This is a genomic window from Micromonospora sp. DT44 (assembly GCF_049841635.1).
Lineage (GTDB): Bacteria > Actinomycetota > Actinomycetes > Mycobacteriales > Micromonosporaceae > Micromonospora.
This window is the reverse complement of the sequence record NZ_JBNCKS010000044.1, coordinates 1-53,818: the sequence shown is the minus strand read 5'-3', so window position 1 is coordinate 53,818 and position 53,818 is coordinate 1. Positions and strand designations below refer to the sequence as shown.

Sequence of the window (53,818 nt, the reverse complement as noted above, 5' to 3'; positions counted from 1 at the left end):
GCGTTTCACACGCGGGTGAAGACGTATGAGGCTGATCTGGTCTCGAAGCCGTGGAAGGTGGGCTGATGTCGTACCGGGTTAGTGACACGTACGACGCTATCGATCAGGCGATGCGGCTGATGCGGTCTTCGATGAAGGGGATGCCGGAGCGGGCTCGGTACATGCGGCATTACGACGATCTTCGTCGGGCGGTCGCGGTGCTGTTGATTCTGCTCGAAGAGGCCGCGCCGTGGATGGACGAGACGGAGAAGGCGAAGCAGTCCACGAATCTCGCGAAGAAGATGCTCGCCGCGGTGCGCTGACAGGAATTGCTCTACGGGAAGGCCCGGATTGGTAATCCGATCCGGGCCTTCCTTTTACCCCAAAACAGATCCGACTTAATTGCGTAAGAACTGGTGAAGGTAGGTGCGGGAGATGGCTAAGCGTACTCAGGGGTGGGAGTGGAAGGTCGCGGGTTGGGCAGCGCGGCACCCGGGCTTCGTTGCTGCTCCGGCGGCTGTCGCTGCTGGTGTGGCGCAGCTCGGGCCGGTGACCACGGGTGGTGTCGCGGCGGGTGTGATCGCTGCGGGTGTGGGCTGGTACCGGGGTCACCCGGACTCCTGGTCGACGCTGGCGGCCCCTCAACTGCGGGCCATGCGTCGGCGGTGGCTGTCGCGGGCGTACCTCGGTTCGTGGTGGGGCCGGGTCACTGAGGCATGCAACCTGGTGACGGTGCACCGAGTGACCGGGGCGGTCAATGTCCCCCGGATCATCCGCATCCGGTCGCACTCGCCGTCGACGGAGACGGTGTACGTACGGCTGCTGCTGGGTCAGACCCCGAAGCAGTGGGAGGAAGCGGCCGAAGCCCTGGCGGTTGCTCTGAAGGCTGAGCGGGTGGGTATCGAACGGGTCCGCCCGCAGGTGATCGCGCTGATCGTGCAGCGGTCCGAGCCGTTCACTCAGGTCATCGTTCCGCCGGACGTGCCTGGCGACGCTGACGCGGTGAGCCTGGCGAACGTGTACCTGGGTGAGACCGAGCACGGTACCGACTGGATCGCTCCGCTGATCGGTCAACACTGGCTGGTCAATGGTGGTACGGGGTCGGGTAAGAACTCGGTGACGTGGATGGCGTTGCGGGCGTGCGCGCCGCTGATCCGTGACGGCCTGGTGCGGGTGCACGTGGTCAACCCCAAGGGCACCGAGTTGAACGCGCTGCGTCCGGTGTCGTACCGCTACGCCGAGACGGACGGCGACATCGTGGAGGTCGTCCAGAACTACTGGGCCACGATGCAGGACCGTAAGAAGACGTTGGCGGAGCAGGGCCGGCGCACGTTCGAGCTGTCCCGCGAAACGCCTCTGGATCTGCTGGTGATCGATGAGTTGGGGGCGGTGACCGGCTACGGCGACCGGTCGCTGACCAAGGGCGTCCAGGCGGTGTTGCCGCTGATCCTGTCGCAGGCTCGCGCCCTGGGCGGCAGCGTCATCGGCGCGCTTCAAGAACCCACCAAGGACGTCATCCCGCAGCGGGACCTGTTCTCCCTGCGGGTGTGCCTGCGGACCACGTCGGCCGGACACGTCGACATGGTTCTCGGTGACGACATGCGACGCCGGGGCGCGCTGGCCGACGAGATCCCGAACCACCCGAGCACGGCCGGTATCGGGTTCGTGGTCAAGCAACGGTCACGGACCCCTCTGCGGGTGCGGGCGGCGTACTGCGATGACTCCGACATCCGCGAGCTGGTGCGGGTCGCCGGCTGGCCCCACACCGAACTCACCACCGCGGGCCGGTGATCGAGGTGAACAACCCCGACACCGACAAGCAACCGGCGAAGCAGCCCCGCCCGGTTCGCAAGCTGAGCAAGCGTCTCGACGTTGCCCGGCAGCTTCACGAGCTGGAGAAGGATTCCGCGCTCGACATCGTGGACATCGAACGGCTACGCCAAAGCGTCACCCGCTGCCTGTGGCTGTTCCTCGCCGTCGGATCGGCGTTCACCACGACCGGCGTCCAGGACTTCCTCGCCGGGGACCTCACCCCGGCCGATCCGGTGTGGTGGGGCTGCTGGGGCGTCGAACCATGCCTCGTCGGCATCCTCATCACGATCCTGCGATGGGAAGCCGCGATGATCGCCCGAGACATCGGCATCGACTCCAAGGCGGTCGACTGGCTCAAGCGGTTCCTGCTCGGCTCCACCCTCGTCATGAACGTCGTGCCAGCGCTCTGGCCGCGTGAGGGCGGAATCAGCCCCGGAATGCTCGCCGCACACATCATGGTGCCGGTCCTGGTCTTCTTCCTGGCCGAAGTCATGCCGATCGTGCAAGCCCGCTGCACCCAAGCACGCCGGGCCATCAACCTCACGAACACCCCGGCCCCGGCCCCCGTCCCGGCTCCGGCTCCGGCTCCGGCTCCGGCTCCGGCTCCGGTGACCGTGCCGGCCGCCGTCGCGGAACCCGCCACTCCGGCGCCCGCTCCGGTGGAGGTTCCGGTCTCGATCCCGGTCTTCCGGGTGGAGCCGACCAGTGACGCGGTAGCGGAGCCTCCGGCCCTGGACGGCTTGGGCATTCCGCCCGGGATGCAGGCCCAGATCCGGCGACTCGTCGCGGACCTGGACCGCCCGATCACCGCCGTCGACATCCAACAGGCCACCCGACTACCAGCGTCGATCGCGGCGAAGGTCGCTAACCGGTTCACCCCGGCCACGGCCAACGGCTACACGCACTGATCTGCGCACCTTCTCTCGCTCGCTCTGACCTGCCGTGCCCTACGTGCTGGGGCACGGCAGGTCCGTCCATAGAGGAGATCCCCATGGCAACACCACCCCGCCCGGCGTACGACGGTGAAGCGGCGCTAGCCCAATGGATGCGCTCGCCGGCCTACAAGCAATGGCGCGCCGGCGTCGAAAGCGTCGCAGGCTGCCTGCAACCGGTACGCCTGCTCGGCAAGTTCGAGGTCCGCCACACCGGCAGCGGTGACCTGATCGCCTCTCGGCAGGGCAAGGTGTGGGCGTCCTGCGGCACCCGCCGCGCGGCCGTGTGCCCGTCCTGCGCCGACCGGTACGCCGCTGACGCCTGGCACCTCATACACGCGGGCATGTCCGGCGGCAAAGGCGTCCCCACCACCGTGGCCCGATCGACGCGGCTATTCGTCACGCTCACCGCCCCGTCGTTCGGTGCGGTGCACAACCGGCCCGGCAAGCGGCCGTGCTCCTGCGGACGCTGGCACCCCGAAGGGCACCCGTCGCTGGGTAGCCCAGTCGACCCGAGCACCTATGACTACACGGGCGCGGTGCTGTGGCAGGCGCACAGTGGCCAACTCTGGCACCGCTTCACCATCGCCCTACGCCGCGCCGTCGCCGCCGCTGGCGGACTCACCGTCCGCGCATCCGGGGCACACCTGCGGATCTCCTACGCCAAAGTCGCCGAATACCAGCGGCGCGGCCTGGTCCACTTCCACGCCGTCATCCGCGCCGACGGCCCCACCGGACCGGACTCCGCGCCCCCGACGTGGCTCACCGCCGACGTTCTGGCTGACGCGGTGCGTTCCGCGGCTTCGTCCGTCGAGCTGGACACCACCCGACCCGACACAACCGCGCTACTCCTGGGCTGGGGCGCACAGGTCGACGTCAAGGACATCACCGCTACCGATGTCGACATCGATGACGGAGACGACGACGGGGACCAGGCCGTGGCGGACACCCGGCTCGCCGGCTACATCGCCAAGTACGCCACCAAGGGCACCGGCGCTACCGAGACCGGAGACCGGCGCATCCGCTCACAGATACACATCGACCGGCTACAGGTCTCCGCGCACCACCGCGCAATGATCCAAACCTCGTGGGACCTCGGCGGACTCGACCAATACGCCGATCTCAAACTGCGCCACTGGGCGCACATGCTCGGCTTCCGAGGCCACTTCCTCACCAAGTCGCGGATCTACTCCACGACCTTCAAAAACCTCCGCGCGGTACGCCGAACCCACCAGATCCACACGGCGCTTACCGACGCCGGTCTGCCCGAAGACACCGATGTCCTGGTCGTCAACGACTGGCAAATCCTCGGCATCGGCTACGACACCCCCGAACAACTCGAACTCGCCACCGCCATCGGTGATCGCATTCGAGCCGCACGACAGCAAGCCAGAAAGGAACCCCGATGACCACCCCCGCCACCATCGAACGGCTTTGGAGCGTCACCGACGTGTCGGCGTTCCTTGGCGTTCCCGTCGGCACCCTCTACCAATGGCGTCACCGCCGCATCGGCCCCCGCGCGTCTCGCGTTGGTCGGCACCTGCGCTACGACCCCGCCGACGTGCGGGCCTGGTTCACTGATAAGGCGGCCTGACATGCCCATTGATGACCTGTGGTACCTCACCAAGCGGGGGCCGGACAAGAAACGGCTCCCCTCCAAGCGGCACGGTCGGGGCAAACGTTGGCGGGTGCGCTACACCGACGCCGCTGGCGAGTCCCGGGAGAAGATGTTTGAGCGCAAGGTGGACGCGGAAGCCTTCGATGTTGCAGCACGGGCCGGTATCGCGGAAGAGACCAAGGTCGACCAGGCTGAGCGTCAGGTGACCTTCCGCGAGTACGGAGAGCGGTGGCGGCTCTCGCGGCAGATCGGGCAAGCCCTCGACTACCAGCGCCACACAGAATCGCGTCTGCGACATCACCTCTACCCGCATGTTGGCAAGCGGCAGATGCGGGCGATCACGGTCACAGACGTCCTCGAATGGGTGGCGCTGCTGCTGCGGAACAACGTGGCGCAGTCCTCGGTGAAGACGTACTTCGACCTGTTCAACGCCGTCATGAATGCGGCCGTCGCGGACCGGGTGATCTCCGACAACCCGTGCAAGGCGGTGCGGCTGTCGGCGATCCTGCGAGGCTTTTCGCGGGCTCCGAAGTGGGTGCCGACCGATGACGACATGCTCGCCCTGGTCGACGCCGTGCCCGACCGCTACCAGGCGGCCATCTGGTGTGGCGCGGGTGAAGGGCTGCGCCTCGGTGAAGTCCTGGGCCTGGAGGACGGCGTGCGATGCGTCGACCGGCCTCGCCAGGAACTGCACGTGGTTCAGCAGCTCCGCTTTCACAAGAACGAGTACGGCGGGTTCTACCTCGCCCCGCCGAAAGCGGGTTCGGTCGGTGACATCGACCTGGACGACCATGTGGCGCTGGTGCTCGCGGAGCACGTCCGCAAGTACCCGCCGGTGGCGGTGGAGCTGCCCGACATCACTGCGGGGACTCCCGACCCGGGGAAGCAGGCGAAGCGTCGGGCGGTCCCGCTGCTGTTCACCGACGAGCAGGGCAAGCCGATTCATGATCAGCGTTGGTCAGATCTGTGGCGGGGCTGGCGCAAGGCGGCGGGATGGCCTGACGAAGGCACGTTCCACTCTCTGCGGCACTACTACGCGACTCGGCTGATCACCTCGGGTGCCGATCCGACCGACGTGCAGAACGCCCTACGGCACTCCAGCCTGCGCATCACGTTGGAGACATACGTGCACTGGTGGCCGAAGAAGAACCGTCGCCGCAACATCGTCAGCACGGCGCTTCGGGAGGCTGCGGGCAACCGCTCGGGGTCGGCGCTTCCGGGCTAAGTTGTGCCGGATCTGTGCCAAATGATCAACGGCCAGCGTTTCCGCTGGCCGTTGATGGTATGGGTGGAGCTGAGGGGATTTGAACCCCTGACCCCCTCGATGCGAACGAGGTGCGCTACCAGTCTGCGCCACAGCCCCCCGCCGGCGAACCGACTTCGGTCCCACCCGGCTTTCACCGGGCGGGCCGGCAGCAAGGCTAACAGGTCGCCCGCCTCCACTGCGAATCCACCCCCGGTGTGCCGCCCCGCCGGCCCCGAGATCCACTCGACGTCCAGGAAACCGGGGCATCCCGGACGCCCGGACAGCACGCCTTGCCGGAAGCCGAGTTGATCAAGCGCGCCGCGGACGAGGGCCAGGCGCCGGGCGCGAATCGGTCAGGCGCCGCGGCCGGCCTCGTAGGGGCGGCCGCGCAGGCCACCCGAGCGACGGTACGAGACCGAGCCGCCGTTGACCGCCGCCGGCAGGTCCGCAGGGCGGTCGAGGCCCATGGCGGCTCGGCGTACCCCCTCGCGTTGGGCCGCCAGACGACGCTGCGCCTCCCGGCGGGCCGCCGCGCGACGGGCCTGCTCGCGGCGGACCTCGGCCTGGCGGGCGGCCAACCACGCCGCCTCCCGGGCCCGGGCGCGACGCCGGCGGCGAGCGGCGAGGGCTCGCCTGCGCAGGTGTACGACGTACACGGCCAGCAGCATGAAGGTGACCGAGAAGCCGATCCAGAAGCCGGGGCTGACGAACAGCACGCCGATCAGCTCGACGACGTTGAGCAGCAGCAGCGCGGCGAGCACGCGGCGTCGCCGATACACGGCGGGAGTGTGCTGCCGACGCGGTGGACGACGGCGGGGACGCTTCGGAGCCGGCGGTACGGCGCGCAGCCGGCCGGAGCGACGGCCCGCCGGGGGCGCGGAGACCGGAACGGCCAACTTCCCCGTAGTCGCGTCTTCGCTGAGCGTTACGACAAGCGAGCGCGGCGGGTGGAGGGGCTGCCGTCCCGGCACAGTGCGACGCCGCCGACGGCGCTGGAGCACCCGCGCCGTCGACTGCGCCCGCTCCGCCACCAGCCGCTCGGTGGCGTCGTACCGGCGAACCAGCGCCGGAGCCAGGGCGAGCAGGCCGGCGGCGGCGAGGACGGCGAGGAGCACCGAGGTCGGCACCCTCACCCCTCCCGTCACCGAATTCGGAGCAACCGCTCCCCGACCGCAGGATCTTCCACCGATCACGCCTGAGCGCGTGGATCATCCGGGCGGTGAGCGCTTGCCGCAGCTTGCAGTTACTTGAGGTTACGGTGAACCGACCGGGATACCGCAGCGCCGCGCCGATCCCGTGCGTGGGACAGTCGTTACCGCGCGGTCGCACGGATCCGGTGCCAGCGGGCCAGCAGACCGCCTTCGGCGGCGACCTCCTCGCTCGTCATCGCGTATCCGATGTGGTCACGCCACGCGCCGTCGATGTGCATGTAGCGCACGTGGTACGACTCCTCGCGGAAGCCCAGCTTCTCCACCACCCGCCGCGACGGACGGTTCTCCGGCCGGATGTTGACCTCGATCCGATGGAGTCCACCCGGGCCGAACGCGTGGTCGACGGCGAGCGCGAGCGCGGTCGGGATCACACCCTGCCCGGCCACCCGGGCGTCCACCCAGTAGCCGACGTAACCGGAGCAGAAGGCGCGGCGCACGATGCTGCCGACGTTGAGGTGCCCGACCAGCCGATCCCGGTCGGCCTCACGCAGGCAGACCGCGAAGGGCATCCCCTCGCCCTCGCGGGCCGAGCGCCGCTGGTCGCGGTGCACCCACCGGAACGCGGCCGGCGAGTTCAGCTCATCCCAACCGCCCGGCAGCGACGACTCCCAGGGCGCCAGCCAGGCCTGGTTGGCCCGGCGTACCTGCGACCACGCCGCCGCGTCGGAGCGCCGGTACGGGCGCAACAGCACCGGCCCGTCGACCAGCACCGCCGGCCAGCCGGGCGCACGGACCGGTCCGAAGAGGCTCACCCACACAGTCTCCCGCGCGGGACCGGTTCGCGCGCAAGTGGACCCCCGACATCCCGTCCGGGGGATCTCACCGACGGCGGTCCAGCAGTAGGACGTCCACGGTGGAGCCGGCGGCGGCGCTGGTGACCCGCTCGCCGAGCACCAGGAGCCCGTTCGCCTCGGCCAGGCCGGAGAGGGTGAACGGCCCCCCACGCAGCGGTTGCACGGTGTAACCGCCGCCGCGTCGCTCGGCGACGTGCGCGGGCCGGAACTCGCGCAGCCCGCCGGGTGAGGACACGGTCTCCAGCAGGTGTGCCCGGACGCTGGGACGGAACACCGGCTCCGCGCCGGCGAGCAGTTGGATCGCCGGCCGAGCCAGCACCTCGAAGCCGATCAGCGCGGCGCCCGGATCGCCGGGTAGGCAGACCACCGGCACCTCCTCGGCTCCGACCGTGCCGAACCCGAGAGCGGTGCCGGGATAGAGCGCCACGTCGGTGAAGGCCACCGGCCCGGCCCGGCCACCCTCGCGACGGGACAGGATCCGCCGGACCATGTCACCGGGGCCGGTGCCGGTCCCGCCGGTGGTGATGATCAGATCGGCCCGCAGGGTCTGGTCCTCCAGCAGGCCACGCAGCCCTTCCGGGTCGTCGTCGCAGATGCCCACCCGGTACGCCAGCGCGCCCACCTCGGCCGCGGCGGCGGTCAGCGCGTGCGAGTTGGCGTCCACCACCTGACCGGGCTGGCTGCCCCGGCCCACGTCGACCAGCTCGTCCCCGGTGGCCACGATGACCACCCGGGGGCTGGGCCGGACCACTACATGGCCGATGCCGGTGGCCGCGAACACGGCGACGAGGGCCGGGGAGACGTACGTGCCGGCGCGGGCGAGCAGGGTGCCGGCGGGCAGCTCCTCACCGGCGCGGCGGACGCCGTACCCCCGCTTGGGGGTGCGGAAGATCTCGACGGCGGCCATGCCCTGGTCGGTCCACTCCACCGGGACCACCACGTCCGCGGCGATCGGCAGGGGCGCCCCGGCGGCCACCGAGAAGCACGCGCCCGGGGTGAGCCGCACCGGCCGCCAGCTCGCCGCGCCCAGGTCGCCGACCACGTTGAGCCGGATGCTCCGCCCGCCGGGCGTGCCGGAGGGGGCCGGGACGTAGCTCGGGCCCCGGCCCCCTCCGGAAATGTCCTCCCAGCGCGCGGCGTAGCCGTCCACGGCCGCCTGGTCGAAGGCCGGGAAGGCGTGCGGCGCGGCAACGTCCTCGGCGAGGACGTTGCCGTGCGCCTGGGTGAGGTCGAGGTCGAGTGGCGGCAGCGCACGCAACCTGCGCAGCACGCTGCCCAGGTAGTCGGCGAGCGGCGTCAACTCGTTCGCGGCCGCCTCGGCGTCGGCCGTCGCGGTCATGTACCAGATCCGCCTGCCGCGTCGGCCTTGACGAAGTCGGCCAGCCAGGCGCGGAACTCGGTGCCGAGGTCCTCGCGTTCGGCGGCGATCTGCACGACCGTCTGGAGATAGCCCAGCGGCATACCGGTGTCGTAGCGGGTGCCCCGGTAGACGATCGCGTGCACCGGGGTGCCCTCGGTGCGCAGCAACTCCATCGCGTCGGTCAGCTGGATCTCGCCCCCGCTGCCCGGCTTGGTCCGCCGGATCGCGTCGAAGATCGTGCCGGGCAGCACGTACCGGCCCAGCACGGCCAGGTTGCTCGGCGCGTCCTCCGGCTGCGGCTTCTCCACCATGCCGGTCACCTTGACAACCTCGCCGATGTCGGTGAGGTCGCCCTCGGCGGGCTCGACCGAGGCGATGCCGTACCGCTTGGTGTCGGCCGGGTCGACCTCGAAGAAGGCGAGCACCACGCCGCCGGTGCGGGCCTGCAACTCCAGCATGGCCGGCAGCAGCGGCTCGGACGGCTTCACGAACTCGTCCCCGAGCAGCACCGCGAAGGGCTGGTCACCGACGTGGGCCTCGGCGTACCCGATCGCGTGCCCGAGCCCGAGCTGCTCCGGCTGCCGGACGGTGTAGATCTCGGCCAGCTCACCGGGCCGGCGCACGGCCGCCAGCCGCTCGGCGTCGCCCTTCTCCTCCAGCCTGGCCTCCAGGTCGGGGCGACGGTCGAAGTGGTCCACCATCGACGTCTTACCCCGACCGGTGATCAGCAACACGTCACCGATGCCGGCCTGGGCGGCCTCCTCGACGATGTACTGCAGCACCGGCCGGTCGACGACCGGCAGCAGCTCCTTGGGAACCGCCTTGGTGGCCGGCAGGAAGCGGGTGGCGAGTCCGGCGGCCGGGATGACGGCCTTGACCGCCAGGGGACGGCCGGTTGCGGCGACCGTCGCTGAGGGGTTCGCTGAGTGCTCCGACATGCCGCGAGACTATCGGCCACGGCTCTGCCGCGGCGGGTGTGGCCCAGAAGACGCGCCGCCGCCCGGCCCCGGCCGCGCCGCGTCCGGGCCGGCTCGCGCGGCGTCCACCGGGCCGTCCGCCGGTTCCGGCCGCGCGTGCGCGGGCCCCGGACGGTTCGATTCGGGTACACCCGCAGCCGACTCCGACCGGGCGTGGCCGCCCGGCTCCCGCGGGACCTGCGCGGGCCGACCGGCTCTCGGCAGCCCGTCGGGTGGGCTGACCGCGCCGGCCGGCACCGGGATCTCCCGCGTCGGCACGTCCGGGCGGACCTCCGCGACGCGGTAGGTGTCCCGACCGGCGGCCTTGGCCACGTAGAGGGCATCGTCGGCGGCCTCCAGCACCTCCCGCCCGGTGCTGCCGTGATCCGGGTAGACGGCGATACCGACCGACACGGTCACCACGATCGGCCCCGCGTACGCCTCGACGGCGATGGGCGTCTCGCGTACCGCCGCGCCCAGCCGCTCCGCGACGATCGCCGCGCCCCGGGCGTCGGTCTCCGGCAGGAGCAGCACGAACTCCTCCCCGCCCTGCCGGAACGCCAGGTCCACCTCGCGGATCTCTCCGCGTACCCGCCGGGCGAACTCCGCCAGCACGGTGTCCCCTGCCGCGTGCCCGTACGTGTCGTTGACGTCCTTGAAGCGGTCCAGGTCGAGGGCGAGGACGCTGAGCATCCGGCCGAACCGGCTGGCCCGCTCGACCTCCCGGCGGATCGACTCGCGCAGGTAGCGGTAGTTCCACAGCCCGGTGAGCGGGTCGGTGAGGGAGAGCCGCTGGGCCTCCTCGTGCACCCGCACGTTCTCGACCGCGACGGCCGCGTGCCCGGCGAAGGTCCGCAGGGTGACCAGGTCGTCGTCGTCGAACTCGGCCGCGCCCACCCGGTCGTAGAGCGCCAGCACGCCGAGGGCCACCGCCGGAGAGACCGCCTCGTCGGCGGTGCTCTCGCCCCCCGGGATGGTCCGCTCGCCCCCCGGGATGGTCGTCGTGCCGCTGCCGAGCCCGGTCGTGCCCGGTGCGGCGAAGGGGACCGCCACGTAGGTGCGGCAGCGCGGCTCACCGGTCGGCGGCTCGGTCGGTTCCACGCGTCCCCGCTGCGGCTCGCCGGTCGCGGCCACCGCGCCGACCACGCCGACGCCCACCGGCACCCGCAGGGTCTGCGGGCCGTCCGGGTCGGGGACCGGCCAGCGTCCGTCCAAGCCCTCGCTGCACTGTGCGACCAGCACCCCGCCGGTCTCCACCAGCAGCACCGCGCCGGCCCGTGCGCCGGTGGCCGCGATGGCGCTGTGCAGGATCACCCGCAGGATGCGTTGCAGATCGTGGGTGCTGGCCAGGGTGTCGCCGAGCACCGCGAGGTGCCCGCGAAGCTGGTCACGGCTGCTGGTGAGCGCCGCGACGTACGAACCGGTCTCGCGGGTCATCCGGTTGAACGCCTCCGCGAGCCGGCCCAGCTCGTCCCGGCCGCGCACCGGCACCCGGGCGGTCAGGTCTCCGTGCGCCACCCGGTCGACCGCGCCGGCCAGCTCCGCCAGGGGCCGGGTCGTCACCCGGGCCAGCCGCCACGCGGTCAGCACGGCGAGCAGCCCGGCCAGGACGACCACGCCGGCCAGCGTGACGTGCAGCCCCGGCGGCCTGGTGCTCGGCACCGACAGCACCAGCGGCAGCGGCTGGCCCACCGACGGTCCGATCCGCCGCACGTACCGGCCCTTGGTGGTTTCGGTGACCTGCTCTCCGGTGCTGTGGCCGGCGGCGGCCAGCACCCCGTCGCGTACCTCGCGGGACTCGGTGGTGTGGGTGAACCGGGCGGCGCTCACGCCGCCGTCGAGCAGCGTGACCGCGACTCCGCTCACCGCCGCCAGCCGGGCCACGAAGGCCGGGTCGACGAGCTCCGCGGCGGCCACACTGCCCAGCAGGGCGCCGGCCGCGTCCCGCCGGTCGACGCGGGCCGCCAGCGCGCGGACCGGACCGGACGTCGCGGCGACCGGCTCGGCGCAGTCCCGCCAGGGTGTCGACGGCGCGCCCGGCGAGACGTACGTGACCCGTCCACCCACGTCGCTGACCAGCACCGCTGCGGCCAACCCCCGGCCGACGAGCTGGCCGGCGACGACCGCCGGATCACCGGTGAGGGCGACCGCGTCGGCGGCGGCACGGAGCTGCTGGCAGAGGGCGTCGACCGAGGTACGCACCGCGGACGCCGCCACGGCGAGGCGTTCGGTGGACCGGGTGCGGTCGACGGCCGTGACGGTGGAGGCGACGAAGAACGCACCGAGCAGGACCGGGCCGAGCACCACCACGAGGAAGGCTGCCGTCAACCGCCCGCGTAGCGTCACTCGGTCCCCCCGGAAGTTCCGCCTCCGTTGCTTGCGATGCTGACACAGAGCAACCGTGGGAGTGGCGTTGCGTCAGGAGTGTTGCGTGTCAGATTTTTCTGATGAAGCGGAAGTGACCCGTGTGACGAAGCGGGACACCCGGGTACGGCTACTCGCCCACCGTCGGACCCTGGACGACACGGCGCGGGCCGCAGCCGCCCGGCGCGTCCAGGCCGAGCTGGTCGCCCTGGTACGCCGGCTGCGCCCGCGCCGGATGACGGCGTACGTGCCGGTCGGCTCCGAGCCGGGCGGGGCCGACCTCGCGGAGGTGCTGCGCGGGGCGTTACCGGCCGAGGGCGAGTTGCTGCTTCCCGTGCTTCGCGCGGATCTCGACCTGGACTGGGCGCTGTACACCGGTCCGCACGCGCTGGCCGCCGCCGGCCGGGGCATCCGGGAGCCGGTCGGCCCCCGCCTCGGCGTGGCCGCCGTCTCCGACGCGGAACTGGTGGTCGTGCCGGCGCTCGCCGTCGACCACCACGGCCGGCGGCTGGGCCGCGGCGGAGGCTCCTACGACCGGGCGCTGGCCCGGGTGCCCACGGCGAGCCTGACCGTGGTGCCGTTGCACGACGGTGAGCTGGTCGAGGCGCTGCCCGCCGAGCCGCACGACCGTCCGGTCCGCGCGGTGGTCACCCCCTCCGGCGGAATGCGTACGCTTGATGACGGCCCGGGTACGGCGCAGGGTGTCGCGCCCCACACGTCCGCTGGACGAACCCGGCCCGAATGACGCACCATTGGCACTCGAATAGGTCGAGTGCCAACTGGCCGAGTCCAGATACCGGAGGAGAACGTGCCTACGTACCAGTACGCCTGCACCGCGTGCGGTCACCAGCTCGAGGCGGTGCAGTCCTTCTCTGACGAGCCGCTGACCGAGTGCCCGGCGTGTCAGGGACGGCTGCGCAAGGTCTTCAACTCCGTCGGCGTCGTCTTCAAGGGCTCGGGCTTCTACCGCACCGACTCCCGCGCGTCCGGCTCGGAGACGTCAGCCGGCGGCGCGACCAAGCCGGCCAAGTCCGAGTCGTCCTCGTCCTCGGGTGGGGACTCCGGCTCGTCGTCTTCGACGTCCTCGTCGTCGTCCGGGTCGTCGTCGTCCGGGTCGTCCTCGTCGTCCGGTGGATCGGGCAGCGGCAAGGCGGCGGCCAGCTCGGCGTCCTGATTCCGCTCGGCCGCAGCCCGCTACGTCGGCGGTGCGCCGCTGAACCCCGGGCGAGGTCCATCCCGTCCGGGGTTCAGTCCCAGTGCGGAGGGCGTTGGTCGAGGAGCCAGTCGTCGTTTCCTACGCTGCGCTCGCCCCAACCGTGGTCGGTGTCGTCCGAGGTCTGCTCGGGCAGCACCACGAAGTCGTCGCTCAGGTCGACGGTGCGGTCGTCATCGCCGCGCGCGACCCCGGCGGCGGGTTCCTCGGTGCTCACGAGCGGCAAGACTAGCGCAGGCCGCCCGCTCCGTTGGTAGCCTCGGACGGCGTGACGACCCCCAGCGGTGGCAGCACCCCCGACGACTACTGGCGTCGGCCCGGGACCGACGACGGTCCCACGGCGGACCAACCGCCACCCGCCACACCACCCACCGACGGGTACGCGGGACCGCCCCCGAGCGTGCCGCCTCCGGCGGGCTGGCGTCCTCCCGTACACCTGGAGCCGGCGCCGCCACGACGCCTGCCACCTCAGGACACGGCCGCCCTCGACGCGGCGGAGCAGCGGTCGCAGCGGGTCACCTACGGTTTCGGGGCCGCTGCCGCCGTGGTGGTGGTGGCGCTCGTCTGCCTGCTCTGCTCGCGAATCCTGTTCTGACCACCGTGCCACTGGGCGGCCGCCGGCAGCGACCGTCGGTCCGCGCTGGTCAGAGGGTGGTGCCCCAGACGGCCTCGGCACCGGAGTGACCGGTCAGGGCGACGTAGACCAGGGCAGCGAGCGACAGCGCGACGGCGGCCACCGCGAGCACCGGCGTCACCAGGGCCGGCAGCCGCGGCACCCGTGGGTGACCGCTGGTCACCACGAGCAGCGCGATGGCCACGATCCCCAGCGGCACCACGATCCGGAAGAGGATGTCGCCGTAGCGCGAGTGCTCGAAGATCTGGTCGAGGATCTGCCCCTGGTAACCACGGGCGACCAGGGCGTCGGTCAACGCCTCGCCCGACTCGACGGCCACGAAGGCGGTCACCGGCGTCACCACGGCGAGGATGCCCAGCGCCCAGTCCAGTCGGTGCCGCCAGCGCGGCAGCCCCACGTACGCGATGGCCAGCACCGCCAGCAGGGGGACGAAGACCACCATCGCGTGCACGACGAAGACGTGTGTCGGTAGACCCAGAATCTTCTCGAACATCGACACCTCCAGGCGGATCGCGGTCCCGGGATCGTCAGCGTACGGACGAACCGCCGGTCGTCCCCGGGCTCTCCCCCGAAAGACACGCGCACGGCGCTGATGAGGTTCAGTGCCTAGATCGATCTTTACGGAGCTGTGTTCGTGACCACCGCCCTCGGCCGACTGTTGTCGTCGCTGGTCGCGCGTGCTGTCATTGGCGCGTGTCCAGAGGTGAGGAACTGCTGCGATCGCGGGGGCTGCGCGTCACCCGACCGCGTCTGGCGGTGCTGGATGTCCTCGCCGACGGTGGCCACCTGGAGGTCGACGAGATCACCCGGCGGGTCCGGGAACGCCTCGACTCCGTCTCCACCCAGGCGGTCTACGACGTGCTGGGGGCGCTCAGCAGGGCCGGGTTGTCCCGCCGGATCGAGCCGGCCGGCAGCCCCGCCCGGTACGAGGCACGCGTCGGCGACAACCACCACCACGTGGTCTGCCGCGGCTGCGGCGAGATCGCCGACATCGACTGCGCGGTCGGCAGCGCGCCCTGCCTGGATCCGGGCGTCGCGCACGGCTTCGAGGTGGACGAGGCGGAGGTGACCTTCTGGGGTCTCTGCCCGAGCTGTCAGTCACGCCGCGCCGCCGACGGCTGACCTCTTCCCCGTCGCCGGAACCCCGGCCGGCCGTGCTGGCCGGCACCGACGCGCCGGCCGTGGCACGCTTGTCGGTGGACTCCGATGACCTCGGCCTCTTCGGTCCGGGTTCGGTCACGTGGAAGGTGCACGAGGAGCCGATCCTGATCGTCGCCGGCCTGCGCTCGCTCTACCTCCAGGCGTTGCACCCGCGCGCCATGGCCGGCGTCGCGCAGAACAGCAACTACCGCACGGACGCGTGGGGACGGCTGGTCCGCACGGCCACCTACGTGGAGACCACCGTCTACGGCACGACCCTCGACGCGGAGCAGGCCGGCGCGCGGCTGCGTCGACTGCACGCCCGGCTGCGGGCCACCGACCCCGCCATCGGCGAGGAGTTCCGGATCGACGACCCGGCCCTGCTGCGCTGGGTGCACGTCACCGGGGTCGAGTCGTTCCTCAGCACCGTCCGCCGGGCCGGTCTGCCGCTCACCGATGACGAGGTGGACGGCTACTACGCCGAGCAACGTCGGTCGGCCGCCCTCGTCGGGCTGGACCCGGCCACGGTGCCGGGCACCGCCGCCGAGGTCCAGGATTACTACCGTGCCGTTCGGCCGGAGCTGCGGATGACCCGGGAAGCCGCCGAGACGGCGCTGTTCCTCACCGCCCCACCGCTGCCGTGAAAGCTCGGCCTGCCGGCCCGGCTCGGCCTCAACCTCGGTCCGCCACGCTGGGCGTACCTCGGGATCGCCGGAACCGCGCTCGCGCTGCTCCCACCGTGGGCCCGGCGGATGTACGGCGGGTTGGGGCTGCCCACCACCGAGTTGTCGGCGGATCTCAGCGTTCGCGCGCTGCGACTGGCGCTCGGCGCGGTGCCGCGTCGCTATTTGGAGGGGCCGTTGATCCAGGCCGCCAAGCAACGTGCGGCGGACCGAGCAACGCTGGCCGGCTGACCGACCCCGCGTGCGCCGCGTCGAGCTGGCCGGCGGACGCGATCAGCCCTCGACGGTTCGTTCCACGGCCGCCCACGGCTCCTTGCCCGGGGTCTGCGCCCCGGTGGGACAGTGCCGCCGGTAGTCGCACCAGCCGCAGCGCGGCCCGGGCGCGACCGGGAACGCCTCGTCGGCGTCACCGCCGTCGGCGACGACCCGCTCGGCGGCCATGATGTCGCGGGCCGTGTCCTCCGCGCGGATCAACTGGCGGGCCAGCGACTCGACGGTGTGGTCGTGACCGGCGACCGTGCCGGTCGGCAGGTGGTGCAGCTCGACCCGGCGGCACGGCCGGCGGAACACCCGCTCGGCCGCGTACGCGTAGAGGGCCAGCGCCTGCGATCCCCGGGCGTCGTCGGCGTCCAGCCCGGTGCGGCCCGTCTTGTAGTCGACGATGACCAGCTCCGGACCCTCCGGCCCCGGCCGGGAGTCGATGCGGTCGGTTCGGCCGTTGAAGGCCAGGACGGCGGTCTTGACCGCCACCACCCGCTCGACACCGAGCGGGTCGGAGTCCGGCTCCAACGTCTCGACGTACGCCTCCAGCCAGCTCAGCGCCCGCCGGTAGGCGGCCCGCTCCTGCTCGTCGTCGCGGTAGCCCTCACGGACCCAGGTGCCCTTGAGCAGGGTGGCCAACGCCTCGGGGCGGCGTCGGTCGGCGGGCAACGCGTACCAGTTCTTCAGGGCTGTGTGCACGCTGGCGCCGAGCGAGTTGTGGGCCCAGGGCGGGCCCTTCTGCGGCGCGGGGCGGTCGACGTAGGAGTAGCGGTAGCGGCGGGGGCAGTCGGCGTACGCACCGAGTTTGCTCGGGGTGCAGACGAACAGACGCTCCGGCATCCCCTCGAAGCCGAGCTGCTCGGCGCCGCCGGGACGCTGCTGAGGGGTCCGACCGCCAGCGGCGGATCGTCCGGATGAAGAGGCTCGTCGCACGCCTGCGATCCTGCCATCCACCCCCGACATCCGGACTATCCCGGTCAGGTCATGTTCACGTACTGCGTGACGAAGGCGGCCACCGCGTCGGCGATGAGCTGAACGGCGATCGCGGCAAGGAGCAGGCCGGCGATCCGAGTCAGCACCTCGATGCCTCCGGGGCGGAGGATCTTGACGATGCCGCCGGAGAAGCGCAGCACGATCCACACGGCGACCATGACGGCGAGGATCGCCGCGGCGATCGCGGTGTAGTCGCCGAACCCGTCGGCCTGCTGGACGAAGAGCATGGTCGCCACGATGGCGCCCGGTCCGGCCAGCAGCGGGGTACCCAGCGGCACCAGCGCGATGTTCGAGGTGACCTGCTGGCTGGGGTCGTCGGCCTTGCCGGTCAACAGCTCGAGGGCGACCAGGACGAGCAGCAGCCCACCGGCGGCCTGCAACGCGGGCAGGTCCACGTGCAGGTAGTCGAGCAACGTCTGCCCGGCCACCGCGAAGATCACGATCACACCGAGAGCGAGCGCGACGGCCTGCCACGCCGCCCGGTTACGGTCGCGCGCGGGCAGCGGCCCGGTCAGCGCCAGGAAGATCGGCATCATGCCCGGGGGGTCGGTGATCACCAGCAGGGTCACGAAAACCTCGCCGAACAGCTTCAGATCCACGTGAGCAACCTAGCCGCGTCACGGTGGGCGAAATACGCGGATCAGACTGAAGCGACCTCGGTCACCCCGGCGGCGACGATTCGCTCGTACGCCTCGACGCCGGTGGTGAACGCGCCGAGCCGGACGGTCTTGTGGGTGCCGTGGAAGTCGGAGGAGCCGGTCACCAGGAGGTCCAGCTCGGCGGCGAGCGCCCGAACGTGCGCCCGTTCGGCCGGGCTGTGGTCCTCGTGGTCGGCTTCCAGCCCGGCCAGCCCGGCGGCGGCCAGCTCGGCGATCAGCTCGTCGGGCACCACCCGGCCACGTCGGGTGGCCCGGGGATGGGCGAACACCGGTACGCCCCCGGCCGCCCGGACCAGCCGGACCGCCCGGAGGACGTCGATGTCCTCCTTCGGCAGCCGGTACCGCTCACCCAGCCAGTCCGGGCCGAACGCCGCGCGGGTGTCGGCGACCAGGCCGGCGCGGATCAGCGCCTGCGCGATGTGCGGGCGACCGACGGTCCCGCCGGCCGCGCCGGCGAGGATCTCCGGCCAACTCACGTCGATGCCGTCGGCGCGCAACAGCGCCACGATCCGCTCACCGCGCTCCTCGCGGGCGGCCCGCACCCGGGCCAGCTCGGCGACCAGCTCCGGGTGTTCCGGGTCGAACAGGTAGGCCAGCAGGTGCAGTGGGATCGCCGGATCCGCGCCCTCCCAGCGGCAGGACAGTTCGGCGCCCCGGATCAGGAGCAGGCCGGGCGGCAACGCCCGTACGGCCGGCGCCCAGCCCGCGGTGGTGTCGTGGTCGGTGATGGCCAGCACGTCCAGACCGGCGTCCGCGCCGGCACGGACCAGTTCGGCCGGCGTCAGCGTGCCGTCGCTGGCGGTCGAGTGGGCGTGCAGGTCGATCCGGGGCGCGGAGCCGGTACGCGAGGTCACTCCCCGACGCTACCGAGCGGACCCGAAGCAGACTCGCGTAGGTGGCGGCGATCCCCGCCGCCCGGCCCGGTGCGCCGACCGACCCGGCCGGGTCAGGAGCCGCTGACCAGGACCGGCCGGTCGCCGGGCTCGATGCCGGCCACAGGCGTCTGCTCGGCCGGTTCGCCGGCACGGACCCGCTTGACGTTGAGCCGGACCAGCCAGCCGGAGCTGTCGACGTAGGCGACGTCCGAGTCGCTCGTCCAGGCGACCGCGCCGCTCACCGCCGGGCCGACCGGTACGGCGTCCAGCGTCGTACCGAGCCGCTCCAGGTCGACCAGCAGGGAGCGGTCGGTCGACCCGACCTTCCCGTTCACCAGGAGCCATCGTCCGTCGTCGGACATCCCGCCGACGCCGTCCGGGCTCAACCGGGTGCCGCAGGCGGTACGTGCCGCTTTCGTGGCCCGCAACGGATCGACCAGTGCCAGGCAGGTCCCGTCCGCCGAGTTCGCCGACACCTGGCTGACCAGCCGCCCGTCCGGCAGCGAACCGTAGACGTTCAGGGTGTCCTGCTCGGGCACCTCGGTCAGCTTGTCCGCGCCGGGCCGCCACAGGACGTGACCCGGCCGGGTCGGATCAGGTCGGACCAACAGGCTGCTGCCGACGAACCGGACGGGTTGCGCGCTGTCCGGGACGGCGATACGCACCGTGCCGATGAGCTGGGTGCCGACGACTCCCGCCACGAGCAGGTCCTCGCCGTCCCGCCAGGCGACCTGCGTGGCGTCGGGCGCGAGAACGATCTGACCCGCGCCGGCCAGCAGCACCTGCACCAGGCCGTCGTCCTGGGCGACCCAGAGGGAGCGCCCGGCGGCGGTGGGCGCTCCGACCACCAGCAGACCCGTGCCGTTGGGTAGCCGGTGCGCGAGTTCGGCGGGGCCGACACCGGGCAGCGCCAGGCGCTTGCCGTCGGCGTCGATCAAGGCGCTGGCGAAGAGTGCGTCGGCGGACGCCTTCGACGAGGGCGGGGGCGGGGGCGGGGGCGGGGCGACGCTGGCCGTGGCGAGCGGTTGGGCCGACAGGTCCGGGTCGCCGATGACGACGATGGGCGGCCCCTGCTGGTCGGAGCCGCCGGAGAGGTGTGTCATGCCGGCGCCGATCAGCACGGTGGTGACCACCCCGAGCGCGATACCGACTCCGGCACGCCGCCGTCGGATCCGGTTGGCGCGCCGGATGGCCTGACCGGCTGGGTCGGCGGTCAGTGGACGGGTAACGGCGACCTGGCGCGAGAGAGCCTCCCGCACCGCACCTTCGAGCTGGTCACGTCGCACCTGATTAGGACGCCGCAGGCCACCCGTGAGGTTGTCGGGGAGCCGCGGAAAGACGTTCACTGCTGCTCTCCGGGGCCGGTGCCGACAGGCACGGCCACCGAAGCGGTGGGCAGGTCGACCGCCGGGGCGATCGGATGGGGCGCGGACGGGCGCGGCGCGACCGGCATGGGCTCGGCCCGACCGACGCTGGGACGCGGCGTCACCGCGGAGCGGGCTCCGGCCATCCCTCCGACCGAACCGGACGGGACCGCCTCGACAGTCCCGCCGGGTCGGGCAGCCTCTCGGGAGCGGGCGGCGGCCGCGTCGCGGCCGCGCCCCGAGGCGGTGCCGGTCGGCGCGGCGGCCAGATCAGGAGTCTCGCCGCCCATGCGGCGACGCAACGTGGCCAGCGCCCTGGATGCCTGACTTTTCACCGTTCCGGGTGAAATATCCAGCAGGGCTGCCGTCTGCGCTTCCGACATGTCCTCGTAGTAGCGCAGGACGAGCACCGCCCGCTGCCGGCCGGGCAGCTCCTTGAGGTGCCGCCAGAGCAGGTCGCGGTCGAGCTGCCGCTCGATCTCGTCGACGCCGGGACGCTCGGGTAGCACCTCGGTGGGGCGCTCACCGTGCCAGCGCCGCCGCCACCAGCTCGTCGACGTGTTGACCATCACCCGGCGGGCGTACGGCTCGACCGCCTCGATCCCGCCGAGCCGCTTCCACGCGAGGTAGGTCTTCGTCAGCGCCGTCTGGAGCAGATCCTCGGCCGTCGCCCAGTCGCCGGAGAGCAGATAGGCGGTACGGAGCAGGGCGGCGGAGCGAGCCGCGACGAACTCGCGAAACTCCTCCTCCAGGGGATCCCTGCTCGCCACCACACACCTCCGCACCCAAACCGTTCTGGAAGAGTGCCACGTCAGCGGCGTTCCGGTCCATGACGAAAGGTGCGCACTTGCTCCGATGTTCGGACGAAAACTTTCACGCCCCGTCGTCGGCCTTGGCCTCGTCGGCCTCCTTGCCCAACCGCGCCTCGACCGCCTGCGGCTCGTACATCTCTTCGACGACCCGTAGGTAGAGCTCGTTCGGGTTGGGCAGATTCTTGACCTCCCGCAGCGCCTGCTCCTGGCCCGCGGACTCCAGCACGAAGGTGCCGTAGTTGAGCGCCCGGCCGGTCGGGGTCTGCTCGTACTTCATGTCGGTGACCCGGACCAGCGGCATCATGGCGACCTTGCGGGTGACGATGCCGTTGACCACCATGACCCGCTTGTTGGTCAGGATGAACCGGTCATACCACCAGTCGGCGACCTTCCACGCCACCCAGCCCATGACGGCGAACCAGAGCAGCACCGCGACGGTCGTCAACGCGCCCACGTTCCGCCCCGCGAGGAAGCCGGACAGGTAACCGAGCACGAAGGTCGCCGCGACGCCGATCAGGAGCGGGTTGGTGAGGTGGATCCAGTGCCGCTTCCACTCGCCCCGGTACCGCTCGGTGGGGAAGAGGTAACGGGCGACCAGCGAGCTGGGCTCATCCTCCAGCGGGAGAACCCGTCGGGGGGTCGACCCCATGGCGTCGGCGCGCAGCCCCGCCAACTCCTCCTCAGAGATCTGGGGAGGCTGGTTGGCGGCGTCGGGATCGCGGATCCAGGCCCGACCGGACCGCCCTTCGCCGGCATAGCCGGGCCCGTCGCCGTAGCCGACGTCGTCCGAAAGGGATGGCCCGTCGGACAGGCCGGGACCGGCACCGTAGCCCGGGCCGTCATCGGGCCCGATCCGCGGGATCGGCTCGGTGTCGCGCTCGCGACGGTCCCGGTCGGGGTCGTCCGGGTCGAAGGGTGGACCGGAGGGGCTGCCCATCGGCGGCTAGGCGACGAGACTGGTGAAGAAGTCGCCGAACCCCTGGGCGATGTCCATGATCCCGCCGCCCAGCGACTTGAACACATCAGCCGCAGAGTTTGGCCGATAGGCGACGAAAAAGATCAAGAATGCGATTCCGGCCCAGGTGAGGACCTTCTTGACCATGGCGGGCCATCCTCTCGCGCGGCGCCGGGTCCCATTACCGCAGCGGCACCCAGAGTATCAGTGTGGTGTCGTACAGTGAATATCTGCGTCCGTTCTCCGTCAACCCGGAAGAGATGTCAAGCTCTCCCGGACAGGTACGGAGACGGTGCGCCGTACACGAGTTCGGGCGGAGTCCACTCGGTCAGGTCGTGTAACACGACATCCTCCGCGAGCAGATGACCCGCACTCGCCGGCCAGGCTATCGCATGCAGCCACATTCCCCGAGCCTCGCCGGCGTACGCGCTTCGATCCGTCGGAGAATTAACCAACCACAGTGGAGTCGGGTGCCCGCCGACCCTGATCCTGGCCTGCCCCACGTGCTCGGGATGCCCCGGGCCGGGGTCGGCCAGCGCGTCGACGAGCTCCGGTCCGGGATCGGGGCCGGCCAGGCCGGCGAGTCGCGTCCCCAGGCCCACGCCCGGCTCCTCGGCCACGAAGACCAGATCCGCCGGGCCGTCGTCGAGCGGCGCGGGCCCCGCGCAGGCCACCGCGGTCGCCCGCACGCCGGTGCGGTCGTCCCCGGCGTACGCCACGCCGGTGAGGGTCCACCCGGGCGGCAGCGGCCACGGGCACCACAGTGGTGTCCCGGGTGGACCGGGAGCCGCGGTGATCCGTTCCACCACGCTCGCGACGATCTCCGCCCCGATGTGTTCGGGCACGTGCAGCGGCGGCACCGGTCCGCAGCGCAGGCACCTCGACTCGGTGTGCATCAGATCCGGCGCCCGCACCGGGCCCCCGCATCTCGGACAACTCACCGCGACACTCACATCCCCACCGTCACCCCACATCGCCGGCACGTCAAGCCGGAACGCCGAGCGCGTCCACCGGGGCGATGGTCAGTCCGGCGGTGGACCGGCGTGCGTCCGGATCCACGCGTGCATGGCGATGCCGCTGGCCACTCCCGCGTTGATGGACCTCGTGGAGCCGTACTGGGCGATGGAGTGGAGCTGGGCGCAGGCGGCCCGGGCGGGCGCGGACAGGCCCGGGCCCTCCTGGCCGAACAGCAGCACGCAGTCACGCGGCAGGACTGCGGTCTCGATCGGCCGGGAGCCGGGCAGGTTGTCGATGCCGAGCACCGGCAGCCGCCGTCCCGCCGCCCAGGCGACGAACTCCTCGATCGTCTCGTGGTGCCGGACGTGCTGGTAGCGATCGGTCACCATCGCGCCGCGTCGGTTCCACCGACGCCGACCGACGATGTGCACCTCGGCGGCGTTGAACGCGTTGGCGTTGCGCACCACCGTGCCGATGTTGAAGTCGTGCTGCCAGTTCTCGATCGCGACGTGGAAGCCGTGCCGCTGTCGGTCCAGGTCGGCGACGATCGCCTCGTGCCGCCAGTAGCGGTAGCGGTCGACGACGTTGCGCCGGTCGCCCTCGGCCAGCAGTTGCGGGTCGTAGCGCGGATCCTCGGGCAGGTCCCCGGGCCAGGGGCCCACACCCACCTCAAGCTGGTCGTCGGTCACGGTCATCAGAGAGTACGGCCACCCCGGCGCCCCGCGATCTCAGCCCAGGCCGAGCGCGTCACCGAGCCGGTCCAGGAAGCGCCGGTCCGCCGGGCTGGCCGGATGCCCGTCGAGGCCGGGCACCGCCCGGCAGACGCGGGCCGCGACCGACTGCACCCACTGGCGGTACGCCGCCGAGTCGGCCGGATCGGCACGCCGACGCAGCACCCGCGCCGCCGCCCGACACGCGGCCAGCAGGTCCACCAGATCGGTGAGCCGCTCAGCGGGAGCCGGTGCGCCATCGTGCCGGGCGTAGATCGCGGCGACCACGGCACGGACCAGATCGCTGTCGAACCCACGGCCGGCGGCCACCGCGTCCAGGCCGGCCAGGCCCGCCTCCACCCCGCGCTCCGGGCGGCCGGCGCCGGGCGCGGCGGCGGCCACGAGGACCCGAGCGGGCAGGCTGGTGAGCAGGTCCCACTCGGCGGCGGAGTAGACGGCGGTGGTCAAGGGTGCGGCACGGCGGCCGGCAGAGGGCGGCTCTCCGGCGACGGAGTGGCTCATCGGAACCTCCGGCGTCAGCATAAGCCTCAGAACGGGAACACGGCCGCAACCGGCAGAACCCGCTGGCTGGAGACGTCCTGTTCCGGCGGCGGCACGCGGTCCGCCGAGCGCGTTCAGCGCGGCGTGGGGAAGCTGGGCCGCTCCGGGTCCACCCCGTCCGGAACGGCGCTGGCCGCGTACTCCTTCTTGGGGACCATGACCCGGCGGCGGAAGACGCAGACCATGGTGCCGTCCTGGTTGTAGCCGCGGGTCTCCACCGAGACCACGCCCCGGTCGGGCTTGGAGCCGGACTCCCGCTTGTCGAGCACCGTCGTCTCGCCGTAGATGGTGTCGCCGTGGAAGGTGGGCGCCACGTGGCGCAGCGACTCCACCTCCAGGTTGGCGATGGCCTTGCCGCTGACATCGGGCACCGACATGCCGAGCAGCAGGGAGTAGATGTAGTTGCCGACCACGACGTTGCGCCCGAACTGGCTGGACGTCTCGGCGTAGTGCGCGTCCAGGTGCAGCGGATGATGGTTCATGGTGAGCAGGCAGAAGAGGTGGTCGTCGTACTCGGTGACGGTCTTGCCCGGCCAGTGCCGGTAGACCGCGCCGACCTCGAACTCCTCGTAGTAGCGGCCGAACTGCATCCTGGTCCCCTTCGACGGGCGGCGATGGAGTTCGGCACAGCATGCCTTACCGCTGGTTAAGGCGACGGTCGGGGCGGGACTTCGGCGGAAATGTCACACCGGTCACTCACCCGAGGGGAGACGCAATGAGCGGCGGGGCCCTCCCCGGCACCCGCCGCCCACGCTCTGATGTGAGGAATTCTGCCCTACGGTGCCGTAACTCCAACAGAGATCGCGGTCACATTTATCTTTTCGTAACACTACTCTCGGTGACGGAGGCGAGGTTGATCAGCGATCTCCGCAGGCCGGATACCTCCTCGTCAGGGCTCAAGTTACCGATTCGTAGCGCTCGATCGGGTGGATCTCTCTGGAAACGCTCCCATCACCGCAGGTCACGCAAGTGCGTCATGCACTTGCGTTCCGCAGGACAGGATGAACTCACAACCTTCGATGCTCGTCAGGGTTCCCGCGCAGCCCCGCGCACGTTTCGCGCGTACCCACCCGGGAATTCGATACGGTCAGCCCTGGTTCTACGGGACGCAGACAACCCGCGGTGATCGGAGAGTGCAATGGCAACCGTTGAGCTGACCTCGGCGAACTTCGACGAGGTGACCGGCAACGACGGCATCGTCCTGGTCGACTTCTGGGCCGACTGGTGTGGTCCGTGCAAGCGGTTCGCCCCGGTCTACGAGCGCTCCTCGGAGAAGCACCAGAACGTCGTGTTCGGCAAGGTCGACACCGAGGCCCAGCAGGAGTTGGGCGCGAAGTTCGACATCCGGTCGATCCCGACGATCATGGCGATCCGCGACGGAGTCATCGTCTTCGCCCAGCCGGGCGCCCTTCCCGAGTCCGCCTTGGAGAACCTGATCGAGCAGGTCGAGGCTCTGGACATGGACGACGTCCGCAAGCAGCTGGCCGAGCACAACCACTGAGCCGTCCCCGCGACGGCACGCGAAGGCCGGGCCCGGTTCGGGTCCGGCCTTTCGTCATATCCCGACAGCCGCGCATGATCACCGACCCGGGCAGGCGGAACTGACCGGCGGTGGGACCCGAGACGGCCGGTACATCCCGTATCGTCACCACCCGATGGAGACCCTGACCACCCGTGGGCGCACGACCCGGTTGGGCGTGACCGCACTCGGTCTCGTCCTGCTGCTGTTGGGCACGTTCTGGGGTAGCGACGACGACTTCCCGTTCGGCCCGTTCCGGATGTACGCCACCTCGAACCCGCCGAACGCCCCCGCCCCGGACACCCGGGTGGAGGGCGTGAACAGCACCGGAGCGGTGGTCGACCTCGACCAGGACGCGACCGGCATCCGCCGCGCCGAGATCGAGGGCCAGCAGGACCGGTACGCGGCCGACCCCGCGCTGCTCACCGAGGTCGCCGACGCGTACGCCGAGCGTCACCCGGACGCCCCCGCGCTGGTCGAGGTCCGCATCGTCATCCGTTGGCACGGCATCCGCGCCGGCCGGCCCACGGGGCGGCACACCGACGAGACGATCGTCAGCTGGCAGGTCTCCCGATGACCGGCTGGCTGACGGAGGCGGTGCCCCGCGGACGGATCGCCGCGTTCCGGACCCTGATCTACCTCTTCGTCGCCGCCGACCTGGTGGTCTTCACCCCATGGGTACGCACCAGAGCCAGCGTGCCCGGCGAGCTGTACCAGCCGCTGTTGATCGGCCGCCTGCTCCCGCTGCCGACCCCGACGCCGACGGTCGTGGCGGTGATCTTCTGGGGGCTCCTGCTCGCCGCCCTGCTCGCCGCGACCGGCCGGGCACCCCGGCTGCTCGGCTGGACGGTCTGCGCGCTGTACCTCGAGTGGATGATCATCGCGATGAGCTACGGGAAGGTCGACCACGACCGGTTCGGCCTGCTCGTCGCGCTGGCCGTGCTGCCCACCGCCGGCCGGGCCCGCCACGGCGACACCACCCGCACGGAGGCCGGCGGCTGGGCCCTGCGCGTCACCCAGATCGCGGTCATCTGCACGTACTTCCTGGCCGCCTGGGCCAAGCTGCGCTTCGGCGGTCTGGACTGGCTGACCGGCTCGGTACTGGCCCGGGCCATCATCCGACGCGGCACCGACCTGGCCGACCTCATCGCCCAGGTGCCGTACCTGCTGATCGTCGCCCAGTTCGGCATCGTGGCCTTCGAGCTGCTCAGCCCCGTGGTGTTCCTGATACCGGCCCGCTGGCGAGTGGCCATGGTCGGCTTCTTCTACTCGTTCCACGTGGTGACCATCGCGACCATCACGATCTCGTTCGCGCCACACCTGGCCGCGATGACCAGCTTCCTGCCCCTGGAACGGGTACGACCGCTGGTATGGGCACGCCGGCTCGCCGGACGCGGCCCGGTGGACGCCGAGCCGATGTCCACGCCACCCGATCAGGCCCGGCCCGATGATCGGGCCCGGTCGGGTGATCAGGCTCCGGTGGTAGGACGACCGGTCGGGCCGTAGAGGCGTTCCCGCGCCTCCTGCGGGAGCGAGCAGGCCGCCGTACCGCCCGGTAGGCGGTGGCGGTTGCGGGCCACCCAGCGGTACACCGGCCAGGCCAGCGCGCGCACCGGCGGGAACCGCAGACCCGCGCCGGCCACCCGCCACACCGGACCGCTGTCGGCCAACAGCTTCGCGATGGCGTCCGGACCGGCGGCGCGGGAGCCGTCCGCGCCGACCCACTGCACGGCCTCCTCGCACTCGGCCACGGTGAGGCCGAGGGCGTCCAGGTCGGCGAACTGCCAGGGCACCACCCGCGCGCCGGTCGGGATCCGGCGTTCGATGAACTCCGCACAGGTCGTGCAGAACGCGCAGTCACCGTCGTAGACGAAGGTCGACCTCTCCATGGGTCCATCCTCCCCCGTCCGGGCGACGAACACTCACGGGTGTCCGGCGGGTCACTTGCGCCGATCTCGTACACGTGTTCGAATAGTGCCCATGCGCTGGGACAACCTCACCGCTCCCCCGGTCGAGGGAGACCCCGAGAGGGCAGCGCCAGCGACGCCACCCCTGCCGCTGGCGCTGCCCGGCGCCGTCGTCCGCACCTTCGACACCCCCGAGTTCGCCGGGATGACGTTCCACGAGGTGCAGGCGAAGTCCATCCTCAACCGGGTGCCGGGCCAGTCCCGCGTCCCCTTCGAGTGGACCATCAACCCGTACCGGGGATGCAGTCATGCTTGTGTGTACTGCGTCTCGGGCGACACCCTCATCCTGATGGCAAACGGACGCACGAAGCCGATCAGCGAGATCGAGCCCGGCGACCGCATCTACGGGACCGAGCGACGCGGTGCTTACCGCCGATACGTCGTCACCACCGTTCTCGACAAGTGGTCCACCGTGAAACCGGCTTATCGCGTCATCTTGGAGGACGGCACGACACTCCTTGCCAGTGGGGACCACCGCTTCCTGACGGAGCGAGGCTGGAAACACGTCACCGGCGAAATGTTCGGCGCTGGTCAACGGCCCTACCTCACCACCAACAACCGCCTGATCGGCACTGGGGCGTTTGAGACAACTCCCAAGGTCTCCCATGACTACCGACGTGGCTATCTCTGCGGCATGGTGCGCGGCGACGGAACCATGGGCACCTACGCCACACGTAGGAGTTGGAGTCACCAGTTCCGCTTGGCCCTCGCAGACAGCGAGGCTCTCGATCGTACCGAGCGGTATCTAAAGGAAGAGGGCGTCGAAACAAGCCGCACCTCCTTTGGCCAAGCGAGGGCCGACCGGCGGCCGATGGAGGCGATCCGGGCCTCGGGAAGGCAGAAGGTCGATGCAATCAGGGAGATCGTCCAATGGCCGCAGCATTCGACTCCTGATTGGCAACGAGGGTTCCTTGCTGGCATCTTCGATGCCGAAGGCAGTTGCAGCCAAGGCATCCTGAGAATCGCCAACTGCGACGATCAGATCCTCAGCCACACGACGGAAGCCTTGCGCGCCTTTGGATTCGCGACCGTCCTCGAGGACAGGAGGCGGACGAACCGCCTGCGCTATGTACGGCTGACCGGTGGTCTCCCGGCGCGGTTGCGCTTCTTCCACCTGACTGACCCCGCCATCACTCGCAAGCGTTCGATCGAGGGTGCCGCGCTGAAATGCCAGGCGTCACTCCGCGTTGTCGGCATCCGAGCGCTCGGGCTGGAGTTGCCGCTCTGGGACATCACCACCGGCACCGGCGACTTCATCGCCGACGGGGTGGTGAGCCACAACTGCTTTGCCCGAAACACTCACACCTACCTCGATCTCGACGCGGGTGCGGACTTCGACCGGCAGGTGATCGTCAAGGTCAACGCCGGTGAGTTGGTACGGCGCGAACTGGCCGCGCCGAAGTGGCGGGGCGCGCACGTCGCGATGGGCACCAACGTCGACTGCTACCAGCGCGCCGAGGGTCGTTACCGGCTGATGCCGCAGATCATCGCGGCCCTGCGGGACTTCGCCAACCCCTTCTCCATCCTCACCAAGGGCACGCTGATCCTGCGCGACCTGCCCCTGCTGCGTCAGGCAGCCGAGGTGACGAGCGTCGGCATCTCCTTCTCGGTGGGCTTCGTCGACGACCAGCTCTGGCGCGGCGTCGAGCCGGGCACGCCGCACCCGAGCCGCCGACTGGACGCGGTCCGCCGGCTCACCGACGCCGGCTTCTCCGTCGGGGTGCTGATGGCGCCGATCCTGCCCGGCCTCAGCGACAGCGAAGAGTCGATCGACGCCACGGTCTCAGCGGTCGCCGCCGCCGGAGCGACCAGTGTGACCCCGCTGGCGCTGCACCTGCGCCCCGGCGCCCGTGAGTGGTACGCCCAGTGGCTCGCCCGGGAGCACCCGCACCTCGTCGCCCGTTACCGCGAGCTGTACCGCTCGGGCGCGTACGCCCCGCAGGCGTACCAGCGGGAGCTGACCGCCCGGGTGCGGATCGCCGCCCGCCGCCACGGACTGCTCCGGGGCGAGGTGGGCGACAACCGCCGTCTGCCCGAGCCGCCGCCCGCGCCGGCCGCCGAGCAGCTCGCCCTGCTCTAGCCTTCGTGCCCCGGGAGGAAGCCCCGGACCTGCGGCGACACCTCCCCCGCGCGCCGTGACACACGACGCTGACGAGCTGTCGGCAGGACGCCTGAACACTCGCCACGGTGCTGGGCCGAGAAGGCGGGAACCTGGCGTCGGTGCCAGACAAGAACGGGGCATGAACGCACCGTCAAACCAGGGGGCCATCGGGACATGACTGTGACCGAGCGCTCTGACGCGCTGTTGGTAACGGGGGCGCCTGAACTGTTCGGGGAGCTGTTCGAGCGGTACGGCGGTTGGCTGTACAACTTCAGCGCCCGCCGGGTCGGGCGACAGCTCGCCGAGGATCTGGTCGCCGAGACGTTCCTGATCGCGTTCTCGCGACGGGACCGTTACGACACATCGATGGCCAATGCACGTCCATGGCTGTTCGGCATCCTGAGCAACCTGCTGCGGAACTATCACCGCGCCGAGGTGCGGTGGCTGCGGGCACTGGAGAAGTCGGGCAGGGACCCACTGAGTGGTTCCGGTCAGCACAACTTCGCCGACCGGGCCGACGAACGGCTCGACGCCGAGGCTGCCACGCGGGCACTGGCCGGCGCTCTCGCCGCGATGCCGCACGACCAACGTGACCTGCTCCTGCTGCACATCTGGGCCGGCCTGGACTATCCGGAGTTGGCCTCCGCGCTCGGCCTGGCACGGGGCACCGTCCGGTCCCGCCTCCACCGGGCCAAGGCACGCCTGCGCCTCTCAATGCCCGCCCACTACGCACCGTCCGCTGCTGCGAATGAGGAAAACGGATGAACGACAACGTGGAATCTGACAACGCGGGCGTCGAGCTGCTCGTCGCCTTTCGCGAGGACCTCACCGGCGCTGGAACGGACGCGACCGACCGGATGCGGCACGCGATCCTCAACGGGACCAGGTACCCGCGTCCGACGGCGAAGCGGTGGTCCCTGCGTCGCCCGGCGATCGCGACCGCGACCGCCTTCGCCCTGGCCGGTCTCGCCGCCGGCGGTGTCGCGCTGAGCATGGGCGACCAGCGGACCCGGCAGACGGGCGGGGCCGCCACCAGCTCGACGGACGCGTCCCACACGTTGCAGTTGCGCGACGTCGCCTACGTCAGCAACCAGACCCAGGCCGCACTGGGCGAGGCGGACGACTACGTCGTGAAGGTGCACGACACCTACCAGGGCGGGTGGATCGACTCCTGGGAGGACAAGCAGACCGGGCGTCGCCGGGTCGACATCTTCCAGGGCGACGGCAGCCCGGACTCCACGCTGGTGACGGTCGTCGCCGACGGCAAGTTCCGTGGCACCCAGATCAATCACCTCGAACGGACGTACTCCCAGTTCGTCGACTCAGCGGACAAGGCAACCAGCACGGTCTTCGTTCCGAACGACCCGGCGAGCATCCGGGCCTGGCTCGCCCGGGGGAGCCTGGAGATCGTGGGCCAGGAGAAGGTGGACGGGCACGACACCGTGCACCTGCGGTTGAAGGCGGGAACGGCCACCTACGCGGCGGAACTCTGGGTGGACACGACCTCGTTCCTGCCGTACAAGACGGTCGCCGCCAAGAGCGGAAAGGTGACCGACAAGGCCGAGGTCAGCACCTTCGAGTGGCTGCTCCGCACTGATTCGAACCTGAGCCACTTCGACCTGACGCCGCCCGCCGGCTACGCGAAGGCCGGGGGCAAGTCCACCAAGGGCGACTCGCCGTTCACCCTTCCCGCCGCCCCCGAGCAGTCCTCGGGCTCGACGACGGACTGACCGCAACCGGGCCCGACTGGCTGTCAGGGTGGCCAGTCGGGCCCTTCGGCGCAGGTGTTCCTCGCCTGCCTGCGGCGCTACAGTCGGCGGGTGCGTACCGCTCAGCAGATCCTCGCCGACTCCGCCGTGATCGCCGTCGTGGGCGCGTCCCGCGACCCGTTCAAGGCCGCACACAGCGTCCCGTTGCAGATGCAGCGGTACGGCTGGCGGATCATCCCGGTCAACCCGAGCGTCGACGAGCTCTTCGGCGAGCGGGCGTACGCCTCGCTGGCGGATATCCCGCATCCGGTCGACCTGGTGGACGTGTTCCGGCCGGCCGCGGACGCCGTGCAGGTGGTGCGGGACGCGGCGGCGATCGGCGCGCCGGCGGCCTGGCTGCAACTGGGCATCGTGTCGGCCGAGGCGCGCGAAATCGCCAAGGAGGCCGGCATGGAGTACGTCGAGGACCGCTGCCTCATCGTCGAACGCGCCGCCGCAAACCTGACCCGCCTCCGCTGACCGGCGTTCCCCCACCCCCGCCCCCCGCGCCCGCCCCCTCGGGCCGTCGATCATGGACTTGTGGTGCCTGACTTGCGGTTATAGGCCCCTTTTGTCGCCCACCACAACTCCTTGATCGACGGGATTGGGCAGTGAGGGCAGGGGGTGGGGTGGGGGTTAGAGCTTGTATTCCTTTAGGAGGCCTCGGCTGATGATGGTTTTCTGGATCTCCGAGGTGCCCTCGCCGATCAGCAGGAACGGGGCCTCGCGCATCAGCCGCTCGATCTCGTACTCCTTGGAGTAGCCGTAGCCGCCGTGGATGCGGAACGCCTCCTGGACGACCTCGGCGCAGTACTCGGAGGCGAGCAGCTTCGCCATTCCGGCCTCGACGTCGTTGCGCTGCCCGGCGTCCTTGAGTCGGGCGGCGTTGACCATGAGGGCGTGCGCGGCCTCGATCTTCGTGCCCATCTCGGCGAGCTTGAAGGCGATGGCCTGGTGCTTGGCGAGTGGCTGGCCGAACGTCTTGCGCTGCTGGGCGTAGCCGACGGCGAGTTCGAAGGCGCGGATGGAGATGCCGCAGGCGCGGGCGGCGACGTTGACCCGGCCGACCTCGATGCCGTCCATCATCTGGTAGAAGCCGCGGCCCACCTGGTCGGGCCCGCCGAGGATCGCGGAGTCGGGCACCGTCACGCCGTCGAGCACCATCTCGGTGGTCTCGACACCCTTGTAGCCCATCTTCTCGATCTTGCCGGGAATGGTGAGGCCGGGCGCGGTCTCGCCGAAGCCCGGCTCCTTCTCCAGCAGGAAGGTGCTCATGTTGCCGTACACCGAGTCGGCGCCGGTGTCGGTCTTGACCAGGGTGGCGACCACCGAGGAGTACGCACCGTTGGTCAGCCACATCTTCTGCCCGTTGAGGACATAGGTGTCGCCCTCCCGGACGGCCCTGGACCCGATAGCCGCGACGTCCGAACCGCAACCCGGTTCTGACATCGAAAACGCGCCGCGCACCTCGCCCGTCGCCATCTTCGGCAGCAGTCGGGCCTTCTGCTCGGCGGAGCCGTGCTGGGAGATCAGGTACGCCACGATGAAGTGGGTGTTGACGATCCCGGAGATCGACATCCAGCCCCGGGAGAGCTGCTCCACCACGAGGGCGTACGTGAGCATCGACTCGCCGAGCCCGCCGTACTCCTCGTCGATGGTGAGACCGAACAACCCCATCTCGCGCATCCCGTCGAGGATGTCGGTGGGGTACTCGTCGGCGTGCTCCAGCCGCTGGGCGTGCGGGATGATTTCCTTGTCGGCGAACTCCCGGACGGTCTCCAGGATCGACTGCTGCACGTCGGTGAGGCCGGGCGTCTGGGCGAGTCGAGCCATCTCGGCCTCCGGGGATCAGCGCACTACTCGTGGGTAACTGAACGCTCGGTAAGTATCGGTCTCCCGGCTCGGCAGGCCAAGGCGACCAGTCCACACAACCGCTGTGAAAAGGTTCACCGCTACGGGTACCGTCCGGCAAGAAGGACTTTTCCGGCACCGACAGGAGGAGGACAGCCGTGAGCTACCCGCCGCCGCCGTCGGGCCCGCCGGGAGACGAGCCGCCGCCGTCACCCTACGAGCCACCCCGGGACCAGTCGCCGTACGCGCCACCGCCGGCCGGCCAGTCGCCGTACGCGCCACCGCCGGACGAGTCGTCCTCCGGGCCGCCGGAGCGCTCGCCGTACGGGCCGCCCGCCGACGAGCCGTCGCCGTACGAGCGGCAGGGGCCGCACCAGCCGGCGCACTGGAGTCAGCAGCCGCCGTACCCGCCGCAGGGCCCCTACGGCCAGTACGGCCCACCTACCGGCGGACCCGGTCGGGGCACCAACGTGCTGGCGATCCTGTCGCTGGTGTTCGCCTTCGTGTTCCCCCCGGCCGGCGCCGTCCTCGGTCACCTGGCCAAGCGGCAGATCCGCACCACCGGCGAGGAGGGCGACCAGCTCGCGACCTGGGGCCTGATCCTCGGGTACGTGTTCGCCGCGTTGACCCTGCTGGCCTGCTGCGGCTGGCTGGCGCTGGTCATCCTCGCGAACAACGGCGACAGCCGCGGCTACTGATCAGCGGAACCGGGCCTCGCGGACGCTGTTGCCGCCGTCCACCACGAGCATCTGACCGGTGATGTACGACGCGGCCGGCGAGCAGAGGAAGCTGATCGCGGCGGCGACCTCGTCCGGGGTGCCCGGTCGACCGACCGGGGTGCCCAGCCCCTGCTTGATCTCGGCCATCGTGGACGCCGCCGTGTAGATGGTGCCCGGCGCGACCGCGTTCACGGTCACCCCGTCGGCGATCATCTCCATGGCCAGCGCTCGGGTCAGACCGACGACACCGGCCTTCGCGGCGGCGTACGCGGCTTCGGTGGGCAGGGCGTTGACCGGGCCGGCGGTGGCCGCCAGGTTGACGATCCGCCCCCAGCCCCGCTCGGCCATTCCACCGATGAAGGCCCGGCTGCACAGGAACGCGGTGGACAGGTTGCGGTCGATCTCGCCGCGCCACTCGTCGTAGGTCAGCTGTGCGACCGGCCGCAGCACTCCCTGACTGGTCCGGCTCGCCAGGCCGGCGTTGTTGACCAGAACCTCGACGTCGCCCAACTGCTCGGCCACCGCGTCGGCCAGCGCGCCCACCTCGGACTCGTCGGTCAGGTCCGCGACGAACCCGGTCACGCCCAGTTCACCGGCCCGCTCGTGGATGCGCCGGGTGGTCGACACGATGGCGACCCGCGCCCCCAGGTCGGCGAGGCGCCGCGCGGTGGCGTACCCGATGCCGTCCGGGCTGCCCGCCCCCGTCACCAGGGCGACCCGGCCGTCGAGCCGCATGGTCACCGGATCGGGCAGCGCGACCGGCTCGTCGGCGCCGGTCGCGCCGGTCGACGTGGCCGCCCGACCGCGCCGCGCCACACCCGGACGGCTCACGTCCCGTCGCGATCGGCTGCCGGAACGGTCCGCGGCACGCGCGTCAGTTGCCATGCCAGGGATCCTGCCCGTTACGACCGGCCCGGGCAACGCGGCACCCGGGAGCGGGGGCGTCGGGTTTGGTCACTCCTGGCTACTCTGACGGCGCACCCGAGCCGACGGAGAACACGCATGACCAATCCCCCGCCCCCCGGCGACTGGAACGACCCCACCTGGTCGGCTCCGCCGTCGAGCACACCGCCGGATCCGACCCTGGTGGCCGGTCAGCCGGTGCCCGCCCAGCCCGGTCCCGTGGACCCGTACGCGCCGGTCGACCCGTACGCGGGCGCGCAGCTGCCACCCGGCGCGCCGGTGCCCGGCTACCCGCCGCCCGGTTACCCAGCGCCCGGTTACCCCGCGCCCGGCTACGCGCCGCCGGGCTACCCGCCGCAGTACCCCGGTTACGGCTACCCGCCGGCGGCGAAGACCAACGGGCTGGCCATCGCGTCGCTGGTGCTGGCTCTGGTCGGTCTCGCCTCCTGCGGCATCACCGCGCCGATCGGGGCGATCCTCGGCCACGTCGCGCAGAAGCAGATCCGGACCAACGGCGAGGACGGCGAGGGGTTGGCGAAGGCCGGCATCATCGTCGGTTGGATCGTCACCGCGCTGATGGTGCTGGGGATCGCCGCGTACGTCGCCGTGATCATCTTCGCGGTCACGACGGGCGCGAGCAGCGACAGCGGTTACTGAGGCGGGCGCGCTGGTGGGCGTACCGCCGAATGCTGGACCGGGTCGACGGCCGGCGGCGGCCGACCCGGCCCGGCCGCTCACTCGGCCGGCGGGGTGAACGACGAGGTACGGCTCATACCGGCGGCGCGGCCCTTGGCGGCGATCACCAGCGCCATCTTGCGGGACGCCTCGTCGATCATCTCGTCGCCCAGCATCACCGCGCCCAGCCTGCCGCCGGCCTCCGAGGTGTAGTGCTCGTACGCGTCGAGGATCAACTCGGCGTGGTCGTAGTCGGCCTGCGCCGGCTGGTAGACCTCGTTCGCGGCGTCGATCTGGCCCGGGTGCAGCACCCACTTGCCGTCGAAGCCCAGCGCCGCCGACCGCTTCGCCACCTCGCGGAACGCGTCGACGTCCCGGATCTGCAGGAACGGGCCGTCGATGGCCTGCTTGTCGTGCATGCGGGCGGCCATCAGGATGCGCATCAGGATGTAGTGGTACGGGTCGCCCGGATAGTCCGGGATCAGCCCGCCGACCACCAGCGACCTCATGTTGATCGAGGCCATGAAATCGGCCGGCCCGAAGATGATGGTCTCGACCCGGGGCGAGGCGGCCGCGATCTCGTCCACGTTGACCAGACCGGCCGCGTTCTCGATCTGCGCCTCGATGCCGATCCGGCCGACCTCGAGGCCGAGCGTCTTCTCGATCTGGGTGAGCGTCAGGTCCAGCCACCGCACCTGACCGGCATCCTGCACCTTCGGCAGCATTATGCAGTCGAGGTTCGCGCCGGCGCCCTCGACCACCTCGATGACGTCCCGGTACGTCCACGGGGTGGTCAGGTCGTTGACACGTACCACCCGGGTCTTGCCGGCCCAGTCGCCGTCGTTGAGGGCGGCCACGATGTTCTTGCGCGCCTCCGGCTTGGCCAGCGGCGCCACCGCGTCCTCCAGGTCGAGAAAGACCTGGTCGGCGGGGAGCCCCTGCGCCTTGCCGAGCATCTTGACGCTGGAACCCGGTACGGCCAGACACGACCGGCGGGGACGACCGACTGCGGCCATGGATGTGCTCCTTCCAGCGACCGGCGGGCACGCCGACGCCACCTGAATCCGAGGAAAACTTAACGATCCCAAAGGGCGTGGTGACGCCACGGTAACCTCGCGCCATGACCGCGGTGAATGGACCTGTGGAAGATCTCACTGGGCGTCGGCTGGTGGTGGTGACGGGCGCCAGCTCCGGCATCGGGTTGGCCGCCGCGGTGGCCTTCGCCTGCCGCGGCGACCAGGTGGTGCTCGTCGGGCGGGACCCGGCCCGACTACAGGCCGCGGCGGAACGCGTACGGGAGACAGCCGGCGAGCGCCCGGAGCTGTTCCGGGCCGACTTCGCGGTCCTCGACGACGTACGCGGGCTGGCCGAGCGGCTGCGCGACGCGTACGACCGGATCGACGTGCTGGCCAACAACGCCGGCGCCATCGCGCTCCAACCGCTCACCACCGTCGACGGCTTCGAGCTGTCGATCCAGGCCAACCACCTGGCCCCGTTCCTGCTCACGAACCTGCTGGCCGACCGGGTGGGCCGGACGGTGGTGACCGCCTCGGGGGCGCACCGCTTCGGCGCGCTCGATCCGGACGACCTCAACAGGCCGCTGCGCGCCTACCACCCGATGGGCGCGTACGGCACCAGCAAGCAGGCGAACATCCTGTTCGCCGCCGAGGCGGCCCGGCGCTGGCCGGGCATCTCCGCGTACAGCTTCCATCCGGGAGTGGTGCGGACCCGGTTCGCCAACGACAGCCGGCTGGTCGCCTTCGGCATGCGGTTCATGCCGTTCCGCAGCCCGGCGAAGGGGGCCGAGACGCTCATCTGGCTCGCGAACCAGGAAGCGGCCCGGCTCGCCGGCGGCGGCTACTACTACAACCGCCGGCCGCGTCGGCCGTACCGCAAGGCGGCGGACCCACAGCTCGCGTCCCGGCTCTGGGAAGCCAGCGCCGCGGCCGTCGGCATCGATGGGTAGCGTGGCCGCCATGCTGACGCTTGTCGCGATCGTCGAGTACGCCCAAGGGTCCGAGACCGCCGGGCAACGCTACGAGGACACCGTGCTGGCCCTGCTCGACCGGCACGACGGCCGGCTGGAACGGCGGCTGCGCGGCACCGACGGGCGGAGCGAGGTGCACGTGATCACGTTCGCGGCGCGCACCGGATACGAGTCGTTCCTCGTCGACCCGGAGCGTGCCGCGCTGCGCGCCGACCTCGGCGACGCCGCCCCGAGCACCCGCGTCATCGAGGCGTACGACGTCTGAGGATCGGCAGCACCACCAGGCGACGGAGTGCAGGGGCGTCTTCCCTTACTTCATCACCTGGGGTGGGCAAGAACAAGACTTGATCTTGAATGGCGCGACGGCCAGGGTCGAGCCATGGAATTCGATGCGACAGCCACCGCGCGGCACGCCCTCTGGATCGGTGGTGGACAGTGGGCCGGCAAGTCCACGGTCGCCGTGAACCTGGCCCTACGACACGGCCTGACCGCGTACCTCTACGACCGACACGACGCCCGCGGCCACGACGACCGGCGGATCGCCGCGGCGACCTGGTGGCGGCGGACGCGGCGGCGCAGGCCGAACGGCTGGGCGTACGGGTGATCCGGGTCGACGGCACGCTCGACGGTGAGCAACTGACCAACGTGGTGGAGGAGCACTTCGCGGCGTACCTGTGAGAGGGTGCTCAGCTCTCCAGCGGGGCGGCGTCGGCGGGCAGCGGGGTGGGCGGCGTGGCGCGGCGGGCGACGCGGGCCCCGCCGAGCACCACCACCGCGACCCCGACCAGCAGCAACGCCATGCCCAGCAGCGCGTACGGGCGGGGAACCTGGTGTAGCCAGGCCCAACCGAGCAGGGCCGCACCGGGGGCCTCCAGCAGGATCAGCACGCTCACCGTCGTCGCTGAGATCTTGTGCAGGGCGTAGTTGAACATCGAGTGTCCGAGCAGTTGGGCGCCCGCCACCAGGGCCAGGATCGCCAGCCAGGTGCGCCCGTCGAAGCCGACCGTACGGACCCCGCCCAGCAGGCAGATCACCAGCAGGACCGCCGAGCAGATGCCGTAGCAGATGGTCGTGTAGGTGGTGGTGCTGATGCTGGCCCGGGCCCGTTCACCGAAGGCGGTGTAGACGGCCGCGAACATGCCACCGGTCACCGCCAACAGATCGCCGGCGACGGCTCGCCCGGAGATGCCCACGTCCGCGCCGGTGGCGATCACCGCGCCACCCACCGCCACCGCGATGCCGACCCACACCACCGTGGGCAGCCGCCGCCCCTGGGCGCGGGCGATCAGCCCCTGCCAGACCGGCTGGGTGGCACCCAGCGCGGTGGCCGCGGCGACCGAGGTGAGCTGCGCGCTCGGCACCCAGGTCGCGAAGTGCCCGGCGAGCGCGACCCCGGAGAGTACGCAGAACAGACCCTCGCGCCGACCGGCCCGCCCCGCCAACGCGCGGAACTCGGAGCGGCGGCGCGCCAGGGCGAACGGGCTCAACACGGCCACCGCGAGCAGGTTGCGCCAGAAGGCGATGGCCAGCGCGGGAGCGGCGGCGTACGCGATCAACGGCGCGGACGTTGACACGGCGACGACGGCCAGGGCGAGCGCGCCGGTGGTCAGCGGGTCCAGGGGTGGTCGAGGGGACACGGGAAGCAATCTTCACACGACCACGGACAGCACGGAACGTCAGCACTCAGTTACGATCACGCGCGTTCGCGCCGACGACCCTCGACCGCAAAGGCGCTCCCCCATGGCCGGCTACCAGGCGGTGCTGTTCGACTTCTTCGGCACGCTGACCCGTTCGGTGCAGCGCGGTGCCGCGCACCTCGGCACCGCCGAACTGCTCGGCTGTCCCAGCGAGACGTTGAGCGAGGTGCTGAACCGCACCTACTACGAGCGCGCCACCGGCCGACTCGGCGACGCGCAGACGACCATGCGGTGGGTCTGCGCCCAGGCGGGCGTACACCCGAGTGACAGTGCCCTGCGGGCGGCGGTGGTGTCCCGGCTTCGCGCGATCCGCGCGGACACCCGGCTGCGCGCCGACGCGGTGCCCGTGCTGGCGGCGCTGCGCGAGCGCGGCGTCCGCACCGGCGTGATCAGCGACTGTACGCACGAACTGCCGGCCTTCCTGCCGCAACTCCCGGTCGCGCCCCTGCTCGACGTGCGGGTCTTCTCCGTGCAGGTCGGACGCTGCAAGCCGGATGCCGCGCTCTACCTGACCGCCTGCCGTCGACTCGGGCTCACGCCGGACGCCTGCCTGTACGTGGGTGACGGCGGCAGCCAGGAGTTGACCGGCGCCGAACAGGCCGGCATGACCGCCGTCCGGCTGGCCGCACCCGATCTGGCCGAGCACATGGTCTTCAACGCCGACCGTCAGTGGCGCGGCACCACGCTCGGCACCCTGCGTGAGGTGCTCGACCTGGTCGACGCCAAGGTCACTGCCGCCGCTGTCGCGGCGAGTTGACCCGATCAGCGGCGACGGACCCGGTGCAGGCGGAACGGCTTGCGGGTGGCGCGGACCGCCGGGGTCTCCCGGGGCGGCTCGGTCTGCGCGTCCGACGGCAGTTCCGTGCCGGCGAGGGGCGTGCCGGCCGGGGCGAGGCGGTTCAGGGCGCAACCGTCGGCGACCCAGCGGGCCACCAGGTCGGCGGTCGGACCGGGCGCGTTCAGGCGCTTGCCCGCCACCAGCGGCGCGGCGGTGTCCCACGCCTCGGTGCCCGGTGCCAGCCGGGTCACCCGGGCCGGCCAGGTGACGATCCGCCCCCCGTGGTCACCGCGCAGGGTGACCTGCGCCTCGGCCGCGTCGGCGAGGCCCGGCGCCGCCTGCTCGCCCGGCCCGCTCACCACCAGGAGCGCGCCCTCCAACGGGGCGCACCAGAGCGCGAGCGCCGGCCCACCGGACACGCTGACCCAGGCCATGGCGGCCTTCTTCATCGCCTCGTCCACCAGCGGCGTGCCACCGGCGGCGTCCTCGTCCGTCACACCCGCATCCTCCCGCATCGACGCCGTCGCTCAGCCCACGAACGGCGGCACAGCGATCTCGCCCCGGGCCACCGGCATCACCTGGCCGGCGACGGTCGCACCGACCGCCACGCCGTTCGCCGCGGTTACCGTGCAGCCCAGCGCGGACGGGCGACCCATCTCCACGCCCTGACGGACCGAATAGTGCGACAGCCCGTCCGCCGGCAGCAGCCCGCTGGCGACCAGCCAGACGCCCAGCCCGAGGGCCGCCGAACCGGTCGCCGGGTCCTCCGGGACGCCGATTCCCGGTACGAAGACCCGAGCGTGCGCGGTTTGCGTTGCGGCGTCCCAGGAGAAGACGCTGACGTGCGCCACCCCCAACCGTTCCGCCGCCGCCGGGTTCACCCGCGCCCGGGCCACCGCGTCCGGGTGGACCGGCAGGTAGGGGAACTCCAGCCCGCAGCCGGCCACCCGGGGAGCGGGCCCGGCCGGGTCGTGGTCGTCCGCGCCCAGCCCGGCGATCTCCAGCAGCGGCTCCGGGTCCAACTCGGGGCCGAGGGTGGGAACGCCTCCGGTGAGCGTCGCCCCGGAGGACGTCACCTCGATCGGCAGCACGCCGGCCCCGCACTCCTGGGTGATCTGCCCCACACCGAACATCCCACGCCGGCTCGCGGTGACCGCCGCGCCGACGCTCGGGTGCCCGGCGAACGGCAACTCCTCGACCGGCGTGAAGATGCGGGCCCGGTAGGTGGCGCCGACCTGCGTCGGTGGCAGCACGAACACCGTCTCGGAGAGGTTGAACTCCAGCGCGAGCGCCTGCATCTGCTCGGTGGCCAGCGCCTCCGCGCCGAACACCACGGCCAGCGGATTGCCGGCGAACGGGCGGTCGGTGAAGACGTCCACGATCTCGTAGGCCAAGGTCGACATGTTGATAAACACTAGGCGCTTAGGCTGGTGCCCGTGAGTACGCCGACCCGGGTCTACATCGCCCGCCTCGCCGGAGTCGCCGTCTACGATCCGAACGGTGACCAGGTGGGCCGGGTCCGTGACGCCGTGGCACGGCTGCGGGCCACCGCCCGTCCCCCCGAGGTGGTGGGTCTGGTCGCCGAGATGCCGATGCGTCGGCGCATCTTTCTTTCCATCAACCGCATCACGTCGATCGACGCGGAGGCGGTGGTGCTCGGCTCCGGCACGCTCAACCTGCGGCGTTTCGAGAAGCGTCCGAACGAGCTGTTGGTGCTCCAGGAGCTGCTGGACCGGCGCGTACAGCTCGACCCGGGCGGCCAGCCCGGCGCGGTGGTGGACGTCGCCATGGAGTGCACCAGGGGTGGCGAGTGGTCGCTGACCCGGGTCGCGGTCCGCGAGCAGACCGGCCGGCTCAGCCGCCGCGGCCACCTGCACCAGGTCGAGTGGGACCGGGTGCGCGGCCTGAGCGGCATCGCCGACAACCGGGGTACGGCGAACCTGCTCGCCGTCCTGGAGGACATGCGCCCCGCCGACCTCGCCAACGCCCTCCAGGACCTGCCGGACGCCCGACGAAACGAGGTGGCCGCCGCGTTGAACGACGAGCGGCTGGCCGACGTGCTCAGCGAGCTGCCGGAGCACGACCAGGTGGAGATCCTCGCCGCGCTGGACCGGGAACGGGCCGCCGACGTGCTGGAGGAGATGGACCCGGACGACGCCGCCGACCTGCTCAACGAGCTGCCCCCACCGGAGCAGGACGTCCTGCTGGACCTCATGGAGCCGGATGAGGCCGACCCGGTACGCCAGCTCTTGAAGTACAAGCCGGGCACGGCGGGCAGCGTCATGACCTCGGAGCCGGTCATCCTGCCGCCGGACGCCACCGTCGCCGAGGCGCTGGCGCGGATCCGCGAGCCGCAGCTCTCCCCCGCGGTCGCCGCGCAGGTCTTCGTGACCCGGGCCCCGCAGAACACGCCGACCGGCCGCTACCTGGGCATGGTGCACTTCCAGGCGTTGCTGCGCGAACCGCCGGCCGACCTGCTGGGCAAGGTGGTGGTCAACGACATCGACCCGTTGCGTCCGACCACCCCACTGCCGGAGATCACCCGCCGCATGGCCACCTACGACCTGGTCGCCATGCCGGTGATCGACCGGAACAGCCGGCTGGTCGGGGCCGTCACGGTCGACGACGTTCTGGACCACTCGCTGCCCCGGGACTGGCGTGACCGCGACGCCGTGGGCGCGCCGGGCACCTCCGACGCGGTACTGGACGGCGACGGTGGCTGAGCAGCGGCGCACGGAGCGGCTCGACCAGCCCCGCGAGCCCCGGGGCATCACCCTCCCCCGGTTCGACGCGGAGGCGTTCGGCCGCTGGTCGGAGGGGATCGCGCGGGGCATGGGCACCGCGAACTTCATCGTCGTCATGACGGTGGTGATCGCGATCTGGTTCGGCTGGAACACCCTCGCCCCGGCCGGGTTGCGATTCGACCCGTACACCTTCACGTTCCTCACGCTGGTGCTGTCATTGCAGGCCAGCTACGCCGCGCCGCTGATCCTGCTGGCCCAGAACCGGCAGGCCGACCGGGACCGGCTGGCCCTGGAGGAGGACCGGCGGCGGGCCACGGCCCAGAAGGCGGACACCGAGTACCTGGCCCGGGAGATCGCCGCGCTGCGGATCGCGCTCGGCGAGGTGGCCACCCGGGACTTCCTCCGCTCCGAGCTGACCCGCCTGGCCGAGGAGCTGGACGAGGCGGGGCAGCGCCGGCAACGCCTGGAGCGCCGGCAGCAGGACAAGGGCGGCCAGCGGTCGACCGACGCCCCCGGGCTGGACGAGCCGCGCGACGAGTTGGACGGCGACTACGCCCGCGACGTCCGGCCCGAGCGCTGACGAAGGCCCATCGTTTGGCTCACACCACCCTCGGCCAGCGGTCGGTCGGGATGCCCCGCGACGTAGCATTGCGGGCATGTCAGCACCCGTGAGCACGGTCGAGGACGCGATCCAGGCCGCCCTGGCCACCGTCAACGACCCGGAGATCCGCCGGCCCATCACCGAGCTGGGCATGGTCCGCTCCGCCACGATCGGCGCGGACGGCGTCGTCCGGGTCGAGCTGCTGCTCACCGTCGCCGGCTGCCCGCTCAAGGACAAGCTGCGCACCGACATCACCGCTGCGGTGGCGACGGTGCCGGGCGTGGCCGGCGTGGAGATCGACTTTGGCGTGATGAGCCCCGAGCAGCGGCAGTCGCTACAGGCGCAACTGCGCGGCGGCGGCGCGAGCGAGGAGCCGGTCATCCCGTTCGCCCAGCCCGGCTCGCGCACCCGCGTGTACGCCGTGGCCAGCGGCAAGGGCGGGGTCGGCAAGTCCAGCGTGACGGTCAACCTGGCGGCGGCGCTCGCCGCCCGGGGGCTCTCCGTGGGCGTGGTGGACGCCGACATCTACGGTCACTCGGTGCCCCGCATGCTCGGCGCGGACGGCCGACCCACCCGCGTCGAAGACATGATCATGCCGCCGCAGTCGCACGGCGTGAAGGTGATCTCGATCGGCATGTTCACCTCGGGCAACGCGGCCGTGGTGTGGCGCGGCCCAATGCTGCACCGGGCGCTCCAGCAGTTCCTCGCCGACGTCTACTGGGGCGACCTGGACGTGCTCCTGCTCGACCTGCCGCCGGGCACCGGCGACGTGGCCATCTCGCTGGCCCAACTCCTGCCCAACTCGGAGATCCTGATCGTCACCACCCCGCAGACCGCCGCCGCCGAGGTGGCGGAGCGGGCCGGGGCGATCGCCCTGCAAACCCACCAGCGGGTCGTCGGCGTCATCGAGAACATGTCCTGGCTGGAACTGCCGGACGGATCCCGCATGGAGATCTTCGGGGCCGGCGGCGGCGCGGCGGTCGCCGAGTCGCTGAGCCGGACCATCGGCGCCCAGGTGCCGCTGCTGGGACAGATCCCGCTGGACACCCGGGTCCGCGAGGCCGGCGACGCCGGTAACCCGATCGTGCTGGCCGAGCCGGAGTCCCCGGCCGCGCAGGCGCTCGGCGGCGTCGCCGACCGGCTCGCGCTGCGCCGTGAGTCGCTGCTCGGCAAGCCGCTCGGCCTCAAGCCCGCCGGGCGCTGAGCCGCACCACCACGAAGAACGCCCCGCCGGCCACTCGAGGCCTGCGGGGCGTGCTCGTTCAGGTGCCGGGTCGGATCAGGTGGCGTCGTCGTAGCTGACCCGGGGCGCCGGCGCGGAGGGCGTACCGGTGGCGGTGCCGGGTCGCGTCCCGTTCGAGCGCAGGTCCGCGGCGTTGGCCACGTCCTTCAGATCGTTGTGCACACCGTTGACGTCCGCGCGCAGGTTGTCGTAGACGCCCTGTAGCGGCTTGCGGATCGCCGCCTCGTCCTCCTCGCTGAGGAGGTGCTTGCGGATGAAGGCCTTCGGGTGCAGGTCTTCGAGCTGGATGTCGGTGCCCAGCTCACGACTGAGGTCGCCGGTGGCGTTGCGGGCCATGTTCCGCAGGTTACGGACCAGCCGCAGGCCGTCGTTGATCACGGCGGGCAGTCGGTCACCGAAGATCAGCAGCGCCAGGAGCAGCAGCGCACCGATCTCCCACCAATTCAGGTTGTCGAGCATCCCGCGGGCCTCCTCTCGGCGTCAGCAGCAAGACTACGCACGTCGGGCGGCTTTCCGGCAGGGGGTGACCCGCTGTTCACTTGGCATCCGCGGCGAGGGTCACCGACGTGTTCCGTCGTGCGGTTCCCCGCCGGAACTCGACGGTCACCACCGACCCCGGCGCGAACTTGCGGACCAGGGCGATCAGGTCGGTCGGCTCGGTCATCGGCCGGCCGTCGAGCTTCAGGATCACGTCGCCCACCTTGAGCCCGGCCCCGGCCGCCGGCCCGGAGGGCTCCACGGCAGCCAGTCGTACGCCGCCGCCCGCACCCGCGCCCGGGCCGCCGACCTGGGCGCCGATGACCGTACGCCGGGCCTTTCCGGTGCCGATGATCTCCTGGGTGACCCGCTTGGCCTGGTTGATCGGGATGGCGAAGGCGAGACCGATGTTGCCGGCCTCCTGCCCCTCGGCCACCAGCGACTTGATGGTGGAGTTGACGCCCACCACCCGGCCGGCGCCGTCGACGAGCGGGCCCCCCGAGTTGCCGTGGTTGACGGCGGCGTCGGTCTGGATCGCCGCGTAGTAGCGCACCGGGCCACCCGGCTCACCGGCCTGCATCGTCCGGTCCAGGGCGCTCACGATGCCGGCGGTGACCGTGTTGGCCAGTGACAGAGGTGAGCCCACGGCGAGGACCGGGTCACCGACGGCCAGCGCGTCGGAATCCCCGAACTCCACCGGTCGCAGACCCGTCCGGTTCACCTTGATCACCGCGATGTCGGACTCCGGGTCCTGACCGACCACGGTCGCCGGAGCGGAGCTGCCGTCGTTGAAGACCACCGAGGCCTTGCCGCTGCTGCCGGCCACCACGTGGTCGTTGGTGATCACGTGCCCGTCGGCGCTGGCGATGAACCCCGAGCCCTCGCTGGTCCCGCCGAGGCTGCTGACGCGGATGGTGACCACGCTGGGCAGCACACGTTCGGCGACCCCGGCCAGCGACTCGGGCTTGCGCTGGGCCAACGCCGGTGGATCCGCGGCCGCCGCACCGAGCACCGGGCCGGCCGCGCCGCCACGCACCGCGAACGCGTAGCCCAGCGCGCCGCCGAGGGTGCCGGCCAGCAGAGCCGTGATCACCGGGATGAGCAGCAGGTGTCGCAGCGTCGGTCGGCCGGGTGCGTCCGGGTCGGTGACCGGCTCCGGCTCGGTACCGGCGGGCACCACCGAAGGCACCACGACCGCGGTGGGGGCCGCCGGGTCACGCCACGGATCGCCGAGCGCGTCGGACCACCACGGCGACGCGCCAGCGGTGGGGGGCGGCGGATCCGGGTACGACACGCTCGGCGGCTCGGCCGTGGGCGCGGTGTCGGCGGCCGAGGGCGCGGTGCCGCTCCCCGGCGTGGCCGGCGGCCCCTCCGGCGGGGCTCCTGCCCCCGGCGGGCGCGCCGGAGCCGGAGTCTCACCGTCCCGGCGCCATTCCCAGCCGTCGGTCACGTCGGTGCCTCCCAGTCCGTCCCCCGGATCCCGTGCGGCCTCGCCCGGCCACGGTTCGGCGCGGTCGAGACTGACGGAATACCGCTTCCAGGATTGCACGGATGCGCGCGGTGGAGTCAGCGGTTGCCTCCGGTGATCGCGGAGAGGACGGAGGCGCGGCTGCGCCTCGCGCCGGTCGCCTCTACGCTCACAGTGCCAACCCGCCCCCCGCACCACGCGCCGCCCGGAGGTGCCCCATCGCCACGGTCGCCGGTTCCGGCAGTTCGACGACCCAGGCTCAGCAGTTCGCCGAGTCGTACGTGACCGAGGATCTCGTGCTCCGCACCGCCCGCAGCCTGGCCCATGAGGTGGGCCTCGAGGCGGTCACACCCGGAGCGGGGGCGGCGTTGCGGCTGCTGGCCGCGGCCGGCAACGCCCGCGCGGTCGTGGAGATCGGCACCGGTACGGGCGTGAGCGGCGTCTGGCTGCTGCGCGGTATGCGTGCCGACGGTGTGCTCACCACCATCGACGTGGAGGTGGAGCACCAGCGGATCGCGCGACGGATCTTCACCGAGGCGGGCTTCGCCAGCGGCCGTACCCGCATCATCACCGGCCGCGCGTTGGACGTGCTGCCCCGACTGGCCGACGGCGCGTACGACCTCGTCTTCGTCGACGCCGAGGCCACCGGGTTCCACGCCTTCGTGGAGGCGGCGCTACGGCTGCTGCGCCCGGGCGGGGTGCTCGCGCTCAACGGGATGCTGGCCGGCGGCCGGATCGGTGACCCGGCCGCCCGGGACGCGGGGACGGTGACGGTCCGCGAGACGAGCAAGGCGTTGCGGGAGTCGGAGCACTGGATCCCCGCGCTGCTCCCGGTCGGCCACGGGGTGCTCGCCGCGGTGAAGTGCTGACCGTCAGTCGACGGCGGCCAGCCAGCGCAGCAGCGAGCGGACACCCCAGCCCGTCGCGCCCCGGCTCAACTCAGCGTGGTCGCCGTCCGCCCAGGACGGGGCGGACATGTCCAGGTGCAGCCAGCGGTCCCGCAGGTCGCCGGTGAACTCGCGGAGGTAGAGCGCCGCCGTGACCGATCCGGCGCCCTGGGTGGGCGCGCTGTAGAGGTCGGCGATCTCGCTGCCCAGGTACTCGACGTAGTCGCCGTGCAGCGGCATCCGCCAGGCCGCCTCGCCAGCCGCCTCGATCGCGTTCAGCACGTCGGCGGCCAGGTCGTCGTTCTCGCTGTAGAGGGCGGCGGTCCGCTTGCCCAGCGCCACGGCGTTGGCGCCGGTGAGGGTGGCGAGGTCGACGAGCAGGTCGGGCTTGAGCTGCCGTACCGCGTAGGCGAGCGCGTCGGCGAGGACCAGACGGCCTTCGGCGTCGGAGTTGGTCGTCTCGCTGGTCGTCCCGCCGTAGTGCCGGATGACGTCGCCCGGACGGTACGCCGAGCCGCTGACCATGTTCTCGGCGAGCGGGGCCAGGGTGGTGACGCGGACCGGCAGGCGCAACGCCGCCGCGCCCAGGGTGGCGGCGACGACCGCCGCCGCGCCGGCCATGTCCTTGCGCATCAGCTTCATGGCGGGCACCGGCTTGATCGAGATGCCGCCGGTGTCGAAGGTGATGCCCTTGCCGACCAGCACCACGTGGGTACGCGCGTTCGCGGGGTGCCAGTCTATCTCCAGCAGACGCGGGCCGCTGGCCGAGCCGCCGCCCACGGCGAGGATCCCGCCGAAGCCCTCGGCGGCCAACTCGGCCGGACCACGGACCGTCAGGCGCAGGTCCGGCAGGTCGGCGGAGGCGGCAACCGCCTGGTCGGCGAACCACTGCGGGGTCTTCACCGAGGAGGGCATGTTGGTCAGGTCGCGCGCGAGACGGGTCATCGCGGCGGTGGTCCGCGCGGTGGCGACCGTCTCCTCGTGGGCCGCCGGGTCGGTGACCAGCAGGTCGACGCCGTCGAGCGCGGGCGGCTCGTCGGCGTCGGTCAGCCGGAACCGGTACGAGGCGAGCAGCAGCCCCTCGGTCAGCCCGCGTACGGCGGCCGCAGTCACCCCGTCCGGCAGAGCGATAGTGATGTGCGTCTCATCTGATGCAGAGCGGGCCAGGGCCGCTCCGGCCGTCCGCCAGGAGGATTCCCCGCCATCGCCGATACCGAGCAGCACCAGCCGGCCGGGGTCGCGCCCGGGACGCAGCTGCGTGCTGATCTCGCCGGCCCGTCCGCTCAGTCGGGCGGCCGGCACCAGCGCGGCCGCCTCGTCGGCGGTACCGCCGGGTGGCGTCGCCGCGGTCGGCGCCAGCTCCGCCGAGACGTCACCTCCCGCCGCCGGTTCGGTGGGGCGTACGGGCAGGACGAGTACGTCGAGCCGTTCGGGCTCGGCGAGCGGACGGATGGCGAGCACGCGGAACCGCACCTCCAGGAAGTTTCACAAAGTGGATCGGGCCGGGCCCGCGCACAGATATGAAGACCCTGAGCCACCGGCGATCCCGGTGGCTCAGGGTCCAAGAAACGCTCCGACCGGCGTACGCCGTCCGGGTCGTCCCTCACTCAGCCGGCGGCTGCCTTCAACGCGTCACCGAGCGCGTTGGCCTCGTCGGGAGTCATCTCGACGACGAGCCGGCCACCGCCCTCCAGCGGGACACGCATGACGATGCCCCGACCCTCCTTGGTGACTTCCAGCGGACCGTCGCCCGTCCGCGGCTTCATCGCCGCCATGTTGTCTCCCCTCAGACCTACACCAGGGTCGGTGGGTTGCCCCACAGCCACTTCCTCACGACCACCCGCAACGCTCGCGGGGGTGTCGACAGACGATTTTCCCTGATGAACACCGCCGGACCCAAACCGGAGCAGCATTGATGTAACAGCATCTAGCTTATCTTGAGAAGGCCTGTCACAATGTGCGGTCATGCAGGCACGGTCGGCACTCTTCGACCTGTACGGCGACCATCTCCGACCGAGGGGTGGCCGCGCACCGGTCGCCGCCCTGGTCAAGCTACTGGCGCCGTTGGGAATCGCGCCGCCCGCCGTTCGCACCGCCGTGTCCCGGATGGTGCGTCAAGGCTGGCTCGACCCGCTCCGGCTGGCCTCCGGACCGGGATATTCGATCACACCAAAAGCCGCCCGACGACTCGACGAGGCGGCGGCCCGGATCTACCGGACCGGCCGGGTCACCTGGGACGGCCGGTTCGATCTGCTCGTCCTCGACGCGCCGGGCTCCCGGCGGGACCGGCAACGACTCGCCGCCACCCTCAGCTTCCTCGGCTACGGCACCCTGGACGAGCAGACCTGGGTCGCGACCCGCCCTGCCGAGGACGTCGACCTGCTGCTGGCCGAATCCGGCATCCGGTTCGAACGGTTCACCGCATCGCACTTCTCCGGCACCCCGGGCGCGATGGGCGTCGTCCGTCGCGCGTGGGACCTGGCCGAGATCGGCCGCGCGTACGAGCGGTTCGTCGCCGACCAGCGCCCGCTCCTGAGCGCGGTCACCGTGCGCAGCAGCGACGAGGAGGCGTACGCGGTCCGGTTCCGGCTCGTGCACGCGTGGCGTACCTTCCTGTTCCGGGACCCGCAGCTGCCCCCGGCGCTGCTGCCCGAACGCTGGCCCGGCACCGCCGCGGCCAGCTTCTTCGACCGGCACGCGGCCCGCCTGCGTCCAGCCGCCGACCGGTACGTCGAGCAGTGCCTCGACGCCGGCAACCGCATCGTTCGACAGAAGGGTCGTTAGACACGTGACCGAGCCGTTGCTCGTCGACCGGACCGACGCCGTCGTCACCCTCACGCTGAACCGGCCGCAGGCGATGAACGCGTTCGACGTCGCGCTGAAGGAGGCGCTGCGGGACACGCTGGCGGAGCTGGAGACCGACCGGTCCTGCCGGGCGGTCGTGCTGGCCGGCGCGGGCGGGTCGTTCAGCGCCGGGCAGGACCTGCGCGAGCACACCTCGACGCTCGAGAACGGCTCGACCGACCCGCTGGGCACCGTCCGGGTGCACTACAACCCGATCGCCGCCCGGCTGGCCAACCTGCCCAAGCCGGTGGTGGCCGCCGTACGCGGGATGGCCGCCGGGGCGGGCGCGTCGCTGGCCTTCCTGGCCGACATCCGCATCGGCGGGCCGAGCACCAGCTTCCTGATGGCCTTCGCCAAGGTCGGGCTGGCGGCCGACACCGGCGCCTCCTGGACGCTGCCCCGGCTGGTCGGCCACGCCAAGGCGGTCGAGCTGCTGATGCTTGCCGAACCCGTCCGCGCCGAGGAGGCCTGCCGGCTCGGGCTGCTCACCCGGCTGATGGACGACGACGAGCAGGTGCTGCCGGCCGCGCAGGAACTGGCCGCCCGACTCGCCGCCGGCCCCACCGTCGCGTACGGGGCGATCAAGCGGCAGCTCTCGATCGCCGACGCCGGCACCCTCGCCGACGCGCTCTCGGCCGAGGCCCAGGCCCAGGCGATCTGCGGCGCAACGGCCGACCACAAGGCGGCCACCCTCGCCTTCGTCGCCAAGCAGAAACCGGTCTTCGAGGGACACTGAACGCGATTCGCACCCCGCCCTTACCGTCCTCGTACGCGGGCCGCCTAGCGTCGGCTTCCATGAGCGATCGTGAAGCGGTGGCGCACCTGCTGCGCCGGGCCACCTTCGGGCCGACCGCCGACGAGGTGGACGCGGCCGAGCGGGCCCGGCCGGCGGCGACCCTGGACAACCTGCTCGCCCCGGGGCGAGCCGACCGGGGCGCGGCGGCCACGCCACCGCCGGCCCTGGCCGCCGACCCGTACGCCGCGCTGACCAAGGAGTCCACCCGCGAGCAGCGGCAGAAGGCCAACGCCCAGCGCAAGGAGCAGCTTGCGCAGGTGACCCTGTGGTGGCTGGACCGGATGGTCGCCGCCGAGGACGGGCTCACCGAGAAACTGCTCTTCTTCTGGCACGGGCACTGGGCGACGAGCGCCCAGAAGGTCAAGTCGGCGCGGATGATGCAGGGCCAGTTGGAGACGCTGCGCCGGCACGGGCGCGGGCCGTTGGCCCCCCTGGTCGCCGCGATGGTGCGCGACCCGGCGCTGATCATCTGGCTGGACGGGCAGAAGAACACCCGTAAGGCGCCGAACGAGAACCTGGCGCGCGAGCTGATGGAGTTGTTCACCCTCGGCATCGGCGGCTACACCGAGGCCGACGTGAAGGCCGGCGCGCGGGCGTTGACCGGCTGGACGGTCGACCGCCGTACCGGGGTGGCCCGCTTCGAGGCCAAACGACACGACCCCGGCGAGAAGACGATCCTCGGACAGAACGGCCGGTTCGACGCCGAGGCGTACGCCGGACTGCTGGCCGCCCAGCCGGCGGCGGCGACGTTCGTGGCCCGGCGGCTCTGGTTCCGCTACGCCGGCACGGACGTCCCGACGCCGGACGGCCTGGCGGGCGCGGACACCGTCGCCACCCTGCGGAGGCTGTTCTCGTCACCGGCCTTCGCCCAGACCCGCGGCACGCTGGTGAAGCAGCCCGTGGAGTGGATGGTCGGCGCGCTGCGACAGCTCGGCATCCGCCCCAAGGAACTGCCCGAGCAGCAGCGCAAGCAACTGCTGAGCGGGTTGAACGCGCTGGACCAGGTGCCGCTGCGACCGCCCAGCGTGGGTGGTTGGCCGGCCGGCCCCGCCTGGCTGACCACCTCGTCGTTGCAGGCCCGGCTCCGGCTGGCCGGAATGCTCGCCACTGCGGCCAGCCCCGCGATGCTGGACCGGCTGACCGCCGCGCCCACCGCCGGACGGGCCGACGCCCTGGCCCGACTGCTGGTCGTCGACGGATGGAGCGCCCGTACCCGGGCCGCCCTCACCCCGTTGGCCGGCGAACCTCGAAAACTACTGGCAGCCGGCCTGGTCAGCCCCGAGTACACCGTCAGCTAAGCGGAAGGAGTCGAGAAGATGGACACCCTGACCCGACGCAGGTTCCTGCTCACCAGCGGGGTGGTCGGCGCGGGCGCGTTGGCCGCCGGCGCGGGCGCGTACAGCCTGCGGGACCTGCTGGACACCGCCGGAGACCGCGACCCGCAGTCACAGACCCTGGTGCTGGTGACCCTCTACGGCGGCAACGACGGCCTGAACACCGTCATCCCGTACGGCGACCCGGCCTACCGGGCGGCCCGCCCCGAGCTGGCGTACCCCGACAGCGAGGTGCGTCGCCTCGACGACGACTTCGCCCTCAACCCGGCGCTGGAGGGCCTGCACAAGCGCTGGTCCACCGGTGGACTCGCGATCGTGCGCGGGATCGGCTACCCGAAGCCGGACCGCAGCCACTTCCGGTCGATGGACATCTGGCACACCGCGCAACCGGACCGGCCCGGCACCACCGGCTGGCTCGGCCGCTGGCTCGACCAGGCGGGCGGCGACCCCCGACTGGCGGTCTCCTTCGAGCCGGCGCTGCCGCCGCTGCTCGCCGGGGAGCGCAGCGCGGGCGCAGCCGTCCCGGTGACCGACCGCAAGGCCACCAAGGGACTGTCGGCGGACACGCTGAAGGCGTTCTCCGCCGCCGAGGCGGGCGAGTCGCCGGCCCGCGCCCGGGCCGCCGCCTGCTTCGCCGACATGCGCTCGGTGGACGAGATGATCCGCGAGGTCCGCGACTCCGCCGACCCGGACACGACGGAGCCGGACGGCGACCAGGCGCCGGCCACCGCCACCGGTGGGGCCCGTACGCCCCTGGACGCGCAGCTCGACCTGGTCGCACAGTGTGTGGAGGCCGGGGTGTCCACCCGGGCCTTCTCGGTCTCGCTCGGCGGCTTCGACACGCACGCCGACGAGAAGCAGTTGCAGGCCGTGCTGCTGGGCCAGCTCGACCGGGCGTTGACCCGGTTCGCCGACCGGATGAGCCGCACCGAGGCGGGCCGCAAGGTGGTGGTGGCCGTCTACTCCGAGTTCGGCCGCCGGGTCCGGGCCAACGCCTCCGACGGCACCGACCACGGCACCGCGTCCGACATGCTGCTGCTCGGCGCGGGAGTGCGCGGCGGCTGGCACGGGGACGCGCCCAGCCTCACCGACCTCGACGACGGGGACCTCAAGTACACGACCGACTTCCGGGACGTCTACGCCACGCTCCTGGAACGGGTGCTCGGCACCGACCCGGGCCCGGTGCTCGCCGACTGGCGCGGACGCCTCGACAAGCTCTTCTAGCTTGATTTTTAACCTGCCGGGCGGTGGCATCGACCCCGGCTGATTATGGGGACAGCCCTTGATCGATCATTCCTCTTGTCTAGGGAAGAAGATCGCAAACCAAGGGCTGTCTGGTGATCAGTGTGCACGATGTCGGGTCGACTGATGGGGTCGGGCGGCTGGCCGT

62 protein-coding genes, 1 tRNA gene and 1 pseudogene (1 of these 64 cut by a window edge) are annotated in these 53,818 nt (G+C 71.6%); 34 read left to right on the top strand and 30 right to left on the bottom strand.

What is annotated here, in order from left to right; genetic code table 11:
• The 7 genes from ACLQ25_RS23835 to ACLQ25_RS23805 form a co-directional block, all read left to right on the top strand.
• Nucleotides 1-66, top strand: partial view of a hypothetical protein gene (locus ACLQ25_RS23835; RefSeq protein WP_425733013.1) — the end only. 210 nt of this gene lie to the left of the window's left edge; 66 of the gene's 276 nt are visible here — the last part of the coding sequence; the start codon falls outside the window, past its left edge; it ends in the stop codon at nucleotides 64-66.
• A complete protein-coding gene (locus ACLQ25_RS23830; protein WP_425733012.1) occupies nucleotides 66-302 on the top strand; it encodes a hypothetical protein in 237 nt (78 codons plus the stop codon). The genes ACLQ25_RS23835 and ACLQ25_RS23830 overlap by 1 nt, the downstream gene beginning before the upstream one ends.
• Nucleotides 303-633: 331 nt before the next feature.
• Complete coding sequence (locus tag ACLQ25_RS23825) at nucleotides 634-1,770, top strand: FtsK/SpoIIIE domain-containing protein (protein WP_425733025.1); 1,137 nt, start codon at nucleotides 634-636, stop codon at nucleotides 1,768-1,770.
• Nucleotides 1,734-2,699, top strand: a complete 966-nt coding sequence (locus tag ACLQ25_RS23820) for a hypothetical protein (protein WP_425733024.1) — start codon at nucleotides 1,734-1,736, stop codon at nucleotides 2,697-2,699. Before ACLQ25_RS23825 ends, ACLQ25_RS23820 begins: the two co-directional genes overlap by 37 nt.
• Before the next feature lie 137 nt (nucleotides 2,700-2,836).
• Entirely contained in the window at nucleotides 2,837-4,132 is a 1,296-nt protein-coding gene (locus tag ACLQ25_RS23815; RefSeq protein ID WP_425733023.1) for a replication initiator, read from the top strand.
• The gene (locus ACLQ25_RS23810) at nucleotides 4,129-4,317 is read left to right on the top strand and encodes a helix-turn-helix transcriptional regulator (protein WP_425733011.1); all 189 of its coding nucleotides are present in this window, start codon (nucleotides 4,129-4,131) and stop codon (nucleotides 4,315-4,317) included. The genes ACLQ25_RS23815 and ACLQ25_RS23810 overlap by 4 nt, the downstream gene beginning before the upstream one ends.
• A 1-nt stretch (nucleotide 4,318) precedes the next feature.
• The gene (locus tag ACLQ25_RS23805; RefSeq protein ID WP_425733010.1) at nucleotides 4,319-5,566 is read left to right on the top strand and encodes a tyrosine-type recombinase/integrase; all 1,248 of its coding nucleotides are present in this window, start codon (nucleotides 4,319-4,321) and stop codon (nucleotides 5,564-5,566) included.
• Nucleotides 5,567-5,630: 64 nt separating this feature from the next.
• Here the strand turns inward: ACLQ25_RS23805 and ACLQ25_RS23800 are convergent.
• The 6 genes from ACLQ25_RS23800 to ACLQ25_RS23775 all read right to left on the bottom strand — a co-directional run bounded on the left by ACLQ25_RS23800 (nucleotide 5,631) and on the right by ACLQ25_RS23775 (nucleotide 12,254).
• Nucleotides 5,631-5,704 (bottom strand) — tRNA-Ala (locus tag ACLQ25_RS23800).
• A 236-nt stretch (nucleotides 5,705-5,940) separates the two neighbouring features.
• On the bottom strand, nucleotides 5,941-6,720 hold the full coding sequence (locus ACLQ25_RS23795) for a hypothetical protein (protein WP_425733009.1): 780 nt from the start codon (nucleotides 6,718-6,720) through the stop codon (nucleotides 5,941-5,943).
• A gap of 179 nt (nucleotides 6,721-6,899) precedes the next feature.
• Nucleotides 6,900-7,550 carry a GNAT family N-acetyltransferase gene (locus ACLQ25_RS23790; RefSeq protein ID WP_355048988.1) on the bottom strand — a complete coding sequence of 217 codons (651 nt, stop codon included), beginning with the start codon at nucleotides 7,548-7,550 and terminating at the stop codon, nucleotides 6,900-6,902.
• A gap of 67 nt (nucleotides 7,551-7,617) precedes the next feature.
• Nucleotides 7,618-8,931, bottom strand: a complete 1,314-nt coding sequence (gene glp / locus ACLQ25_RS23785) for a gephyrin-like molybdotransferase Glp (RefSeq protein ID WP_425733008.1) — start codon at nucleotides 8,929-8,931, stop codon at nucleotides 7,618-7,620.
• Nucleotides 8,928-9,890: a UTP--glucose-1-phosphate uridylyltransferase gene (locus tag ACLQ25_RS23780; RefSeq protein WP_425733007.1), complete on the bottom strand. Its 963-nt coding sequence runs from the start codon at nucleotides 9,888-9,890 to the stop codon at nucleotides 8,928-8,930. Before ACLQ25_RS23780 ends, glp begins: the two co-directional genes overlap by 4 nt.
• 9 nt (nucleotides 9,891-9,899) lie before the next feature.
• Nucleotides 9,900-12,254, bottom strand: a complete 2,355-nt coding sequence (locus ACLQ25_RS23775; RefSeq protein WP_425733006.1) for a diguanylate cyclase — start codon at nucleotides 12,252-12,254, stop codon at nucleotides 9,900-9,902.
• Between the two features lie 85 nt (nucleotides 12,255-12,339).
• Between ACLQ25_RS23775 and ACLQ25_RS23770 the strand changes: the two genes are divergently transcribed.
• A complete protein-coding gene (locus ACLQ25_RS23770; RefSeq protein WP_425733005.1) occupies nucleotides 12,340-13,017 on the top strand; it encodes a 5-formyltetrahydrofolate cyclo-ligase in 678 nt (225 codons plus the stop codon).
• A 63-nt stretch (nucleotides 13,018-13,080) separates the two neighbouring features.
• A complete protein-coding gene (locus tag ACLQ25_RS23765) occupies nucleotides 13,081-13,446 on the top strand; it encodes an FmdB family zinc ribbon protein (RefSeq protein WP_425733004.1) in 366 nt (121 codons plus the stop codon).
• A gap of 73 nt (nucleotides 13,447-13,519) precedes the next feature.
• Here ACLQ25_RS23765 and ACLQ25_RS23760 read toward each other — a convergent pair whose 3' ends face one another.
• Complete coding sequence (locus ACLQ25_RS23760; protein ID WP_425733003.1) at nucleotides 13,520-13,702, bottom strand: hypothetical protein; 183 nt, start codon at nucleotides 13,700-13,702, stop codon at nucleotides 13,520-13,522.
• Nucleotides 13,703-13,753: 51 nt separating this feature from the next.
• Between ACLQ25_RS23760 and ACLQ25_RS23755 the strand changes: the two genes are divergently transcribed.
• A complete protein-coding gene (locus ACLQ25_RS23755; RefSeq protein ID WP_425733002.1) occupies nucleotides 13,754-14,080 on the top strand; it encodes a hypothetical protein in 327 nt (108 codons plus the stop codon).
• A gap of 49 nt (nucleotides 14,081-14,129) precedes the next feature.
• Here the strand turns inward: ACLQ25_RS23755 and ACLQ25_RS23750 are convergent, their stop codons facing one another.
• Nucleotides 14,130-14,612, bottom strand: coding sequence for a DUF2231 domain-containing protein (locus tag ACLQ25_RS23750; protein ID WP_425733001.1), 483 nt, complete (start codon nucleotides 14,610-14,612; stop codon nucleotides 14,130-14,132).
• Nucleotides 14,613-14,812: 200 nt separating this feature from the next.
• Here ACLQ25_RS23750 and ACLQ25_RS23745 point away from each other — a divergent pair, with 200 nt between their 5' ends.
• Nucleotides 14,813-15,241, top strand: coding sequence for a Fur family transcriptional regulator (locus tag ACLQ25_RS23745; protein WP_355048996.1), 429 nt, complete (start codon nucleotides 14,813-14,815; stop codon nucleotides 15,239-15,241).
• A gap of 74 nt (nucleotides 15,242-15,315) precedes the next feature.
• A pseudogene (locus tag ACLQ25_RS23740) lies at nucleotides 15,316-16,173 on the top strand (oxygenase MpaB family protein).
• A gap of 42 nt (nucleotides 16,174-16,215) precedes the next feature.
• On the opposite strand, the gene ACLQ25_RS23735 reads toward ACLQ25_RS23740, so the two are convergent.
• From ACLQ25_RS23735 to ACLQ25_RS23685, 11 genes are all read right to left on the bottom strand, one after another.
• A complete protein-coding gene (locus tag ACLQ25_RS23735) occupies nucleotides 16,216-17,136 on the bottom strand; it encodes a RecB family exonuclease (protein ID WP_425733000.1) in 921 nt (306 codons plus the stop codon).
• 44 nt (nucleotides 17,137-17,180) lie between these two features.
• A complete protein-coding gene (locus tag ACLQ25_RS23730) occupies nucleotides 17,181-17,795 on the bottom strand; it encodes a MarC family protein (protein WP_425732999.1) in 615 nt (204 codons plus the stop codon).
• Between the two features lie 41 nt (nucleotides 17,796-17,836).
• Nucleotides 17,837-18,709: a PHP domain-containing protein gene (locus ACLQ25_RS23725; protein WP_425732998.1), complete on the bottom strand. Its 873-nt coding sequence runs from the start codon at nucleotides 18,707-18,709 to the stop codon at nucleotides 17,837-17,839.
• A 92-nt stretch (nucleotides 18,710-18,801) separates the two neighbouring features.
• Nucleotides 18,802-20,076 carry a hypothetical protein gene (locus tag ACLQ25_RS23720; protein ID WP_425732997.1) on the bottom strand — a complete coding sequence of 425 codons (1,275 nt, stop codon included), beginning with the start codon at nucleotides 20,074-20,076 and terminating at the stop codon, nucleotides 18,802-18,804.
• A complete protein-coding gene (locus ACLQ25_RS23715) occupies nucleotides 20,073-20,864 on the bottom strand; it encodes a SigE family RNA polymerase sigma factor (protein WP_425732996.1) in 792 nt (263 codons plus the stop codon). The genes ACLQ25_RS23720 and ACLQ25_RS23715 overlap by 4 nt, the downstream gene beginning before the upstream one ends.
• A 103-nt stretch (nucleotides 20,865-20,967) precedes the next feature.
• Nucleotides 20,968-21,843: a PH domain-containing protein gene (locus ACLQ25_RS23710; protein ID WP_425732995.1), complete on the bottom strand. Its 876-nt coding sequence runs from the start codon at nucleotides 21,841-21,843 to the stop codon at nucleotides 20,968-20,970.
• A 6-nt stretch (nucleotides 21,844-21,849) separates the two neighbouring features.
• Nucleotides 21,850-22,008 (bottom strand): hypothetical protein, encoded by a 159-nt coding sequence (locus tag ACLQ25_RS23705; RefSeq protein WP_007455302.1) that lies wholly within the window; start codon nucleotides 22,006-22,008, stop codon nucleotides 21,850-21,852.
• 116 nt (nucleotides 22,009-22,124) lie between these two features.
• Nucleotides 22,125-22,835: a DUF6758 family protein gene (locus ACLQ25_RS23700; protein ID WP_425732994.1), complete on the bottom strand. Its 711-nt coding sequence runs from the start codon at nucleotides 22,833-22,835 to the stop codon at nucleotides 22,125-22,127.
• Between the two features lie 48 nt (nucleotides 22,836-22,883).
• On the bottom strand, nucleotides 22,884-23,507 hold the full coding sequence (locus ACLQ25_RS23695; protein WP_425733022.1) for a TrmH family RNA methyltransferase: 624 nt from the start codon (nucleotides 23,505-23,507) through the stop codon (nucleotides 22,884-22,886).
• A 39-nt stretch (nucleotides 23,508-23,546) separates the two neighbouring features.
• A complete protein-coding gene (locus ACLQ25_RS23690) occupies nucleotides 23,547-24,071 on the bottom strand; it encodes a hypothetical protein (protein WP_425732993.1) in 525 nt (174 codons plus the stop codon).
• Nucleotides 24,072-24,163: 92 nt separating this feature from the next.
• Nucleotides 24,164-24,679 (bottom strand): MaoC family dehydratase, encoded by a 516-nt coding sequence (locus tag ACLQ25_RS23685; RefSeq protein ID WP_396801075.1) that lies wholly within the window; start codon nucleotides 24,677-24,679, stop codon nucleotides 24,164-24,166.
• Nucleotides 24,680-25,227: 548 nt separating this feature from the next.
• Between ACLQ25_RS23685 and trxA the strand changes: the two genes are divergently transcribed.
• The 3 genes from trxA (at nucleotide 25,228) to ACLQ25_RS23670 (ending at nucleotide 27,114) form a co-directional block, all read left to right on the top strand.
• Entirely contained in the window at nucleotides 25,228-25,590 is a 363-nt protein-coding gene (gene trxA, locus ACLQ25_RS23680) for a thioredoxin (protein WP_425732992.1), read from the top strand.
• 154 nt (nucleotides 25,591-25,744) lie between these two features.
• Complete coding sequence (locus ACLQ25_RS23675) at nucleotides 25,745-26,185, top strand: hypothetical protein (protein WP_425732991.1); 441 nt, start codon at nucleotides 25,745-25,747, stop codon at nucleotides 26,183-26,185.
• Complete coding sequence (locus ACLQ25_RS23670) at nucleotides 26,182-27,114, top strand: MFS transporter permease (protein ID WP_425732990.1); 933 nt, start codon at nucleotides 26,182-26,184, stop codon at nucleotides 27,112-27,114. The genes ACLQ25_RS23675 and ACLQ25_RS23670 overlap by 4 nt, the downstream gene beginning before the upstream one ends.
• Here ACLQ25_RS23670 and ACLQ25_RS23665 read toward each other — a convergent pair.
• The gene (locus ACLQ25_RS23665; protein WP_425732989.1) at nucleotides 27,078-27,497 is read right to left on the bottom strand and encodes a thiol-disulfide oxidoreductase DCC family protein; all 420 of its coding nucleotides are present in this window, start codon (nucleotides 27,495-27,497) and stop codon (nucleotides 27,078-27,080) included. The genes ACLQ25_RS23670 and ACLQ25_RS23665 overlap by 37 nt on opposite strands.
• A 91-nt stretch (nucleotides 27,498-27,588) precedes the next feature.
• Between ACLQ25_RS23665 and ACLQ25_RS23660 the strand changes: the two genes are divergently transcribed.
• The 4 genes from ACLQ25_RS23660 to ACLQ25_RS23645 all read left to right on the top strand — a co-directional run bounded on the left by ACLQ25_RS23660 (nucleotide 27,589) and on the right by ACLQ25_RS23645 (nucleotide 31,904).
• Nucleotides 27,589-29,655 carry an intein-containing Rv2578c family radical SAM protein gene (locus ACLQ25_RS23660; RefSeq protein ID WP_425732988.1) on the top strand — a complete coding sequence of 689 codons (2,067 nt, stop codon included), beginning with the start codon at nucleotides 27,589-27,591 and terminating at the stop codon, nucleotides 29,653-29,655.
• A gap of 201 nt (nucleotides 29,656-29,856) precedes the next feature.
• Nucleotides 29,857-30,441 carry an RNA polymerase sigma factor gene (locus tag ACLQ25_RS23655; protein WP_425732987.1) on the top strand — a complete coding sequence of 195 codons (585 nt, stop codon included), beginning with the start codon at nucleotides 29,857-29,859 and terminating at the stop codon, nucleotides 30,439-30,441.
• The gene (locus ACLQ25_RS23650) at nucleotides 30,438-31,406 is read left to right on the top strand and encodes a DUF2092 domain-containing protein (protein WP_425732986.1); all 969 of its coding nucleotides are present in this window, start codon (nucleotides 30,438-30,440) and stop codon (nucleotides 31,404-31,406) included. The genes ACLQ25_RS23655 and ACLQ25_RS23650 overlap by 4 nt, the downstream gene beginning before the upstream one ends.
• Before the next feature lie 90 nt (nucleotides 31,407-31,496).
• Complete coding sequence (locus tag ACLQ25_RS23645) at nucleotides 31,497-31,904, top strand: CoA-binding protein (protein WP_425732985.1); 408 nt, start codon at nucleotides 31,497-31,499, stop codon at nucleotides 31,902-31,904.
• Between the two features lie 156 nt (nucleotides 31,905-32,060).
• Here ACLQ25_RS23645 and ACLQ25_RS23640 read toward each other — a convergent pair whose 3' ends face one another.
• The gene (locus ACLQ25_RS23640; protein ID WP_425732984.1) at nucleotides 32,061-33,257 is read right to left on the bottom strand and encodes an acyl-CoA dehydrogenase family protein; all 1,197 of its coding nucleotides are present in this window, start codon (nucleotides 33,255-33,257) and stop codon (nucleotides 32,061-32,063) included.
• A 176-nt stretch (nucleotides 33,258-33,433) separates the two neighbouring features.
• Between ACLQ25_RS23640 and ACLQ25_RS23635 the strand changes: the two genes are divergently transcribed.
• Nucleotides 33,434-33,973, top strand: coding sequence for a DUF4190 domain-containing protein (locus ACLQ25_RS23635; protein WP_425732983.1), 540 nt, complete (start codon nucleotides 33,434-33,436; stop codon nucleotides 33,971-33,973).
• Here ACLQ25_RS23635 and ACLQ25_RS23630 read toward each other — a convergent pair whose 3' ends face one another.
• Nucleotides 33,974-34,879 (bottom strand): SDR family NAD(P)-dependent oxidoreductase, encoded by a 906-nt coding sequence (locus tag ACLQ25_RS23630; protein WP_425732982.1) that lies wholly within the window; start codon nucleotides 34,877-34,879, stop codon nucleotides 33,974-33,976.
• Nucleotides 34,880-34,996: 117 nt separating this feature from the next.
• Here ACLQ25_RS23630 and ACLQ25_RS23625 point away from each other — a divergent pair, with 117 nt between their 5' ends.
• Nucleotides 34,997-35,554, top strand: coding sequence for a DUF4190 domain-containing protein (locus tag ACLQ25_RS23625; protein WP_425732981.1), 558 nt, complete (start codon nucleotides 34,997-34,999; stop codon nucleotides 35,552-35,554).
• Between the two features lie 77 nt (nucleotides 35,555-35,631).
• Here the strand turns inward: ACLQ25_RS23625 and ACLQ25_RS23620 are convergent, their stop codons facing one another.
• A complete protein-coding gene (locus ACLQ25_RS23620; protein WP_425732980.1) occupies nucleotides 35,632-36,588 on the bottom strand; it encodes an HpcH/HpaI aldolase/citrate lyase family protein in 957 nt (318 codons plus the stop codon).
• 125 nt (nucleotides 36,589-36,713) lie between these two features.
• Here ACLQ25_RS23620 and ACLQ25_RS23615 point away from each other — a divergent pair, with 125 nt between their 5' ends.
• The 4 genes from ACLQ25_RS23615 (at nucleotide 36,714) to ACLQ25_RS23600 (ending at nucleotide 38,237) form a co-directional block, all read left to right on the top strand.
• A complete protein-coding gene (locus ACLQ25_RS23615) occupies nucleotides 36,714-37,538 on the top strand; it encodes an SDR family NAD(P)-dependent oxidoreductase (RefSeq protein WP_425733021.1) in 825 nt (274 codons plus the stop codon).
• Nucleotides 37,539-37,548: 10 nt separating this feature from the next.
• Complete coding sequence (locus ACLQ25_RS23610) at nucleotides 37,549-37,824, top strand: hypothetical protein (protein WP_425732979.1); 276 nt, start codon at nucleotides 37,549-37,551, stop codon at nucleotides 37,822-37,824.
• A 114-nt stretch (nucleotides 37,825-37,938) separates the two neighbouring features.
• Nucleotides 37,939-38,163 (top strand): hypothetical protein, encoded by a 225-nt coding sequence (locus ACLQ25_RS23605; protein ID WP_425732978.1) that lies wholly within the window; start codon nucleotides 37,939-37,941, stop codon nucleotides 38,161-38,163.
• Nucleotides 38,115-38,237, top strand: a complete 123-nt coding sequence (locus ACLQ25_RS23600) for a hypothetical protein (protein WP_425732977.1) — start codon at nucleotides 38,115-38,117, stop codon at nucleotides 38,235-38,237. The genes ACLQ25_RS23605 and ACLQ25_RS23600 overlap by 49 nt, the downstream gene beginning before the upstream one ends.
• 8 nt (nucleotides 38,238-38,245) lie before the next feature.
• On the opposite strand, the gene ACLQ25_RS23595 is transcribed toward ACLQ25_RS23600, so the two are convergent.
• Nucleotides 38,246-39,205 (bottom strand): DMT family transporter, encoded by a 960-nt coding sequence (locus ACLQ25_RS23595; protein WP_425732976.1) that lies wholly within the window; start codon nucleotides 39,203-39,205, stop codon nucleotides 38,246-38,248.
• Between the two features lie 94 nt (nucleotides 39,206-39,299).
• Between ACLQ25_RS23595 and ACLQ25_RS23590 the strand changes: the two genes are divergently transcribed.
• Nucleotides 39,300-40,013 carry an HAD family hydrolase gene (locus ACLQ25_RS23590; protein ID WP_425732975.1) on the top strand — a complete coding sequence of 238 codons (714 nt, stop codon included), beginning with the start codon at nucleotides 39,300-39,302 and terminating at the stop codon, nucleotides 40,011-40,013.
• Between the two features lie 5 nt (nucleotides 40,014-40,018).
• Here ACLQ25_RS23590 and ACLQ25_RS23585 read toward each other — a convergent pair whose 3' ends face one another.
• Nucleotides 40,019-40,549, bottom strand: a complete 531-nt coding sequence (locus ACLQ25_RS23585) for a hypothetical protein (RefSeq protein WP_425732974.1) — start codon at nucleotides 40,547-40,549, stop codon at nucleotides 40,019-40,021.
• A gap of 12 nt (nucleotides 40,550-40,561) precedes the next feature.
• Nucleotides 40,562-41,437, bottom strand: a complete 876-nt coding sequence (locus tag ACLQ25_RS23580; RefSeq protein ID WP_425732973.1) for a PhzF family phenazine biosynthesis protein — start codon at nucleotides 41,435-41,437, stop codon at nucleotides 40,562-40,564.
• Nucleotides 41,438-41,470: 33 nt separating this feature from the next.
• Between ACLQ25_RS23580 and ACLQ25_RS23575 the strand changes: the two genes are divergently transcribed.
• The 3 genes from ACLQ25_RS23575 to ACLQ25_RS23565 all read left to right on the top strand — a co-directional run bounded on the left by ACLQ25_RS23575 (nucleotide 41,471) and on the right by ACLQ25_RS23565 (nucleotide 44,583).
• Nucleotides 41,471-42,757: a magnesium transporter MgtE N-terminal domain-containing protein gene (locus ACLQ25_RS23575; RefSeq protein ID WP_425732972.1), complete on the top strand. Its 1,287-nt coding sequence runs from the start codon at nucleotides 41,471-41,473 to the stop codon at nucleotides 42,755-42,757.
• On the top strand, nucleotides 42,750-43,358 hold the full coding sequence (locus tag ACLQ25_RS23570) for a DUF1003 domain-containing protein (RefSeq protein ID WP_425732971.1): 609 nt from the start codon (nucleotides 42,750-42,752) through the stop codon (nucleotides 43,356-43,358). Before ACLQ25_RS23575 ends, ACLQ25_RS23570 begins: the two co-directional genes overlap by 8 nt.
• 76 nt (nucleotides 43,359-43,434) lie before the next feature.
• Nucleotides 43,435-44,583, top strand: coding sequence for an Mrp/NBP35 family ATP-binding protein (locus ACLQ25_RS23565; protein ID WP_425732970.1), 1,149 nt, complete (start codon nucleotides 43,435-43,437; stop codon nucleotides 44,581-44,583).
• Between the two features lie 75 nt (nucleotides 44,584-44,658).
• Here ACLQ25_RS23565 and ACLQ25_RS23560 read toward each other — a convergent pair whose 3' ends face one another.
• Together ACLQ25_RS23560 and ACLQ25_RS23555 are read right to left on the bottom strand one after the other, a co-directional pair.
• Nucleotides 44,659-45,081, bottom strand: coding sequence for a preprotein translocase subunit TatB (locus ACLQ25_RS23560; protein ID WP_425732969.1), 423 nt, complete (start codon nucleotides 45,079-45,081; stop codon nucleotides 44,659-44,661).
• A 76-nt stretch (nucleotides 45,082-45,157) separates the two neighbouring features.
• Nucleotides 45,158-46,564, bottom strand: a complete 1,407-nt coding sequence (locus tag ACLQ25_RS23555) for a trypsin-like peptidase domain-containing protein (protein WP_425733020.1) — start codon at nucleotides 46,562-46,564, stop codon at nucleotides 45,158-45,160.
• Nucleotides 46,565-46,848: 284 nt separating this feature from the next.
• Here ACLQ25_RS23555 and ACLQ25_RS23550 point away from each other — a divergent pair, with 284 nt between their 5' ends.
• On the top strand, nucleotides 46,849-47,436 hold the full coding sequence (locus tag ACLQ25_RS23550) for an O-methyltransferase (RefSeq protein ID WP_425732968.1): 588 nt from the start codon (nucleotides 46,849-46,851) through the stop codon (nucleotides 47,434-47,436).
• 3 nt (nucleotides 47,437-47,439) lie between these two features.
• Here ACLQ25_RS23550 and ACLQ25_RS23545 read toward each other — a convergent pair whose 3' ends face one another.
• A complete protein-coding gene (locus ACLQ25_RS23545) occupies nucleotides 47,440-48,915 on the bottom strand; it encodes a leucyl aminopeptidase family protein (protein WP_425732967.1) in 1,476 nt (491 codons plus the stop codon).
• A gap of 146 nt (nucleotides 48,916-49,061) precedes the next feature.
• Nucleotides 49,062-49,229, bottom strand: a complete 168-nt coding sequence (locus tag ACLQ25_RS23540; RefSeq protein WP_007455245.1) for a DUF3117 domain-containing protein — start codon at nucleotides 49,227-49,229, stop codon at nucleotides 49,062-49,064.
• Between the two features lie 190 nt (nucleotides 49,230-49,419).
• Here ACLQ25_RS23540 and ACLQ25_RS23535 point away from each other — a divergent pair, with 190 nt between their 5' ends.
• The 4 genes from ACLQ25_RS23535 to ACLQ25_RS23520 are packed head-to-tail and all read left to right on the top strand — an operon-like array spanning nucleotide 49,420 to nucleotide 53,652.
• The gene (locus ACLQ25_RS23535; protein WP_425732966.1) at nucleotides 49,420-50,238 is read left to right on the top strand and encodes a PaaX family transcriptional regulator C-terminal domain-containing protein; all 819 of its coding nucleotides are present in this window, start codon (nucleotides 49,420-49,422) and stop codon (nucleotides 50,236-50,238) included.
• A gap of 4 nt (nucleotides 50,239-50,242) precedes the next feature.
• Entirely contained in the window at nucleotides 50,243-51,034 is a 792-nt protein-coding gene (locus tag ACLQ25_RS23530; protein ID WP_355049030.1) for an enoyl-CoA hydratase-related protein, read from the top strand.
• A gap of 59 nt (nucleotides 51,035-51,093) precedes the next feature.
• Complete coding sequence (locus tag ACLQ25_RS23525) at nucleotides 51,094-52,392, top strand: DUF1800 domain-containing protein (RefSeq protein ID WP_425732965.1); 1,299 nt, start codon at nucleotides 51,094-51,096, stop codon at nucleotides 52,390-52,392.
• An 18-nt stretch (nucleotides 52,393-52,410) separates the two neighbouring features.
• Nucleotides 52,411-53,652 (top strand): DUF1501 domain-containing protein, encoded by a 1,242-nt coding sequence (locus ACLQ25_RS23520; RefSeq protein WP_425732964.1) that lies wholly within the window; start codon nucleotides 52,411-52,413, stop codon nucleotides 53,650-53,652.
• The last annotated feature ends 166 nt before the right edge of the window (nucleotides 53,653-53,818 follow it).

What these genes read in the sequence shown, in the direction of transcription:
- ACLQ25_RS23665 (WP_425732989.1), bottom strand. Translation starts at nt 27,497, where the DNA reads ATGGAGAGGTCGACCTTCGTCTACGACGGTGACTGCGCGTTCTGCACG.
- ACLQ25_RS23660 (WP_425732988.1), top strand. Translation starts at nt 27,589, where the DNA reads ATGCGCTGGGACAACCTCACCGCTCCCCCGGTCGAGGGAGACCCCGAG.
- ACLQ25_RS23580 (WP_425732973.1), bottom strand. Translation starts at nt 41,437, where the DNA reads ATGTCGACCTTGGCCTACGAGATCGTGGACGTCTTCACCGACCGCCCG.
- ACLQ25_RS23700 (WP_425732994.1), bottom strand. Translation starts at nt 22,835, where the DNA reads ATGTGGGGTGACGGTGGGGATGTGAGTGTCGCGGTGAGTTGTCCGAGA.
- ACLQ25_RS23705 (WP_007455302.1), bottom strand. Translation starts at nt 22,008, where the DNA reads ATGGTCAAGAAGGTCCTCACCTGGGCCGGAATCGCATTCTTGATCTTT.
- ACLQ25_RS23825 (WP_425733025.1), top strand. Translation starts at nt 634, where the DNA reads ATGCGTCGGCGGTGGCTGTCGCGGGCGTACCTCGGTTCGTGGTGGGGC.
- ACLQ25_RS23830 (WP_425733012.1), top strand. Translation starts at nt 66, where the DNA reads ATGTCGTACCGGGTTAGTGACACGTACGACGCTATCGATCAGGCGATG.
- ACLQ25_RS23620 (WP_425732980.1), bottom strand. Translation starts at nt 36,588, where the DNA reads ATGGCCGCAGTCGGTCGTCCCCGCCGGTCGTGTCTGGCCGTACCGGGT.
- ACLQ25_RS23710 (WP_425732995.1), bottom strand. Translation starts at nt 21,843, where the DNA reads ATGGGCAGCCCCTCCGGTCCACCCTTCGACCCGGACGACCCCGACCGG.
- ACLQ25_RS23650 (WP_425732986.1), top strand. Translation starts at nt 30,438, where the DNA reads ATGAACGACAACGTGGAATCTGACAACGCGGGCGTCGAGCTGCTCGTC.
- ACLQ25_RS23780 (WP_425733007.1), bottom strand. Translation starts at nt 9,890, where the DNA reads ATGTCGGAGCACTCAGCGAACCCCTCAGCGACGGTCGCCGCAACCGGC.
- ACLQ25_RS23625 (WP_425732981.1), top strand. Translation starts at nt 34,997, where the DNA reads ATGACCAATCCCCCGCCCCCCGGCGACTGGAACGACCCCACCTGGTCG.
- ACLQ25_RS23805 (WP_425733010.1), top strand. Translation starts at nt 4,319, where the DNA reads ATGCCCATTGATGACCTGTGGTACCTCACCAAGCGGGGGCCGGACAAG.
- ACLQ25_RS23815 (WP_425733023.1), top strand. Translation starts at nt 2,837, where the DNA reads ATGCGCTCGCCGGCCTACAAGCAATGGCGCGCCGGCGTCGAAAGCGTC.
- glp (WP_425733008.1), bottom strand. Translation starts at nt 8,931, where the DNA reads ATGACCGCGACGGCCGACGCCGAGGCGGCCGCGAACGAGTTGACGCCG.
- ACLQ25_RS23605 (WP_425732978.1), top strand. Translation starts at nt 37,939, where the DNA reads ATGGAATTCGATGCGACAGCCACCGCGCGGCACGCCCTCTGGATCGGT.
- ACLQ25_RS23810 (WP_425733011.1), top strand. Translation starts at nt 4,129, where the DNA reads ATGACCACCCCCGCCACCATCGAACGGCTTTGGAGCGTCACCGACGTG.
- trxA (WP_425732992.1), top strand. Translation starts at nt 25,228, where the DNA reads ATGGCAACCGTTGAGCTGACCTCGGCGAACTTCGACGAGGTGACCGGC.
- ACLQ25_RS23540 (WP_007455245.1), bottom strand. Translation starts at nt 49,229, where the DNA reads ATGGCGGCGATGAAGCCGCGGACGGGCGACGGTCCGCTGGAAGTCACC.
- ACLQ25_RS23565 (WP_425732970.1), top strand. Translation starts at nt 43,435, where the DNA reads ATGTCAGCACCCGTGAGCACGGTCGAGGACGCGATCCAGGCCGCCCTG.
- ACLQ25_RS23675 (WP_425732991.1), top strand. Translation starts at nt 25,745, where the DNA reads ATGGAGACCCTGACCACCCGTGGGCGCACGACCCGGTTGGGCGTGACC.
- ACLQ25_RS23535 (WP_425732966.1), top strand. Translation starts at nt 49,420, where the DNA reads ATGCAGGCACGGTCGGCACTCTTCGACCTGTACGGCGACCATCTCCGA.
- ACLQ25_RS23585 (WP_425732974.1), bottom strand. Translation starts at nt 40,549, where the DNA reads ATGCGGGAGGATGCGGGTGTGACGGACGAGGACGCCGCCGGTGGCACG.
- ACLQ25_RS23750 (WP_425733001.1), bottom strand. Translation starts at nt 14,612, where the DNA reads ATGTTCGAGAAGATTCTGGGTCTACCGACACACGTCTTCGTCGTGCAC.
- ACLQ25_RS23590 (WP_425732975.1), top strand. Translation starts at nt 39,300, where the DNA reads ATGGCCGGCTACCAGGCGGTGCTGTTCGACTTCTTCGGCACGCTGACC.
- ACLQ25_RS23670 (WP_425732990.1), top strand. Translation starts at nt 26,182, where the DNA reads ATGACCGGCTGGCTGACGGAGGCGGTGCCCCGCGGACGGATCGCCGCG.
- ACLQ25_RS23640 (WP_425732984.1), bottom strand. Translation starts at nt 33,257, where the DNA reads ATGGCTCGACTCGCCCAGACGCCCGGCCTCACCGACGTGCAGCAGTCG.
- ACLQ25_RS23560 (WP_425732969.1), bottom strand. Translation starts at nt 45,081, where the DNA reads ATGCTCGACAACCTGAATTGGTGGGAGATCGGTGCGCTGCTGCTCCTG.
- ACLQ25_RS23690 (WP_425732993.1), bottom strand. Translation starts at nt 24,071, where the DNA reads ATGCTGACGCCGGAGGTTCCGATGAGCCACTCCGTCGCCGGAGAGCCG.
- ACLQ25_RS23610 (WP_425732979.1), top strand. Translation starts at nt 37,549, where the DNA reads ATGCTGACGCTTGTCGCGATCGTCGAGTACGCCCAAGGGTCCGAGACC.
- ACLQ25_RS23525 (WP_425732965.1), top strand. Translation starts at nt 51,094, where the DNA reads ATGAGCGATCGTGAAGCGGTGGCGCACCTGCTGCGCCGGGCCACCTTC.
- ACLQ25_RS23685 (WP_396801075.1), bottom strand. Translation starts at nt 24,679, where the DNA reads ATGCAGTTCGGCCGCTACTACGAGGAGTTCGAGGTCGGCGCGGTCTAC.
- ACLQ25_RS23520 (WP_425732964.1), top strand. Translation starts at nt 52,411, where the DNA reads ATGGACACCCTGACCCGACGCAGGTTCCTGCTCACCAGCGGGGTGGTC.
- ACLQ25_RS23630 (WP_425732982.1), bottom strand. Translation starts at nt 34,879, where the DNA reads ATGGCAACTGACGCGCGTGCCGCGGACCGTTCCGGCAGCCGATCGCGA.